50 protein-coding genes, 1 tRNA gene and 1 pseudogene (2 of these 52 cut by a window edge) are annotated in these 57,671 nt (G+C 69.3%); 32 read left to right on the top strand and 20 right to left on the bottom strand.

The window, feature by feature from the left end; translation table 11 throughout:
* Positions 1 to 1,141, bottom strand: the 5' portion of a protein-coding gene (dnaK, locus tag IE272_RS08955; protein WP_050358439.1) for a molecular chaperone DnaK. Its footprint begins 713 nt before the window's first position; only the first 1,141 of its 1,854 coding nucleotides appear in the window; its start codon is at positions 1,139 to 1,141; the stop codon falls past the left edge of the window.
* A gap of 314 nt (positions 1,142 to 1,455) precedes the next feature.
* Here dnaK and IE272_RS08960 point away from each other — a divergent pair, with 314 nt between their 5' ends.
* From IE272_RS08960 to IE272_RS08975, 4 genes are all read left to right on the top strand, one after another.
* Entirely contained in the window at positions 1,456 to 2,256 is an 801-nt protein-coding gene (locus tag IE272_RS08960; RefSeq protein ID WP_229897241.1) for a sugar transferase, read from the top strand.
* Positions 2,257 to 2,351: 95 nt separating this feature from the next.
* On the top strand, positions 2,352 to 4,619 hold the full coding sequence (locus tag IE272_RS08965) for a (Fe-S)-binding protein (protein ID WP_190006597.1): 2,268 nt from the start codon (positions 2,352 to 2,354) through the stop codon (positions 4,617 to 4,619).
* Between the two features lie 291 nt (positions 4,620 to 4,910).
* The gene (locus IE272_RS08970) at positions 4,911 to 6,059 is read left to right on the top strand and encodes an FG-GAP repeat domain-containing protein (protein WP_190006598.1); all 1,149 of its coding nucleotides are present in this window, start codon (positions 4,911 to 4,913) and stop codon (positions 6,057 to 6,059) included.
* A 118-nt stretch (positions 6,060 to 6,177) separates the two neighbouring features.
* Positions 6,178 to 7,158 (top strand): Yip1 family protein, encoded by a 981-nt coding sequence (locus IE272_RS08975; protein WP_050358435.1) that lies wholly within the window; start codon positions 6,178 to 6,180, stop codon positions 7,156 to 7,158.
* 91 nt (positions 7,159 to 7,249) lie between these two features.
* Here the strand turns inward: IE272_RS08975 and IE272_RS08980 are convergent, their stop codons facing one another.
* Positions 7,250 to 7,750, bottom strand: a complete 501-nt coding sequence (locus IE272_RS08980; RefSeq protein ID WP_007452875.1) for a phosphoribosyltransferase — start codon at positions 7,748 to 7,750, stop codon at positions 7,250 to 7,252.
* A gap of 6 nt (positions 7,751 to 7,756) precedes the next feature.
* Complete coding sequence (dcd, locus tag IE272_RS08985; protein ID WP_050358434.1) at positions 7,757 to 8,332, bottom strand: dCTP deaminase; 576 nt, start codon at positions 8,330 to 8,332, stop codon at positions 7,757 to 7,759.
* A 530-nt stretch (positions 8,333 to 8,862) separates the two neighbouring features.
* Here dcd and IE272_RS08990 point away from each other — a divergent pair.
* A tRNA-Gly gene (locus IE272_RS08990) sits at positions 8,863 to 8,936 on the top strand.
* Between the two features lie 84 nt (positions 8,937 to 9,020).
* Here the strand turns inward: IE272_RS08990 and IE272_RS08995 are convergent.
* Positions 9,021 to 9,863: an NAD(P)-dependent oxidoreductase gene (locus tag IE272_RS08995; RefSeq protein WP_190006599.1), complete on the bottom strand. Its 843-nt coding sequence runs from the start codon at positions 9,861 to 9,863 to the stop codon at positions 9,021 to 9,023.
* Between the two features lie 302 nt (positions 9,864 to 10,165).
* Here IE272_RS08995 and IE272_RS09000 point away from each other — a divergent pair, with 302 nt between their 5' ends.
* The 10 genes from IE272_RS09000 (at position 10,166) to IE272_RS09045 (ending at position 24,065) form a co-directional block, all read left to right on the top strand.
* On the top strand, positions 10,166 to 11,395 hold the full coding sequence (locus IE272_RS09000) for a helix-turn-helix domain-containing protein (protein ID WP_190006787.1): 1,230 nt from the start codon (positions 10,166 to 10,168) through the stop codon (positions 11,393 to 11,395).
* 822 nt (positions 11,396 to 12,217) lie between these two features.
* A complete protein-coding gene (locus IE272_RS09005) occupies positions 12,218 to 13,603 on the top strand; it encodes an RNA/DNA-binding domain-containing protein (protein ID WP_190006600.1) in 1,386 nt (461 codons plus the stop codon).
* Between the two features lie 392 nt (positions 13,604 to 13,995).
* The gene (locus IE272_RS09010; protein WP_190006601.1) at positions 13,996 to 14,343 is read left to right on the top strand and encodes a transcriptional regulator; all 348 of its coding nucleotides are present in this window, start codon (positions 13,996 to 13,998) and stop codon (positions 14,341 to 14,343) included.
* Positions 14,340 to 15,011, top strand: a complete 672-nt coding sequence (locus IE272_RS09015) for a nucleotidyl transferase AbiEii/AbiGii toxin family protein (RefSeq protein ID WP_190006602.1) — start codon at positions 14,340 to 14,342, stop codon at positions 15,009 to 15,011. Before IE272_RS09010 ends, IE272_RS09015 begins: the two co-directional genes overlap by 4 nt.
* A 394-nt stretch (positions 15,012 to 15,405) precedes the next feature.
* Complete coding sequence (locus IE272_RS09020) at positions 15,406 to 15,870, top strand: hypothetical protein (protein WP_073958209.1); 465 nt, start codon at positions 15,406 to 15,408, stop codon at positions 15,868 to 15,870.
* A complete protein-coding gene (locus IE272_RS09025) occupies positions 15,867 to 16,520 on the top strand; it encodes a hypothetical protein (RefSeq protein ID WP_190006603.1) in 654 nt (217 codons plus the stop codon). The genes IE272_RS09020 and IE272_RS09025 overlap by 4 nt, the downstream gene beginning before the upstream one ends.
* A 3-nt stretch (positions 16,521 to 16,523) precedes the next feature.
* On the top strand, positions 16,524 to 21,290 hold the full coding sequence (locus tag IE272_RS09030; protein ID WP_190006604.1) for a putative T7SS-secreted protein: 4,767 nt from the start codon (positions 16,524 to 16,526) through the stop codon (positions 21,288 to 21,290).
* A gap of 8 nt (positions 21,291 to 21,298) precedes the next feature.
* Positions 21,299 to 21,730, top strand: a complete 432-nt coding sequence (locus tag IE272_RS09035) for a hypothetical protein (protein ID WP_190006605.1) — start codon at positions 21,299 to 21,301, stop codon at positions 21,728 to 21,730.
* A gap of 829 nt (positions 21,731 to 22,559) precedes the next feature.
* Positions 22,560 to 22,994, top strand: coding sequence for a hypothetical protein (locus IE272_RS09040; RefSeq protein WP_190006606.1), 435 nt, complete (start codon positions 22,560 to 22,562; stop codon positions 22,992 to 22,994).
* Positions 22,995 to 23,210: 216 nt separating this feature from the next.
* Positions 23,211 to 24,065, top strand: coding sequence for an IS5 family transposase (locus IE272_RS09045; protein ID WP_190006607.1), 855 nt, complete (start codon positions 23,211 to 23,213; stop codon positions 24,063 to 24,065).
* A gap of 34 nt (positions 24,066 to 24,099) precedes the next feature.
* Here IE272_RS09045 and IE272_RS09050 read toward each other — a convergent pair whose 3' ends face one another.
* Positions 24,100 to 24,495: a contact-dependent growth inhibition system immunity protein gene (locus IE272_RS09050; protein ID WP_229897242.1), complete on the bottom strand. Its 396-nt coding sequence runs from the start codon at positions 24,493 to 24,495 to the stop codon at positions 24,100 to 24,102.
* A 152-nt stretch (positions 24,496 to 24,647) separates the two neighbouring features.
* On the opposite strand from IE272_RS09050, the gene IE272_RS09055 reads away from it, so the two are divergent.
* Both IE272_RS09055 and IE272_RS09060 read left to right on the top strand, forming a co-directional pair.
* Positions 24,648 to 24,896, top strand: a complete 249-nt coding sequence (locus IE272_RS09055) for a type II toxin-antitoxin system CcdA family antitoxin (RefSeq protein ID WP_007457715.1) — start codon at positions 24,648 to 24,650, stop codon at positions 24,894 to 24,896.
* Entirely contained in the window at positions 24,893 to 25,294 is a 402-nt protein-coding gene (locus tag IE272_RS09060; protein ID WP_098893257.1) for a DNA-binding protein, read from the top strand. The genes IE272_RS09055 and IE272_RS09060 overlap by 4 nt, the downstream gene beginning before the upstream one ends.
* Positions 25,295 to 25,528: 234 nt before the next feature.
* Here IE272_RS09060 and IE272_RS09065 read toward each other — a convergent pair whose 3' ends face one another.
* From IE272_RS09065 to IE272_RS09075, 3 genes are all read right to left on the bottom strand, one after another.
* Complete coding sequence (locus tag IE272_RS09065) at positions 25,529 to 26,074, bottom strand: hypothetical protein (protein WP_229897243.1); 546 nt, start codon at positions 26,072 to 26,074, stop codon at positions 25,529 to 25,531.
* A gap of 104 nt (positions 26,075 to 26,178) precedes the next feature.
* Positions 26,179 to 26,808 carry a hypothetical protein gene (locus IE272_RS09070; protein WP_229897244.1) on the bottom strand — a complete coding sequence of 210 codons (630 nt, stop codon included), beginning with the start codon at positions 26,806 to 26,808 and terminating at the stop codon, positions 26,179 to 26,181.
* 296 nt (positions 26,809 to 27,104) lie between these two features.
* On the bottom strand, positions 27,105 to 29,516 hold the full coding sequence (locus IE272_RS09075) for a PA14 domain-containing protein (protein WP_190006610.1): 2,412 nt from the start codon (positions 29,514 to 29,516) through the stop codon (positions 27,105 to 27,107).
* Positions 29,517 to 29,746: 230 nt separating this feature from the next.
* On the opposite strand from IE272_RS09075, the gene IE272_RS09080 reads away from it, so the two are divergent.
* The 5 genes from IE272_RS09080 to IE272_RS09100 all read left to right on the top strand — a co-directional run bounded on the left by IE272_RS09080 (position 29,747) and on the right by IE272_RS09100 (position 37,536).
* Positions 29,747 to 30,115, top strand: coding sequence for a CU044_2847 family protein (locus IE272_RS09080; protein WP_190006611.1), 369 nt, complete (start codon positions 29,747 to 29,749; stop codon positions 30,113 to 30,115).
* A 1-nt stretch (position 30,116) separates the two neighbouring features.
* A complete protein-coding gene (locus tag IE272_RS09085; RefSeq protein WP_190006612.1) occupies positions 30,117 to 32,315 on the top strand; it encodes a VMAP-C domain-containing protein in 2,199 nt (732 codons plus the stop codon).
* Positions 32,312 to 33,304 carry an AAA family ATPase gene (locus tag IE272_RS09090; RefSeq protein ID WP_057664690.1) on the top strand — a complete coding sequence of 331 codons (993 nt, stop codon included), beginning with the start codon at positions 32,312 to 32,314 and terminating at the stop codon, positions 33,302 to 33,304. Before IE272_RS09085 ends, IE272_RS09090 begins: the two co-directional genes overlap by 4 nt.
* 2 nt (positions 33,305 to 33,306) lie before the next feature.
* Positions 33,307 to 37,044 (top strand): SAV_2336 N-terminal domain-related protein, encoded by a 3,738-nt coding sequence (locus IE272_RS09095; protein ID WP_190006613.1) that lies wholly within the window; start codon positions 33,307 to 33,309, stop codon positions 37,042 to 37,044.
* Between the two features lie 111 nt (positions 37,045 to 37,155).
* Positions 37,156 to 37,536: a DUF6193 family natural product biosynthesis protein gene (locus IE272_RS09100; protein WP_229897245.1), complete on the top strand. Its 381-nt coding sequence runs from the start codon at positions 37,156 to 37,158 to the stop codon at positions 37,534 to 37,536.
* Between the two features lie 82 nt (positions 37,537 to 37,618).
* On the opposite strand, the gene IE272_RS39415 is transcribed toward IE272_RS09100, so the two are convergent.
* On the bottom strand, positions 37,619 to 38,026 hold the full coding sequence (locus tag IE272_RS39415; RefSeq protein ID WP_444544790.1) for a DUF7919 family protein: 408 nt from the start codon (positions 38,024 to 38,026) through the stop codon (positions 37,619 to 37,621).
* Between the two features lie 285 nt (positions 38,027 to 38,311).
* On the opposite strand from IE272_RS39415, the pseudogene IE272_RS09105 reads away from it, so the two are divergent.
* From IE272_RS09105 to IE272_RS09120, 4 genes and pseudogenes are all read left to right on the top strand, one after another.
* Positions 38,312 to 39,193: pseudogene (locus IE272_RS09105) on the top strand (RHS repeat-associated core domain-containing protein); the annotation flags it as partial.
* 10 nt (positions 39,194 to 39,203) lie between these two features.
* A complete protein-coding gene (locus tag IE272_RS09110) occupies positions 39,204 to 39,767 on the top strand; it encodes a hypothetical protein (RefSeq protein ID WP_190006614.1) in 564 nt (187 codons plus the stop codon).
* A gap of 155 nt (positions 39,768 to 39,922) precedes the next feature.
* Positions 39,923 to 40,279 (top strand): hypothetical protein, encoded by a 357-nt coding sequence (locus IE272_RS09115; RefSeq protein WP_143202796.1) that lies wholly within the window; start codon positions 39,923 to 39,925, stop codon positions 40,277 to 40,279.
* A 271-nt stretch (positions 40,280 to 40,550) separates the two neighbouring features.
* Positions 40,551 to 41,930, top strand: coding sequence for an FAD-binding oxidoreductase (locus IE272_RS09120; protein ID WP_229897246.1), 1,380 nt, complete (start codon positions 40,551 to 40,553; stop codon positions 41,928 to 41,930).
* Positions 41,931 to 42,107: 177 nt separating this feature from the next.
* Here the strand turns inward: IE272_RS09120 and IE272_RS09125 are convergent, their stop codons facing one another.
* Both IE272_RS09125 and IE272_RS09130 read right to left on the bottom strand, forming a co-directional pair.
* Entirely contained in the window at positions 42,108 to 42,863 is a 756-nt protein-coding gene (locus IE272_RS09125) for a hypothetical protein (RefSeq protein ID WP_190006616.1), read from the bottom strand.
* On the bottom strand, positions 42,860 to 43,459 hold the full coding sequence (locus tag IE272_RS09130; protein WP_050358414.1) for an RNA polymerase sigma factor: 600 nt from the start codon (positions 43,457 to 43,459) through the stop codon (positions 42,860 to 42,862). The genes IE272_RS09125 and IE272_RS09130 overlap by 4 nt, the downstream gene beginning before the upstream one ends.
* Positions 43,460 to 43,683: 224 nt before the next feature.
* On the opposite strand from IE272_RS09130, the gene IE272_RS09135 reads away from it, so the two are divergent.
* Together IE272_RS09135 and IE272_RS09140 are read left to right on the top strand one after the other, a co-directional pair.
* A complete protein-coding gene (locus tag IE272_RS09135) occupies positions 43,684 to 44,604 on the top strand; it encodes a hypothetical protein (protein ID WP_190006617.1) in 921 nt (306 codons plus the stop codon).
* 155 nt (positions 44,605 to 44,759) lie between these two features.
* Positions 44,760 to 45,266 carry an NUDIX hydrolase gene (locus tag IE272_RS09140; RefSeq protein ID WP_073958213.1) on the top strand — a complete coding sequence of 169 codons (507 nt, stop codon included), beginning with the start codon at positions 44,760 to 44,762 and terminating at the stop codon, positions 45,264 to 45,266.
* Positions 45,267 to 45,297: 31 nt separating this feature from the next.
* Here the strand turns inward: IE272_RS09140 and IE272_RS09145 are convergent, their stop codons facing one another.
* Complete coding sequence (locus IE272_RS09145; protein WP_190006618.1) at positions 45,298 to 45,516, bottom strand: hypothetical protein; 219 nt, start codon at positions 45,514 to 45,516, stop codon at positions 45,298 to 45,300.
* 166 nt (positions 45,517 to 45,682) lie between these two features.
* Here IE272_RS09145 and IE272_RS09150 point away from each other — a divergent pair, with 166 nt between their 5' ends.
* The 3 genes from IE272_RS09150 (at position 45,683) to IE272_RS09160 (ending at position 48,623) form a co-directional block, all read left to right on the top strand.
* Positions 45,683 to 46,267 (top strand): TetR/AcrR family transcriptional regulator, encoded by a 585-nt coding sequence (locus IE272_RS09150; RefSeq protein ID WP_050358411.1) that lies wholly within the window; start codon positions 45,683 to 45,685, stop codon positions 46,265 to 46,267.
* 159 nt (positions 46,268 to 46,426) lie between these two features.
* The gene (locus IE272_RS09155) at positions 46,427 to 47,791 is read left to right on the top strand and encodes an MFS transporter (protein WP_190006619.1); all 1,365 of its coding nucleotides are present in this window, start codon (positions 46,427 to 46,429) and stop codon (positions 47,789 to 47,791) included.
* Positions 47,792 to 47,858: 67 nt separating this feature from the next.
* Entirely contained in the window at positions 47,859 to 48,623 is a 765-nt protein-coding gene (locus IE272_RS09160; protein ID WP_056701973.1) for an SDR family NAD(P)-dependent oxidoreductase, read from the top strand.
* 26 nt (positions 48,624 to 48,649) lie between these two features.
* Here the strand turns inward: IE272_RS09160 and IE272_RS09165 are convergent, their stop codons facing one another.
* The 3 genes from IE272_RS09165 to IE272_RS09175 form a co-directional block, all read right to left on the bottom strand.
* Positions 48,650 to 49,132: a hypothetical protein gene (locus IE272_RS09165; protein WP_050358408.1), complete on the bottom strand. Its 483-nt coding sequence runs from the start codon at positions 49,130 to 49,132 to the stop codon at positions 48,650 to 48,652.
* 235 nt (positions 49,133 to 49,367) lie between these two features.
* Complete coding sequence (locus tag IE272_RS09170; RefSeq protein WP_056701975.1) at positions 49,368 to 50,141, bottom strand: polysaccharide deacetylase family protein; 774 nt, start codon at positions 50,139 to 50,141, stop codon at positions 49,368 to 49,370.
* Between the two features lie 199 nt (positions 50,142 to 50,340).
* Positions 50,341 to 50,553, bottom strand: a complete 213-nt coding sequence (locus tag IE272_RS09175; RefSeq protein ID WP_050358406.1) for a DUF4287 domain-containing protein — start codon at positions 50,551 to 50,553, stop codon at positions 50,341 to 50,343.
* A gap of 264 nt (positions 50,554 to 50,817) precedes the next feature.
* Here IE272_RS09175 and IE272_RS09180 point away from each other — a divergent pair, with 264 nt between their 5' ends.
* Entirely contained in the window at positions 50,818 to 52,005 is a 1,188-nt protein-coding gene (locus IE272_RS09180; protein WP_373304162.1) for an NADH:flavin oxidoreductase, read from the top strand.
* A 25-nt stretch (positions 52,006 to 52,030) separates the two neighbouring features.
* On the opposite strand, the gene IE272_RS09185 is transcribed toward IE272_RS09180, so the two are convergent.
* The 5 genes from IE272_RS09185 to IE272_RS09205 form a co-directional block, all read right to left on the bottom strand.
* On the bottom strand, positions 52,031 to 52,948 hold the full coding sequence (locus IE272_RS09185) for a D-alanyl-D-alanine carboxypeptidase family protein (RefSeq protein ID WP_190006788.1): 918 nt from the start codon (positions 52,946 to 52,948) through the stop codon (positions 52,031 to 52,033).
* 308 nt (positions 52,949 to 53,256) lie between these two features.
* Positions 53,257 to 54,513 carry a sensor histidine kinase gene (locus tag IE272_RS09190; RefSeq protein ID WP_050358405.1) on the bottom strand — a complete coding sequence of 419 codons (1,257 nt, stop codon included), beginning with the start codon at positions 54,511 to 54,513 and terminating at the stop codon, positions 53,257 to 53,259.
* 16 nt (positions 54,514 to 54,529) lie between these two features.
* Positions 54,530 to 55,279 carry a two-component system response regulator CseB gene (cseB, locus tag IE272_RS09195; protein ID WP_050358404.1) on the bottom strand — a complete coding sequence of 250 codons (750 nt, stop codon included), beginning with the start codon at positions 55,277 to 55,279 and terminating at the stop codon, positions 54,530 to 54,532.
* A 41-nt stretch (positions 55,280 to 55,320) separates the two neighbouring features.
* Positions 55,321 to 56,214, bottom strand: coding sequence for an endonuclease/exonuclease/phosphatase family protein (locus IE272_RS09200; RefSeq protein ID WP_073958519.1), 894 nt, complete (start codon positions 56,212 to 56,214; stop codon positions 55,321 to 55,323).
* A 488-nt stretch (positions 56,215 to 56,702) separates the two neighbouring features.
* A protein-coding gene (locus IE272_RS09205; protein WP_190006620.1) for an AfsR/SARP family transcriptional regulator crosses the window boundary here: on the bottom strand, positions 56,703 to 57,671 show its final stretch. The gene runs 2,532 nt beyond the window's last position; 969 of the gene's 3,501 nt are visible here — the last part of the coding sequence; its start codon lies beyond the right edge, outside the window; the stop codon is at positions 56,703 to 56,705.

The raw sequence follows: 57,671 nt of genomic DNA on the forward strand, positions 1-57,671 counted from the left end.
TGGTCATGATCCCTCCCTTGGTCTCGATGCCGAGGGACAGCGGGGTGACGTCGAGGAGCAGGACGTCCTTGACCTCGCCCTTGAGGACACCGGCCTGGAGCGAGGCGCCGATGGCGACGACCTCGTCCGGGTTCACACCCTTGTTGGCGTCCTGGCCACCGGTCAGCTCCTTGACGAGCTCGGCGACGGCGGGCATACGGGTGGAGCCACCGACGAGAACGACGTGGTCGATCTCGGAGAGCTGGATGCCCGCGTCCTTGATGACGTTGTGGAACGGGGTCTTGCAGCGGTCCAGGAGGTCCGCGGTCAGCTGCTGGAACTGCGAGCGCGTGAGCTTCTCGTCCAGGTGCAGCGGGCCCTCGGCGGACGCCGTGATGTAGGGCAGGTTGATCGTGGTCTCGGTCGAGGACGAGAGCTCGATCTTCGCCTTCTCCGCGGCCTCGCGGAGACGCTGGAGAGCCATCTTGTCCTTGGACAGGTCCACGCCGTGCCCGTTGGCGAACTGCTTCACCAGGTAGTCGACGACGCGCTGGTCCCAGTCGTCACCACCGAGGTGGTTGTCACCGTTGGTGGCCTTCACCTCGACGACGCCGTCGCCGATCTCCAGGAGGGACACGTCGAAGGTGCCGCCACCGAGGTCGAAGACGAGGATCGTCTGGTCGTCCTTGTCGAGGCCGTACGCCAGCGCGGCGGCGGTCGGCTCGTTGACGATGCGCAGGACGTTCAGGCCCGCGATCTCGCCGGCCTCCTTCGTCGCCTGACGCTCGGAGTCGTTGAAGTACGCCGGGACGGTGATGACCGCGTCGGTCACCTTCTCGCCCAGGTAGGACTCGGCGTCGCGCTTCAGCTTCTGCAGGATGAAGGCGCTCATCTGCTGCGGGTTGAAGCTCTTGCCGTCCAGGTCGATCTTCCAGTCAGTGCCCATGTGGCGCTTGACGGAGCGGATGGTCCTGTCGACGTTGGTGACCGCCTGGCGCTTCGCGACCTCGCCGACGAGCACCTCGCCGTTCTTGGCGAAGGCGACGACGGACGGCGTGGTCCTGGCGCCTTCGGCGTTGGTGATGACGGTGGGCTCGCCGCCTTCGAGAACGCTGACGACGGAGTTAGTCGTGCCCAGGTCGATGCCGACCGCACGTGCCATTTCAATTCCTCCAACTGACTACTTGAGTGGATCTGACTCAAGAATGCATGACGCCCGTCGCGGAGTCAACAGACCTGAGTCCCTTACGCTCAACTTAAGTGCTCACATAGAGCACACCCGGGCCCCGCCCGCCCCCTCAGGTCGCCCCACGACCCCACCCGCGCACGCCACACCCCTCGCGCACCACCCGACCCACCGTCTCACCATGGGATCGTTCTGTCACAAAATGCCGTGAGACGGTCACAACCGTCACCGACCGGCAGGTTTCACCGTGGATCGTCACACCATCGAACCTCGAACCCCGGGCGGGCGCGATGCAGAACGCGAGGAAGCCGCGCGTACGGCGGAAGAACCAGAAGCACCAGAAACACCGGGGTCGGCCGCGACCCCGCTCGGAGCCGTACGTCACGGAGCCGCGCGGCCCCCATCCGTACGAGGAGAGACCTCACCCCCGACCGGCAGCGAGCGGTACGGCCAGGGGCCACTTCCCCTCGCGCCACGTCGCCCGCCTGGCCGGCCTCGGCGACCGGGCCGGGTGGCTGGCTGACCGGTTCCTGCCACGGACCACGGCCGGACGCGCGCTGGACCTGATTCTCGGCACCGCCCTGCTGCTCCTGACCGCCCCCGCCGTCGCCGCTACGGCCCTCGCCCTGACCGCGCGGAAGGCCCCGGGCGGCGCCTGGGACCGCAGGCCCCGGAGCGGTCTGGGCGGCCGGGTCTTCGAACTGCGCACCCTGCGCACCCGCAGGCTCCGGCTGGACCTGTTCTCCCGGCTTCCGCACGTCGTACGCGGCGAGCTTTCCCTGGTCGGGCCCGCTCCACTGGCCCCGGGCGACCCACGCGCCGCAGGGCCCGGGGCGAGGCAGTGGCGGCAGGAACTGCGGCCGGGACTGACCGGTCTCGCACAGGTGCGCGCCCGCTCCGGCATGCCGTGGGACGACCCCGCCCTGCTGGACCAGCACTACGCAGAGCACCATGGAGTGATGCTCGACCTGGCGATCCTCACCGAAGCCGCCTGCGGTCCACTGCGATCGGGGCTCCGGACGATCCGCCGCACCAAGGCACACCTGAGCGACACAGATCACCGCTCACCCGGCTGCAGCGGGGTGGACTAAGTGGATAGTGTCAGCACAGACTAATTAAGTTACTGCTTAGTAGTAGTGGGCAGTGTCAACTGAATCCCGCTCTCGCAGGCCCGAGGAGCCCCGAAATGCAACTCGCCGCGATCATTGTGTCGCTGGTGCTGACGGTCGTCGGCGTTGCGCTCATCACCCGAGCCGTCGCGCAGATCTACCGCTTCGTCCGTCTGGGACAGCCGGTACCAGCAGGCAGCCGCACCGACGACCCCATGCAACGGACGATCACCCTGGTCAAGGAGTTCGTCGGCCACACCCGCATGAACCGCTGGGCGGTCGTGGGCGTGGCCCACTGGTTCGTCGCAGTCGGCTTCCTGACCCTGGGCCTGACGATCGTCACGGCGTACGGCCAGCTGTTCAAGGCCGACTGGGTGCTCCCGTACATCGGCACCTTCCTGCCGTACGAGGTCTACATCGAGTTCATCGCACTCGGCACGACCCTCGGCATCCTCGTCCTGATCGCGATCCGTCAGCTGAACCTGCCCTCGCGGGCGGGCCGCAAGTCGCGCTTCACCGGTTCGAAGATGGGCCAGGCGTACTTCGTCGAGGCGATCATCCTGATCATCGGCGCCGCGATCATGCTGCTCCGCGGCCTCGAGGGCGCGCTGCACCACGTGGACAGCTACGGGCCCGCGTACTTCGCCTCGTACCCCCTGGTGCTGGCCTTCAAGGGGCTGAGCGTCGAGACGCTGCAGAACCTGGTCTACCTGTTCGCGATGATCAAGCTCGGTACGACGATGATCTGGGCGATCACGGTCGGGCTGAACACCAACATGGGTGTCGCCTGGCACCGCTTCCTCGGCTTCCCGAACATCTGGTTCAAGCGGAACTCCGACGGTGACGTCGCGCTCGGCGCGCTCCAGCCGATGACGTCGGGCGGCAAGGAGATCGACTGGGAGGACCCGGCCGAGGACGCGGTCTTCGGCGTCTCCCAGGTCGAGCAGTTCTCCTGGAAGGGCATTCTCGACTTCTCCACCTGCACCGAGTGCGGCCGCTGCCAGTCCCAGTGCCCCGCCTGGAACACCGGCAAGCCCCTCTCCCCCAAGCTCCTGATCATGTCGCTGCGCGACCACGCGCACGCCAAGGCTCCCTACCTCCTGGCCGGCGGCGGCAAGGACATGGAGGGCAACGAGAAGGCCACCGAGGAGCAGCTCAAGGACGTTCCCGCAGCCGCCCTCGCCGAGGCCGAGCGCCCCCTCATCGGCACCGCCGAGGAGAACGGCGTCATCGACCCGGACGTCCTGTGGTCCTGCACCACCTGCGGCGCCTGCGTCGAGCAGTGCCCGGTCGACATCGAGCACATCGACCACATCGTCGACATGCGCCGCTACCAGGTGATGATCGAGTCCTCGTTCCCGTCGGAGGCGGGCACGATGCTCAAGAACCTGGAGAAGAAGGGCAACCCCTGGGGGCTGGCCAAGAAGGCGCGCGTCGAGTGGACCAAGGAGGTCGACTTCGAGGTCCCGATCGTCGGGAAGGACGTCGAGGACCTCACCGAGGTCGACTACCTGTACTGGGTCGGCTGCGCGGGCGCCCTGGAGGACCGGGCGAAGAAGACCACGAAGGCCTTCGCGGAGCTGCTGCACATCGCGGGCGTCAAGTTCGCGATCATGGGCGGCGACGAGAAGTGCACCGGTGACTCCGCCCGCCGCCTGGGCAACGAGCCGCTGTTCCAGCAGCTCGGCCAGGAGAACGTGGCCATGCTGAACATGGCGTACGGCGAGGACGACGAAGACACGACGACGAAGAAGCCCAAGTCGTCGAAGAAGATCGTCGCGACCTGCCCGCACTGCTTCAACACGATCGCGAACGAGTACCCGCAGCTCGGCGGCGAGTACGAGGTCATCCACCACACGCAGCTGCTCCAGCACCTCATCGACGAGGGCAAGCTGATCCCGGTGACCCCGGTCGAGGGCCTGATCACGTACCACGACCCGTGCTACCTGGGCCGTCACAACAAGATCTACACCCCGCCGCGCGAGATCATCGCGAAGGTCCCGGGGCTGCGGAACGAGGAGATGCACCGCCACAAGGAGCGCGGCTTCTGCTGCGGCGCCGGTGGTGCCCGGATGTGGATGGAGGAGCGGATCGGCAAGCGCGTGAACAACGAGCGCGTCGAGGAAGCCCTCGCCCTCAACCCGGACATCGTCTCCACCGCCTGCCCGTTCTGCCTCGTCATGCTGACCGACTCGGTCAACGGCAAGAAGAACGACGGCCAGGCCAAGGAGTCCATCCAGGTCGTGGACGTCTCGCAGCTCCTCCTGGAGTCGGTGAAGACCCCGGCCGATCCGGCGGGCGAGCCGGAGCAGGTGGACGCACCGGAGCCCGAACCGGCAAAGTGACCTGGCGCATCAACGCGATGAGCGGCCGGACCTGCCTCGGGGGCAGGACCGGCCGCTTTTCCGTGCCCGGCCCCGCGCCCGCCCCGCGCCCGGTGTCCCGGCCCGGCAGTGACGCTCGCCGCATGTGAGCCGGGACATGTACGCGACGGCGTATCTGGAGCATCATGTGCCCCGGAGAAACCCGGTACGGGCCAGGACCCCTCCCCGGCAGACGGCGGACAGCACCACACCGCACCGAACCACACCGAACCGCACCCGACGAACAACGAACGAGCGACGAACGAGGCCCCCGTGCGCCCACGCATCACGCACCCGAAGGCAGCGGTCACCACCAGGGCGACGGCCGTCCTCGCCGCGGGCTGCACCGGCCTGCTGCTCGTGCTCACCGGCTGCGGAAGCCCCTCGGCCGCCGACGCACCGCCCTCCGCCGCATCCGGGTCCGGGGCCAAGAACGGCGACACCCCGCCGGAGGCGCAGACCCTGGCGGGCACGGCGCGCGTCCCCGTACCGCGCGGCGCCGGCAGCCGTGTCCCGTACGACTTCAACGGCGACGGTCACCGGGACCTGGTCATCGACGACCTGGTGAAGGCCCCCGAGGACAGCCACGGCGACGACGCGGGCATCGGCATCGTCTACGGCTCCGACGACCGCCCCCTGGACCCGGCCGCCCGGCAACTGCTGAGCGCCCGCGCGAACGCGGCGAAGTCCGGCGACACCCTGCCCGCCGCGTTCGACGCCGAGTCGGCCTGCGACCTGGACCGGGACGGCTTCACGGACCTGATCGTCTCCACCGACCCCCCGTACAACGGCATCGGCGCCCCGCCCGTCCCCCTCCAGATCCTCTTCGGCTCCCCGCAGGGCCTGACGGGCAAGGCGGTCACCGTACGCATCCCGCAGCAGGCCCGGTTCGGCAACGAGTGGCCCGAGCAGCCGGTCTGCGGCGACTTCGACGGCGACGGCAGGGCCGACCTCGCGGTCACGGCCAGCGCCGGCCAGGTCACCTTCCTGCACGGCCCCTTCACCCGCACCGGGGTCCCGCGCAGCGCGGAACTGCTCCCCGACGGCGGCCCGTACCTCTACGCCCCCGAACCCAGGGCCGACACCGACGGGGACGGTTACGACGACCTCGTCGCCGCCGCCCGCCCGCACGCCCCCGGCCGGCCGGGCAAGGGCACCCTCCTCCTCGGCTCCGCGAAGGGCCCGGCCCGCCCGGGCGGCACGTACGCGTTCGCCGCGGAGAAGCTCCCCAGGGCGCCGCTGAACGCGACGGGAACCACCCGCACCGCCCTCCTCGACCACGGCGACTACGACGCCGACAAGAAGCCGGACACGGTGGTGCGGACGTACCGGGGCGAGCGCCAGGATCTGATCGCCCTCTACGCGGCGGGTAACACGGACAGGCCGGTCCTCACCTTCTCCACGGCGCTGTTCCTCCCCTGAACTCCCCCTCCCAGGGCCCGGGGTACGGCCCCTAGGGGATGTCACAGCTCGGCCGCAATGGCGGACGGGTTCCCCCGGCCCCCACTCCCCACCCCCGGGGACCAGGTACGTTCGACGGGTGGCTGGATTCAGGATCGGACGCGGCCGGGACAACCGCACCCCGCAACAACCGCAGCAGCAGCGGCAGCAGCCGTACGGAGGGCAGGCACCACAGCCGCCGTACGGTGCTCAGCCGTGGCCGACGGCAGGAGCCCCCGGCAACGGCGGGGCGCCACCGCCGTACGGCCCTCCGCAAGGCGCCCCGTACAACACCGGTGGCGGCTACGCGGGCCCCGGGCCAGGAGGACACGGCGGTCAGGCCGGACACGGCCAGGGGCCTCACGGCGGTCACGGCGGTCACGGTGAACCGGAGTACTTCGGCGACCCGTACGCGGACCCCGCGCCCCACGACCCGTACGCCAACAACCCGGGTCACACGCAGGCGTTCCGCGTCGACGAGGACGCCTACGGCGACGGCAACACCTACCAGGCCGGTGCCGCCCCCGCCCAGCCGACGGGCCCGCGCCTGCGCTGGAAGGAACTGCTGACCGGCATCGTGACGCGCCCGGGACCGACGTTCTGGCAGATGCGGGACTACCCGGTCTGGGGCCCGGCGCTGGTCGTCACGTTCCTCTACGGCCTGCTCGCGCTGTTCGGCTTCGACCAGGCGCGCGAAGAAGCGATCAACGCGACGATCTCGACGGCGATCCCGTACGTCCTGTTCACCGGCGTCGGCTTCGTCATCGGCGGCCTGGTCCTCGGCGCGGTGACCCACACCCTGGCCCGCCAGCTCGGCGGCACGGGCTCGTGGCAGCCGACGGTGGGCCTGTCGATGCTGATCATGTCGATGACCGACGCCCCGCGCCTGCTCTTCGCCGTCTTCCTGGGCGGCGAGAACTCCCTGGTCCAGATCGTGGGCTGGCTGACCTGGCTGGCGGCCGGGGCGCTGTTCACGTCGATGGTCAGCAAGTCGCACGACCTGCCGTGGCCGAAGGCGCTGGGAGCATCGGCGATCCAGCTGATCGCGCTGCTGTCGATCATCAAGCTGGGCACGATCTGAGAAAACCGCGCAGTACAGGAGAAGGCCCCCCGGAGCACAGAACACGCTCAGGGGGCCTTCTCACGCACTCCTGCACACTGCACAAGTGAGGTCAGGAGTCGAGAACCTGCCCGTCCCGCCGCACGACGGGCTTCTCCACGCTCCACGGGAAGTTGATCCACTGATCGGTCTTCTTCCACACGTACTCGCACTTCACGAGGGAGTGGGACTTCTCGTAGATGACGGCGCTGCGCACCTCGGCGACATGGTCGACGCAGAAGTCGTGGACGAGCTTGAGCGTCTTGCCCGTATCAGCGACATCGTCAGCGATCAGAACCTTCTTCTCCGAGAAGTCGATCGCGTTGGGCACGGGCGCCAGCATGACGGGCATCTCCAGGGTCGTGCCGACCCCGGTGTAGAACTCCACATTGACGAGATGGATGTTCTTGCAGTCGAGCGCGTAGGCGAGCCCACCGGCGACGAAGACACCACCCCGAGCGATGCTGAGGACGACATCGGGCTCGTACCCGTCGTCGGCGACGGCCTGCGCCAGCTCGCGCACGGCCCGCCCGAAGCCCTCGTACGTCAGGTTTTCCCGCTCGTCACTCGCCATGATTGATCACACCTGGGTCCGATGGAAGTTCTGGAACGACCGCGAGGCCGTCGGGCCCCGCTGCCCCTGGTACCGCGACTCGTACCGCTCGGAGCCGTACGGGAACTCGGAGGACGAGGTCAGCTTGAACAGGCACAGCTGCCCGATCTTCATGCCCGGCCAGAGCTTTATCGGCAGGGTCGCGAGGTTCGACAGCTCCAGGGTCACGTGCCCGGAGAACCCGGGGTCGATGAACCCGGCCGTCGAGTGCGTCACCAGCCCGAGCCGCCCGAGCGAACTCTTGCCCTCCAGCCGCGAGGCCAGATCATCGGGCAGCGAGATCACCTCGTACGTGGACGCCAGCACGAACTCCCCGGGGTGCAGGATGAACGCCTCGTCGCCCTCCGGCTCGACCGTACGGGTCAGATCGGGCTGTTCGACGGCCGGATCGATGTGCGGGTACCGGTGGTTCTCGAACACCCGGAAGTAGCGGTCCAGCCGCACGTCGATGCTCGACGGCTGCACCATCGAAGGGTCGTACGGATCAATACGGACTCGGCCGGCGTCGATCTCGGCCCGGATGTCCTTGTCTGAGAGAAGCACCCACCGAGGATACGCAGAACGCGCGAGCCCGCCCCAACCGGACCACCCGCGCGCCTGCGGAACACCTCCACCCCGCTACATCTCTTTCCCGCGTCCGCTCGTCTTTCCCGCGTCCGCCCGCTACCGCTTCTCGAACGCCACCGGCACGGCCTGCCGCAACCGCGCACACCGGGGACACCGGATCAACCGCCCGGGCCCGATCCGGCCGGCCCCGAGCTGCTGCATCGGGAACGACGAGGTAGCGAAAACATGCCCTTCGGCACAGCGGACGACGGTGCGCTCCATCGACTCCATCAAGTCCCTTCCCCAACCACATATGGACGAGAAAGCCACATTAGGGGATGAACGGGACGCCACTCCACGCGGCACTCCGACCACCCACGCTACGCCCCCAACTCCCGCCCATCACACCCCCGTCCACCCACCCTCCCCCACCGGACACACGACACGGAGGCCCCACGGCTCATCCGCCGGGGGCCTGGCATGGGGTAGAGTGTGGAACGATGCAGCGCCGGTGATCGGCACGCTTCGCGGGTGTAGTTTAATGGTAGAACATGAGCTTCCCAAGCTCAGAGCGCGAGTTCGATTCTCGTCACCCGCTCCACGACTGAGGCCCAGGTCAATTGACCCGGGCCTTGTTTGTTGTCTGAACCTGCGTAGGTGCCGCGTGCCCGATCCGTGCCCGAATTCAACGGCTCTTCTCTGACCGGAGCTGGGAGAGTGTGTGCACGACCGGCAGGTCGAACTGGTCCTTGTCCTGCTCCCAGTAGGCGAGCACCCGAGCCGTGGCTTCGGCCATGTCCGTGGGCAGGTCAGCCGCGCGGAGAGTATCGGCGACCTCTTCCATCTCGGGCGCCCAGCGCCAGGCTCGGGCTGCCACGCTCGGTAGATACTCCGGATCGGAGAGGATCGCGGAGATCATGACCTCGGCTTCGGCTGTGAGCTGATCACCGACTCCATGGGCGTCGGCGAGCGCGTGAGCGACTCCGGCGAGGGTGCGGGCGGCCTTCTGGTAGCTGGAGAAGGCCATCTTCAGCGCGGAAGCGGAACCGAGTGTGTCCCCGACGCGGCACACGTGCAGCGCAGAGTCCGTGAACAGCGACGCCACCGGCTCGACGGCGGAGTCGGCCCCTGCAAGATAGAGCCGCGTCGCGCGCCCATCGCCTGGCGGCTGACCGAAAACGGCACCGTCGACGACTGCGGAGCCGGGGCGGATCTCGTCAGCGATGCGCCGTACGCGTTGAGGGCTGATGGCGTTGATATCGACGTACACCCCCGCGAAGCCGTGTGCGGCCACCGCCGCTGCAACGTCCTCCGCCGCCTGCGGTGGGCAGACCGAGAGAACGATCGCGCTGCGCGACAGCGCTTCCGGGAGCGAGTCGCACGCAGTGGCACCGGCCTCTCTCGCGCGGCGCCACGTGTGCTCGCTGCGGCACTTGGTCACCGACAGCGCCTCATGGCCGCCGGCGACGATCTCGGCGGTGATCGCCGCGCCCATGGATCCAGGGTGGAGCACGGTCACGGTGATCACTGGCTGCCTCCGGCGGTCTGCGACGTGGAGTGTTCCTCATCCCATGATCCGCTGCCGCCCGGCACCAACGGCTACAGAATCAACACCTCGTGGCGGTCCGGGCACTGATGGAGGACAGAAGTGCCTCCGGGCTCTTGGACTGACCATTCAGAGCACGACAGCGGTACACGAGCCGTGGCCCTCCACTGTCCTGGCAGCTCGTCTCACGCCGAAGCCTCGTCATGGGTACCGTGCAGGAGACGAACTCTGTACGGACAGACCGGCGGTCGCGCCGGATCGTCCGGCGGCCGGGAGGTGTCCTGATGCTGGAGGAAGCCGAGGAGATCGGCAAGCGCGCTCGCAGGGCGAGGCTGCGGCTGGGCATGCCGCAGGCCGACCTGGCGACGGCCCTCGGGAAGTCGCAGGGCTGGGTGTCGAAGATGGAGCGTGGCCTGATCGAGCTGGACCGGGTCGGGCTGCTCAATCAGGTGGCCGCAGAGCTGCACGTCCATCCGAACGACCTGATCGGACGCCCGTACAGCAGCTCTCCCGACGACAGCCAGTGGCAGATCGCCGCCTCGTCGATCCTGCGCGAGCTGCGTCGCTACGACCTCGTCCCCGTCTTCGACGGGGCTCCGCGACCGGCATCACAGCTGTGGCGTGAGGTGACCCGGCTTCACCGCCTGCGGGACACCGCCTCCAACGTCGGGATTCTCCGAGTTCTCCCGGATCTGTTCCGGGAAGCGCGCGCTCTGGCGGAGGACTCGGACGGGCACGATCGGGAAGAGGCGTACGCCGTCTACGCCGTGTGCTGCAAGTTCGCGCACACCGCGGCGCACGCCCTCGGGCATCCCGAGCTGGTGGCCATGGCATGCGAACGAGCCGCGTGGTCAGCCAGGTTGTCGGGAGATCCGGTGCTGCCTGCCGTCGCCGACTGGATGCGCGTCTGGGACATGTGGGCGACGGCTGACTGGGCCGACGCTCTGACGCTCTCGGACAAGGCGATCGCCTCGGTGCAACAGCCGTACGAGCATGGTGACCCGCTGGCCATGCGGGCCTGGGGCACGCTACAACTACGGGCGGCCATCTCCGCCGCTCGGGCCGGCCGCCCATCGGAAGCGGAGGACCGCATCGGACATGCGAAGGACGCGGCGGAACGCGTGGACGCGTACGTCGGCGCACCGGTGTACGACCGGCATTCGCTGACGTTCTCCGCTGGGAACGTGCAGATCCACGCGATCAGCGTGGCCCTGGAAATGAGCAAGCAGGGCAAAGCTCTGGAGATAAACCGCCGTACCAGCCCGAGCTTGGTCGGGGCACTGCCCAACTCCCGTCAGGGTCACCACCACATGGACGTCGCACGGGCCTGGCTGTGGGACGGGAACCGAGCAAAGGCCCTCACCGAGCTGGAGACGGCTGAGCGGATCGCGCCGCAGCTCGTACGGAACCATCCCATCGCCCGTTCAACGCTTCGCAGCATCGTCTACGCGGAACGGGCAGCCACGAGGGAGAAGCTGCGGCACATGTCCGACCGATTTCACCTGGACGGATAGGGGTCGTATTCCTCCGGCTCATATTCGAGGATCGTCCTGTCCCTAACTTCGGGGCATGACGCGACGACGTTCTTCTCATCTTCCCTCGCAGGGAGCCGAGTTAGGTACGGCAGCACCGTTCGTTCCACGGCTCGGCGACCTCGCAACGGACAGCGCTCGCGATGGCCGTGTCGGGGTTGTGGTCGCTCTCCCCGGTGAGGGCTCCGTGCCCTTCGGAGCGGACAGCAGCGGTCAAGTGCGGCTTCCAGAGACCTCGCCGACCGCACCTGGACCGGACAAACATGCAGGTCAGGGCGACTGCACCAGTCCAAGAACCGTTGATTCCCAAGCTCAGAGCGCGAGTTCGATTCTCGTCACCCGCTCTTTGATGAAGGCCTTGGTCGGAGACCAGGGCCTTGTTGCTGTCTTGACCACCGTCACGGCGCATGCCATTGGCATGCCGTAAGTGTCCTTCCAACCGGCTCAGCCGGGCACTGCAGCAACATCGCGCTTCCCTTGTCTGCGAGCGGCAACACCCCACGGGACCGTGGAAACCGGCGCTCACCCGACGCGACAGCCGGGCCATCAGCCTGACCGCCACCAGCCCAAACAACTAAAACGGCACACCGAAGAAGCCGGCGGACCGGCACGAAGGATCGAGGTAACGGGCAGGTCCACAGACTGCCCGACACGCCGACGCCTACGAGGTCAAGATCATTCGCACCAAAACAGCTCCAACCCAAAGCCGCTTCACCGACCTTGGCTTACGCGTCTACTCCCCCAGCACGAGACCGACTGGGTAAGATCACCGGAACGGGCTAGGCACGGGGAGGCTACCGCCGAATGTCGATTCAAAAAATCTCGGTACCTAAGAACCAGGTCTACAAGATCCTTCAGATAGAGGAAGGCCATTTCGAGGACCTGAAGGCAATCGATATCTCACCGGCAAAGCTCACGAAGGCCATTTCTGCTTTCGCTAACGCAGATGGCGGAGAACTTTATGTCGGAATTGACGAAGGGCCCAATGGAAAGAATCACAGTTGGCGCGGATTCGATAATATGGAAGCAGCCAACGGGCATCTGCAAGTATTTGAAGAGCTATTTCCACTCGGTGGAGATTTCCTTTATGAATTCATGCAATGCGACGGGCATCCCGGCCTAGTCCTGCATGTAATCATCCAAAAGACCAAGGAAATCAAGCGCGCCAGCGACGGGAAACCGTACGTCCGCCGCGGGAGCCAAAGCCTCCCAGTAGGCGCAGACCGTCTTGAAGGCCTGCGCCGAAACAAGGGCATCACGTCTTTCGAATCCGAAACTGTACCAGCCCCGATCGATATAATCACTAATTCGCTAACCATAATCGATTTCATGCTCAGCAGCGTCCCCACCGGAGAACCTGAACCGTGGCTGCGGAAACAAATGATGATCGTGGGAGATAAACCCACAGTGGCGGGTCTCCTTCTCTACTCAGATGAGCCACAAGCTCCGCTACCCAAGCGCTGTGCCATCAAAATCTACAGGTACAAGACTACCGACCCACAGGGTTCGCGAGAGAATCTTGCGTTCGACCCTCTAACTGTCGAGGGCTCTCTCTACGGACAAATCAAGGCAGCCGTAGCAAAAACCTCTGAACTGATCGAAGAGGTGAAGATACTCGGCCCTGAAGGACTCGCACCGATCACGTATCCGTTTGAAACTCTGCACGAGATCATCACGAACGCCGTAATCCATAGGGACTACGGAACCGCAGACGACGTGCACGTCAGAATTTTTGATAATCGGGTTGAGGTGGAGAGCCCCGGACGCCTACCTGCTCACATCACGACTCGCAACATTCTCAAAGAGCGGTTTTCCCGCAATGGCGCAATCGTTCGACTAATTAACAAGTTCCCAGATCCACCAAACAAGGATGTGGGTGAGGGTTTGGCCACAGCGTTTGCCGCCATGAAAAAGCTGAAACTGAAAGACCCCGTAATCGAGGAACTGGAAAACTCCGTCCTCGTCAACATCCGTCACGAGCGACTGGGATCACCTGAAGAAATAGTAATGCAATACCTCACTAGTCACGAGGAAATCAACAATCGGACGGTACGAGCGCTAACTGGAATTGGGTCGGAGAATAAGGTTAAAACCATTTTCCTTCGTCTGATCGACGCTGGACAGATTGAGCGTGTCCCGGGGAAGAGGGGGAGCGCTTCCGCTTACCGAATGGCGACCAGCTCCGAGTAGAGCTTGGGGACACCTCCGTAGCGAGGTCAACCAACCGCGTACCTCGTGCCCCGTCTCATTCAGGCCGTTTAAGTTAGTTCAGACCGGACCAGACAGCTTCTTGGTTGCCCAGACCGCACACCCCGTACGCAAGTGAACGGCCGCAGGCTCAAGCCGCCTGGCCGCCAACAGGCTTCGAAGCAGCGCACTCCCCCAGCCTGTAGTGACGTCCGGCGGGTCGTCCGAGCTGGGGCGCCGGTCCCGGTCGGCCGGCGACCCCAAGCTCAGCGCGGGTTGCATTCTCGTCACCCGCTCTACGAAAAACCCCAGGCCAACGGCCGGGGGCTTCCTTGTATGCGGCACCTTGTCACCGTCCGGTCGGCTTCGGCGACCTCTCCCTGGATAATCGACGTATGGCATCACAGCCCAGCCTTTCCGATCTCCGCCGCGCCAAGTTCGCCCGGCGTCTGCCCGCAGCACTCTCCGAGCTCGCCGGCCCCGAGCACGGCACGGTGGGCCTGCCACTTCACCTGGCGTGGTCGGGACTGACCAGGTTCGATCTCGATCAGCCCCGGCTGCGGATGAGCTACTACCGCATCGTGCTGGCCGAGGGCCAGCACGATGATCTGGTCCGGTATCTCGATCGCGGCCTCCTCGTCAGCTTGTGGCCCACACTGCGCACACTGATCAGCCGTGATGTGCGTGAAGTGTGGGAACGCTCCTTCGACGAACTCGCCCACAGCACCCGGGCCGCTGCGTGAACCTCACCGACCTTCACCGTCGCCTTCTTGCAGACGTGCTCGCCGTAGGCGGCTCTTACCCTTTGGCGCTAACCGGCGGCTACGCGGTCCAGGCACACGGCCTGGTCGATCGGCTCAGCCAGGACCTCGATGTCGCGACCGAGAACCCCGATCATATGGAAGACATTGCCGCTTCCGTGCGAATGGGCCTGGAACAGCGCGGATGGCAGGTCAGTGCTCTGGAAACAGACCCTCTCTCCGCCCGCCTGATCGTCACCGACCCCGCGAGCCTTGAAGAGTGCGAGGTCGACATCCTCAAGGAAGCACTCTGGCGGCCGCCCGTACATACCGAGCACGGCTTGGTCCTGTCTCTGGAAGATGTCGTTGGGACCAAGGTCCGCGCACTGGCCGACCGCGGACTCGCCAGGGACCTGATCGACGTACAGGCCGCCGCGAACCGCTGGAGCCATGCCGAACTCGAGGAACTCGGACGGCGCCATGCCCGCGACTCCTTCGATCTGAGCGAGCTCCAAGCGCGACTGGGCGGAGCCGACTGGATCGACGACACAGAATTCGCCGCCTACGGACTCGACGAGCAGGCAATCACCGGGCTGCGGCAGTGGGCACAGGCATGGGGCGACGACATCGGCGAACGACTCCAGGAGCTGGAAGTTCCGCACGAAGACTGATGACTGTATAGAGACCATGTGCTAACAGGATGCACATCAGGCTGCTCAGACCTCAACGACCGTGCCCCATCCGTGCCCTTCGGAGCGGACAACAGCGGTCAAGAGCAGTGCCCAGAGACCGCGCCAACCTCGCCCCACCCAGACGAACATGCAGCTCAAAGGCACTTTGACTGCCCAAGAGCCGCTGATTCCCAAGCTCAGAGCGCGATTTCGATTCTCGTCACCCGCTCTTTGATGAAGGCCCTGGTCGGAGACCAGGGCCTTTCTTGTGTTCGGGATCGGCCCGACTGTGGAGGCTATGGGGACGGCTGGAACTACGGGGTTGCCAGCGAGCGTGGTGTTCTAGCGTGTGCAGTGGTGAAGGGTGACAGCTCACGTACGGGGAGGGCTTCCAGTGGGTGACGGGGCAGCACTGACGGATCGGATTGCCGAGCGGCGGGCCGGGGTCGGGGACCCGGGGGCGCTCGTGGGTGAGCTGCGGCGGGCCCTCGTGCTCGTGCCGTACGACCGGGGTGGGCTCTGGACCGCTGAGTTCGGTGGGGTGCGGTGGGTGTGCGGGTTCACCGATGAGACCGCGTTGGCCCGGTTCGCCGAGGAGCGGGCTGTGGTGGAGGGGGCGGCCGGGGCCGCCTCCAGGAGTTGGGAGTACGCCGCGTTTCGCGGGGCCCGGTTGCTGGATGAGGTCATCCCGGCGATGGGGGTGCCGGCCGGGGTCGCCGTGAACGTCGCCGATCCGGACGGGGCCATGTTGTTTCCGCCGGTGGTGGGGATCGTGCCGGATGCCGTCGCCGTCGATGCGGACGTACCGGATACCCGGGCTGTCCACGGAGACGCAAAGGGCGAAGGGGCAGGGCTGTGAGCGGTGGCGGGGCCGAAGACCTCAACGTCGATCCGGTCAGTGTTCAGCTGATCACCACCGGGCTGCGGGAAGCCGTGGCGGAGTTGAAGGAGATCGGTACCGGTACGGGGGCCGTGCTCGGCAAGGGGCTTTCCGAGTTGTCGATGACCGGCATGGAGGCCGGGCATCACGGGCTTTCGGTGGATTTCGAGGACTTCTGCGAGCGGTGGGAGTGGGGTGTCCGGGCGCTGGTCCAGGACGCCAACGCCATCGCGGCGAAGCTGGGGCTGGCGGCGGGGATCGTCTGGGAGGAGGACCAGTACGTCCAGGGCACGCTGAAGATCGCCGTGAACGCGGGCGTGGGAAATCCGCACGCCTCCGAGGACGAGATCGTCCAGCAGGACTGGGGCGATGTGTTCACCCCCGACTACCTGAGCCCCGACTACAGCCAGGAGTCGTTCGAGCGGACCGCCGACGAGGCCGGGCAGACCTGGAAGGACACCGGGCGGGCACTCGTCACGGAAGGGAACGGTGGGCGGCAGGCCGAGCAGCTGAACGAGCTGTTCGGCGTGGATCAGCAGGCGTTCGACCGGTCCGTGGACGACACGTTCGGGCCATCCCCCGAGGAGCGGGCACGGCAGCAGCAGGAGCAGGGCGACGGGGGGAACTAGGTCATGGGCTTCAAAGATTTCGTCAGTGACATCACGCCCGATGTCGTCGAGGACGCCGTCGAGGACGGTGTCGAGTGGGCAGGCGACCGGGTCGAGGACGCCGGGAACTGGGCCGGCGACCGGCTCGACGACGCCGGCTGGGAGACCGGGGCGGACTGGGTACGGGAGAAGTCCCGGTCCGTCGCGAACCGGATGGGCGCCGAGGTCGACGAGATGGACCTCGGGCAGACCGAGGACAAGACCAAGCTCATCTACGGCAGCCCGTCCGAGATCCGGTCCACCGCCTCCCACCTGCGTAAACTCCAAGGCGCGTTCGACCAGGTCGGCGGCGGGCTCAAGGGAGTCGACTCCTCCGCGCTCAAGGGGCAGGCCGCGGACGCCTTCCGGGACTCCGTGTCGATCGAGCCGCCGAAGTGGTTCAAGGCCGCCGACGCCTTCGAGAAGGCCGCCGGTGCGCTCGACTCCTTCGCCGGGACCGTGGAATGGGCGCAGGGGCAGGCCCAGACCGCGATCGACAAGTGGAAGGCCGGGACCAAGGCGTCCGAGGACGCCAGGGACGCGCACAACGAGAAGACGACCACGTACAACAAGGCCGTCGACGCCTACAACGCCAAGCCCTCCGACCAGCGTGACCCTTCCTCGCTGCCGCCCAAGCCGGGTACGTTCAGCGACCCCGGCACGGGGCGGATGGAGGAGGCCCAGTCGCTGCTCGCGGAGGCGCGCAAGCAGCGCAACACGGCGGCCGAGACCGCGCGCAAGGCCGTCACCGCGGCCCGGGACTCCGCGCCGGAGAAGCCGCGGTACTCCGAGCAGGCCATGGACGGGCTCGCCGAGTACCAGGTGATCCAGACCCACATCGCGGGCGGCGTCGTCAAGGGCGCGGCAGGCATCCTGAACTTCGCGCGCAGCGTCAACCCGACCGATCCGTACAACATCACCCACCCCGCGGAGTACGCGCTCGCACTCAACAACACCGCCGCCGGGCTCGTCCGGGTCGCCAACGACCCCTGGGGCACCGGCAAGCAGATGATCACCGACTTCATGAAGGACCCCGCCGAAGGATTCGGGCGGCTCTTGCCCGACCTGGCCCTCACCGCCGCGACCGGCGGCGCGGGGGCCGGTGTCAAGGGCGCCCGGGTGGTGAAGGAAGCTGCCGACATAGCCTCCGACGCACGCAGACTGGAGCGTGCCGCTCCCGAGGGCACCCACAACCGCCCTGACGGCATTCGCACCATCCAGGGCACCGACCCGGTCGACCTCGCCTCCGGGCGTATGTTTCTGCCCCAGACCGACGTGGTCCTGCCCGGGGTGCTGCCCCTGGCCTTCACCCGCCGGGTGGAGTCGGGCTACACCGCGGGCAGGTTCTTCGGCCCCTCCTGGTCCTCCACCGTCGACGAACGCCTGGAGATCGACGCCAACGGCGTCATCCACGTCACCGACGATGGCCTGCTGATCACCTACCCCCATCCCGTGCCAGGGCTGCCCACTCTCCCGGGCTCCGGGACCACGCGGGGCATCCTGGGCCGCGAGGTAGGCGGCGACTACACCGTCGCCGATCCCTCAACCGGTCTCGTACGCCACTTCGCCGCTCCGCCCGGGTGCGAACCCGGTGGAGACGGTGTTGCCTGGCTCGTCCAGATCACCGACCGGAGCGGGCAGAGCATCTCCATCGACCGCGCCGAGGACGGCACCCCCCTGGCGCTCGTGCATGCGGCGGGATACCAGATCCGGACCACGACGGCCTCCGGCCTCGTCACCGCGCTCGACCTCGTCGGTTCACCGCGCACGGCGAGCGACCACGTCGACGGTGACGCGCCGAAGCGCCTCATGGGGTACGGCTACGCGGATGGCAACCTCGTCACCGTCACCAAGCCGTCGGGCGCGTCACTGACGTTCACCTACGATGGCCGCCGCCGGGTCACTTCCTGGACCGACTCCAACGGCTCGTGCTACGCATACGCCTACGACGACCAAGACCGAGTGATCGCCGAAGGGGGCGAGGCAGGTCACTTCCAGCTCGCTCTCACCCATGGCGAGCCCGATACCTCAACCGGTCGACGTCTCACCACGCTGACCACGGCCGACGGGCGCAGTACGAAGCACCTGATCGATGGCGCGTGCCGCATCCTGGCCACCACCGATCCGTTGGGCAACACCACACACTTCTCCTACGATGCCTCGGGCCGTCAACTGACCCGTACCGACCCCGTCGGGCACACCACCGCCTTCGCCTACGATGCGGCGGGCAGACTCACCTCGATCATCCGTCCCGACGGCAGCGAACAGCGCACGGACCGCAACCAACTCGGTCTACCCAGCCGGTTCACCGGGCCCGACGGCGCTCGCTGGGAGCAGGAGTTCGACGACCGGGGCAATCGCATCGCTGTGACCGACCCCGCCGGACAGAGCACTCGCTACGGCTTCGACGCACAGGGCCGTCTCGTCTCGGTCAGCGACCCGCTGGGACATGTCACCCAGGTGAGCTGCGACCCGGCCGGGCTGCCACTGGAGGTCACCGACCCCCTGGGTGGCGTGACCCGCCACGAGCGGGACTCCCTGGGCCGCACCGTGCGCGTGACGAACTCTGTGGGGGCGGTCACCGTCTTCACATGGTCTGCCGACGGCCATCTCGCGCAACGCACTGGACCCGACGGCACGACGGAGACCTGGACCTACGACGGTGAAGGAAACCGCCTCACCCATACCGACCCGGTCGGCGGTGTCACCCGTTTCGAATACACCCACTTCGACCTGCTCAAGGCACGCACGGGCCCGGACGGCGCGCGCTACGAGTTCACCCACGACGCGGAGCTGCGACTGACCCAGGTCACCAATCCGCAGGGCCTGACCTGGTCGTACACCTATGACGATGCCGGGCGGCTCGTCTCCGAGTCGGACTTCGACGGTCGTGTCCACGTCTACCACCGGAACTCCGCCGGACAGATCAGCGCGCGCACCAATCCGCTTGGCGAGACCATCACCTACACGCACGACTCGCTCGGCCGGGTGGTGGGGAAAGACGTTGCGGGCCGGGTCACCGCGTATACCTATGACCGTGCTGGACGTCTGGTGGAGGCTTCCGGGCCGGACGGCGACCTCATGTACCAATATGGGCGCGGGGGGCACGTCAAGACGGAACTGGCCGACGGTCGTGTGCTCACCTTCGCGCACGACGCCTTGGGCCGCCGTACCCACCGGACCACTCCCACAGGGAAGCGCACCACGCGCGAGTACGATCCGGCCGGACGTCTCACCGGTCTGAACAGCGGCGACCACCACGTCACCTTCACCTACAACGCCATCGGTCGCGAGGTACAACGCGCCTTCGGCGACATGATCACCCTGACCTCGGCCTGGGACGAGGCGGGCCGTCTGTCCGCGCAGCACCTGCTGGCGGGCGACCGCTTGGTGAACCGCCGCTCCTACAGCTACCGGGCCGATGGCCATCTCAAGACGATGGACGACGCCTCGCGCGGCCTTCACCGCTTCGGCCTCGACGAGGCAGGACGAGTCACCGAGGTCACCGCCGCCAATTGGACCGAGACATACGCGTACGACACTGCGGGCAATCAGACCTCAGCCTCTTGGCCCTCGTTCCACCCCGGCAGCGATGCGGCCGGCGCGCGCGAATACACGGGCACGACCCTCGTGAAGGCCGGGAAGGTGCGCTACGAACATGACACAGCCGGGCGTATCGTCCTGCGCCAGATAGCCCGGCTCTCCCGGAAACCCGACACCTGGCGATACGCATGGGACGCGGAGAACCGCTTGGTCTCCACTGTCACGCCCGACGGCACCCGCTGGCACTACCGGTACGACCCCTTGGGGCGGCGCACAGCGAAGCAGCGTCTCTCCCAGGACGGCGAGACGGTGCTGGAGGAGACCCGTTTCACCTGGGACGGCACCACCCTCTGCGAACAGTCCACCGAATCGGCCGATCTGCCCCACACCGTCACCCTGACCTGGGACCATCAGGGCACCCGCCCCTTGGCACAGACGGAACGTCTCCTGGACGCGAAGGCATCCCAGAAAGCGATCGACGAACGCTTCTTCGCCATCGCCACCGACCTTGTGGGCAGTCCCACCGAACTCGTTGACGAGGCGGGCGCCCTTGCCTGGCACAGTCGCACGGCCTTGTGGGGTACGACAGCCTGGGCCAAGGGCAGCACCACCTACACACCACTACGGTTCCCGGGTCAGTACTTCGATCCCGAGACCGGCCTACATTACAACCACCACCGTCACTATGATCCCGAGACCGCTCGCTACCTCACCCCGGACCCTCTGGGGCTGACTCCCGCTCCCAATCCGTCCACCTATGTCCACAACCCTCATACCTGGGCGGACCCACTCGGACTCGCTCCCGAATATCACGAGTTCTACTCCGTCCAGGATGCTGCCAACGCGACTCGTCTGCGAGGAGACGGAACACCCTGGCCGACAGAGGATATTCGTGGACAATACGGAGAAGGCGTCTACTCTTGGGGGTCAGCAGAGGAAGCAGCTCGCTACGCGGAACGGCTCCGCAGCCGTGGCGCTGATGTCGAAGTTCTGAGATTCAGAATATCCGACTCAGATTTTTCATCGCTACATAAAGCCGACGTAGTGGAGATGTCCCCTGCCCAGGCAGAAGCATTCATGGACAGATATAGTCGCCTGTACGGAGACGGAAAGCCTCACGACTTCGATTATATTCGAGGCCACACAGGGATGGGCGACGAGCACTACTTTCACAGGCGGATTTTCGATCTTCTCAATTTCGGCGACTGAAGGAAATCATGACCGAAGTATTCAAGTTCCGCTTCCGAGGTCCGGCAGGTGGGATCGCGGTAAACCTACGAGCAGAAGCCACCACACTTGCCCGCGAGATCCCACCGTACAGCATGCAGATCTATAAAAAAGTCTGGCTCGGCCTACCCACATCCGGCCTGCATTGGAAAGATGCCGCCTGGCTGGCATTCGGGGTTTCCATAAATGCTCACGCCTTGAGCAAACTCCTCCCCGATGGAATTTTTATTCACGCATCTTCACTCGATTACCCCCTGAGCGACTATCGGTCCGAGGCGGCGGCACTGGCCATGGACGGGTGGCTTCACGAACGATTTGATATCGAAAGTTCAGGCGCTACCGTCAGGTATGAGGTTGCGGAAGGCCAGTTCACTTTCACTTGGGGAGGAACTACCCAACCCTTCTCCGATGCGCCGAGCTGAAATCCTCTACCGATATCCTCAACGACCCGCATCGCCGTCACACTTCCCAGCAATCAGGCCGCGGAGACGCGAAAGCTCACAGACAACGTCTCCGGCTATGCGGCGAACCCCGGAGCCCGCCCAGATGCGTCATCAGCGTCTCGGCGACGACGCAGAACTGCCCCGATGCGCGGCATCCCCGGGGGTCTCCGGTACTGGCGCCCACTCTTCCCGCTCATGCCCCATCCGTGCCCAGCGGAGCGGACAGCAGCGGTCGTGTGCGGTGCCAGGAGGCCATGCCTGGCCATGCCAACCTCGCACGTCTCGGCCAAACACACAGGTCAGAGCCAATACGGCCGTTCAAGAACCGTTGATTCCCAAGCTCAGAGCGCGAGTTCGATTCCCGTCACCCGCTCCACGATGAAGGCTCTGGTCAGCGACCAGGGCCTTTCTTGTTGTCTAGACCTCTTAGAGATTGGCGTGCCCGCCGCATACCCCATGTCGCCAAGATCGTGCTACGGGCGAAGGGGCAGATGACGTCCAGATCACACCGCGACAACTAGCGCGTCTCGGGTCTTGAGACCCCCTGCCGCGGTCTGTGCCACCAAGATGACAGAGCTCGCAGCGAGTATGTCGCCCCGCTTCGCCCTCCCTCACCGGAGCCGCCACCAGCCAATCCCTCCCGTTGCGGCAAGCCAGGCCGTCGCCGTCGGTGGAGAGCACCGCCGAACGTCCGCATTACCACTCAAGCTAGCCCTGCGGGTTGGAAACTCAACAATTCGGTTCATAGAAGCGCCGTGACGGTGACGATGTCCCCTGCTAACGAACGGTTAATAGGAGAGGCGCGTCCATGGTCTACGTACGCACCAGCACGCTCGACTCGATCGAAGCTGAAGTGGACAAAAACAACGGCTCTGTCGTCATCCGCAACGCTTGGGTACGCGACTGGGAAGGGATGGATCGTCTGCGGATCACGCGCCTGCAGGCTGTCCGTACTCAGATCGTACGCCGAGGTTTGCGCACGTTCCCAGAGCGCTTGCTCTACTCCGACGAGCGCTGGGCCTTCGTCGTCTACAGGCCCGAACTCCTTGTCCTTGACGTGAGTGTGCTCGCTTCCGAGGCGCGAGAGCGTGCGGCGCTCGACTACATCATGGACGCGCTCAGCAAGGGCCCGTACGGGCAGTTTCAGGTCAATGAGAATCGGTTCCAGAACATGCTCCGCAGGCTCGCTATGGCCCGCCCCGAGATCCACTGGGAGTTTAAGCGACCTACCACAGCCGCATAGGATTCAAATACTCAGTCATGGAGGCGCCTGCGGCTCAGCCTGAGCACTCAGCGCAATACGGCTTTTCCTCCAGGACGCCCCACTTCTTCGAGCCACCTCGCTTCATACACTCGGGCGCGGGCGGTGCGCCAGCGCCCCGCCCGCTACTGTCAGATCCCCTCAGACCGTGTTTGAGATCTGCCGTGTCCCGGAGCGAGAGAGGTCGTTGAGCCTTGCGTGAGTGGCTCTGGGGGCGGGTATCCGTCGGATCTAACGGATAAGCAGTGGGCTCTGGTGGAGCCGTTACTGCCAGCGGCGAGGGTCGGGCCGAAGGGCGGGCGGCGGGAGAAGCACCCACGCCGGCGGATCGTGGACGCGATCTTCTATGTGGTGCGGACCGGGTGCGCCTGGCGCCAGCTGCCGAAGGACTTCCCGCCCTGGCCCACTGTCTACTGGTACTTCACTTGGTGGCATGACGACGGCACCGTCGAGCAGGTCCACGACACGTTGCGCGGCCGGGTCCGTAAGGCTGACGGCCGTAAAGCGCAGCCGAGTGCCGGGCTGATCGACTCGCAGTCCGTGCGCACGGCCGATACGGTCCCCGTCGGCACCCGGGGCTTCGACGCAGGCAAGAAAGTGAAGGGCCGCAAGCGGTTCATCGTCTCGGACACCCTGGGTCTGCTGCTGGCTGTTCACGTGGTCGCGGCGAACATCCAGGACCGCGACGGCGCGAAGCGTTCGTTGCTGTGGACTCGCCTGGACCATCCGGGCGTGCAGAGGATCTGGGCGGACCAAGGCTTCGCCGACCGCCTCGTGGAGTGGTCAAGCACGATCCTCGGCCGCGAGCTGGAGATCGTGCGCAAGGCCCCGGGCCAGCGCGGATTCCAGGTCCAGCCCAAGAGATGGGCAGTCGAGCGCATCTTCTCGTGGCTCACCGCCCACCGCCGCCTCGCACGTGACTACGAGACCAGCCCGGCCCGCTCAGAGACCAAGATCCGCTGGGCAATGATCGGCATCATGGTCCGCCGACTCACCCGTGGCCGACCGGCGACGCGTCCGGGCCCGCGCGTGCTCCTGCGAGACGTCTCGTAGTTACGCGCGGACCTTCGCTTCCTGAGTCGGTGCTCTATGTAGCCAGGAAGAGCTCAACCTTCTGTTGCAGGTCAGGGGGCAGGCCAGTCAACTTCGAGACGATCACGCAAAGCTCTCTGCCGAGGTCGGGAAGCTCGTCCCAGACCGACGGGTTCCTGGCGAGGACCGCGGACAGCAGATCGCCTTCGTACATGTGCCCCTCTGCCATCGGGTTCTCCCGCAGTACCTCCAGTGCCAGTGGCAGGAGGTAGGGCAGGCCCGTGCCCTGCCCAATCAACAAGCGCAACTCCTCGACGGTCAGTTCGCTGATCGGTCGACGCCGCAGGGCGTGCGCAGTAGTGACAAGACGGGTGGCGTCGGCTGACGGGGCTGGCCAGCGGGCGCATTCAAGCTCTTCAAGCGAGCGATCACTATTCAAGGGGTGCGTCACTGGTCGATTGTCCTACGAGCAGATCTCAAACGCGGTCTGAGGCGCGGACATCTTTGGGCACACGACAGGGCAGCATTCCGCCACACAGGCGCTTGGCGGAGCTCGGGCGCTAATCACCGACGGCCTCACGCATACTCCGGTATGCTCCAAGCGTGTCCTCAACGACTCGCATCACCGTCACGTTGCCGAGCGACCAGGTGGCGGAGCTCCGCAAGCTCACGGACAACGTCTCCGGGTACGTGGCGGAAGCCGTGGCCCGCCAGATCCGGCACCAGCTCCTGGGCGACGACCTCCGCCGTCACGAGGAGGAGCACGGACCCTTCAGCGACGAGGAGCTCGCCGAGGCTCGCGCGAAGATCTTCGGCTCCGCCGGCACCTCCACGGGCGCGGATGCCGCGTGAGCGAACGCATCGAAACCGTCGTCCTGGACTCGGAAGGGCTCTCCGCCTGGATCGCGCAGAACCGCAAGCTGCTCGCGATGCTTCAGGTCTTCCATGACATGGGAGCCGACCTGGTCATCGGGGCCAACACCATCGTGGAAGTCAGCCACTCCCGCACCAATATGCCTCGCCTGAACTGGGCCCTGTCCCGCGTCAAGGTGGAGCCCGTCACCGAGCAGGCGGCGAAAGCAGCAGCGGAACTCCTCAAAGGTGCCGGACTGCACGGGCACAAGTACGCCATCGACGCCACAGTCGCCGAGGTCGCCCTGCGCCAGCCGAAACCCGTCGCCCTCCTGACCTCCGACAGCGACGACATGACCAAACTCTGCGGAAACCAGGTCCGCATCATCCCTCTCTGACACGCCGGCCCACCCCGAGCACACCCCCTGGCAGGGTCCGCTGCATCGCTACCCCTTCGTCACCCGCTCCACACGAAAGCCCCAGGCCAGCGGCCGGGGCTTCTTCGTTGCCTGGGGCCAGTTCAGGAGTCGCGCACCAAATCCGCTCCCAGAAGGTCAATGCGACCGTTCCCCGTTCCGGCACAGATTCTGTAGCGATCCGCTCAAAGCTTCGGCCGTGATCCGCCAGGCACCCTAGACCGCAGGCCAATGCGGGTTCGGCGTTCCGTCATCGCTCATGTGCGCCCGCCGCCAGATCCCGGTCCAGTTGATTGGGGTGTCCGGAACTACCCGGTGCCGCTGTCCGCACGGGCATGGCGCCAGCACCCACGCACAGGCCCGGCACAGCTCCACCCAGCCGTGCCCGCTCGAGTTCGACACCGGTGGTCTCTCGTCCCCGCAGGCGGGGCAGCCGGGGAGATCGGCGCCGTCCAGAATCGCGTTCTGCCGCCGGACGTACTCGGGCAGCCGCAGCGGCGGATGGCGAAACGGGGCGTCGTACCAGGCGCGGTTCGGGCCCTCCCACCAGCTTCGCAGCCACCACGGTCGCGGGTTCGCCGCGGCCCGCCGACCGGCGCGCTTCTCCGCCCGGCGCTGCGCCGCGTACTCCTCCGCCCGCGCGAGCCACAGCATCCGTGCCTCGTGCAGTTCCTCCACCGCCCGCGCCAGCGCGTCCGGGTCCGCCTCCAGCCGCCGGGGGATCGCGGCGCTGAGCGTGAGGTGGTGGTACGTCGCCCGCAAGCCGTACGGAGCAAAGCAGGTGAGGCAGGTCCGCAGCGCACTGTGCCGGCGATGGAGGGGAAGGCCGACATCGTGCACGCGTGCTCTGTGGGTCAGGAAACTGGTCATGGTGAGGACGCCAGGTCCAGGGCCCGTGCCAGGGCGGCAGTGACGGGGGCAGCGTGTGCCGACAGGTGCTGTTCGGCCCGGGCGCCGGCAAGGCCGAGGAAGTCCTGCAAGTCCTGCTGGGCGTCGGCGACGCGCCTGCGCACCTGGTCTGCCGGCAGCCCGGTCACCGGGCTGCCGTCCGTCCCGTAGGCGCCGTGCGTCAGCCGGACGGTGTCACCGACGCGTTCGGCCGTCGAGGAGGGATCATGGCCGAAGTGGGCGCAGCCGGTGCCGTCGAGCACGTCCAGCCGGTCCCGCCAGGTACCCAGGCCGTTGCAGCGGCCCGGTTCGACGAAGTCGGTGCCGGTGGTGGTGGTGTCGGTCGCCCGGGGCCCAGCGGTGGCGAGCAGGTCAGGCATGGTGAGCAACCCGTGCGGGAAGATGCCGAGCGGGTCGGTCGGGAACGGGCCGTGCTCCTCATCCGGCTCGGAGCCGTTGCGGTCGGCGATCCGCATGACGGCTGTGCCGACCTCCGCCGGAGTCGGCTTCCCGTTCAGCACGAGGCAGCCGAATGACTCGTGCTCGCCGACCGGCCAGAGCGCGCAGTCATCGGCGGCGAAAATCTCCAGAACGGGTCGCGTCACCATCACATGCGGATGATGCCGGACCCACTGATACACCGCCACGGGCTTTCAGCCGCCGCAGAGGACTGGGAGCCGGACCGCTACCTGCGCAGTCTCGCCGTGAGCTCCGCGCAGGCGGGGGGACCGTACCGAAACCCGTGCCGTGCTCCCGCGCTGGATGATCAGCCGGCCACTGGCCCCCACAACCTGACGGAGTGCCCGTCGAGGTCGAAGTCCTGTGGCCGGTCCGGCCGTTCGCCCACGGATGCGGGGAGGGGACCGAAGTAGCCCTCGGTCCCCTCCCCATGTCCCTCGCCCGGTCAGAGCCAGGAGTCCCAGATGCCGTACGCCGTCGATCGCGTCGCGGCCTCCGCGCCCGAGGCGTCGAGCCGTACAACGCGGTAGTAGTACAGGCCGAGCCGGTCCTCGTGCACCGTGGTGTCCATGAAGAACGCCGCGTCGCCCGACGTGCCCTCCGCCAGGGTGGTGTAGGAGGCGGTGGCCGGGTCCCAGCGTTCCACCCGGTAGCTCGCGAAGCGGGAGCAGTCACCCAGGCCGGAGCTCGCGGAGCAGCCGACGTACAGATTCGGATACTGGCCCTCGCGGACGTCGGTCTCCGTCCAGCCCGGCGGGCGGGTGTCGGGCAGGGTGACCGGGACCTCGGCGGGGTGGAGGACGTCGAGCGGGTCGTCGTCATGCAGGAGGCGGTCGTCCGTGGCTGCCACCTTGTAGACGTGGGTGGCGCCGTCGGCGACCGTCGGGCAGAGGATCTCCGTGTCGGCCAGGGAGCTGCCGAACCAGCAGTTCTCCTTCCAGACCGTCTCGCCGCTGTCCGGGTCGGTGACGCCCTGCCATACGTGGTAGCCGCGGACGTCGGTATCGGCGGGCGGCGTCCAGGTCAGCCGGACGCCGAGGGGGACCCGTTCCGCGGTGAGGTTCTCGACCGGGGCGGGGCGCCGGGTGTCCGGGGTGGTCGTCGTGGCGGGCGGGCCGGGCTGCGACACGCGGCCGTACCGGTCGGTCGTCACGACGCGGTATTCGTACGTCGTCTCCGACGCGCCCTGGACGTCCCAGCAGCTGCCGTTCACCTGCTTGCGGGCCGACAGGGGAGCATGGTCGTCCGCCCAGGTCCAGTACGTGTCCGGGTCGGTCAGCGGCTGGTCCACCGAGGTGAACGGCTTGCACTGGTCGACGACGGCGGTCTCGCCGGTCGCGGTGTCGGTTCGGATGATCTTGTAGGTCGGGAGGGGGCGTTCGTCGACGGTCCACGGGTCGACGCTGCTCCACGCGATCATCACCCCCTCGTCGAACCTGCCGGCCGTGGTCGTGAACGCGGGGATCGCCTCCGGCCGGTCGGCCATCCTCAGGGTGATCTCCACCGGCGCGGCAGCGTTCCCCTTGGCGTCCAGCGCGCGCACCGCGTACCGGTAGCTGTCGGCGACGGCGGCCGACTGGCGCGGCACCACGTCCGTCCGGGTGCTGGGGCTGTCTGCCGGGCGGGCGTCGATGTAGCCGCCGGTCGCCGGGTCGTACTGGAGCACCTGGTACGAAGCGGCGCCGGTGACGGGTGACCACACCAGATGCGGTACGCCCGACCGGTACTCGGCTCGGAGCCCCGTGACGGCGGCGGGCGGGGTCAGGTCGGGGGTGGTGAACGTGGTGGCGGCCGAGTACGCCGACCAGTTCCCGGCGGCGTCCCGGGCCCGGCCCCGGTAGGTGACCTTGCTGCCGTCGGCCCGGTAGCCGGTGTCGCAGATCGCGCCCTTGGTGCCGGAGTAGACCGTGCTCCAGCTCTTCGTCGCGGCGTCGAGCCGCTGCATCTCGTACCGGACGATGTCGGCGGCGTTCTTCGCGGTGGTGACCAGCTGTGGCGCCGCATAGGGCTGGTCGGCCGGGCAGGAGTCCCATTCGACGAAGGGCGCGGCGGGCGGCGTCCTGTCGATCGTGGTGACGGGCTTGTCGGAGCTGCCACCCGAGACACGGCCCGCCTTGTCGGCGGCTCGCACCTCGTAGTAGTAGGCGGCGCCTGTCCTGGGGAGGGTCGTGTCGGTGTACGACGTGCCGGTGGTCGTCGCGAGCGGCTTGCTTCCGTACTGCGTGCCCTTCAGCCGCCGGTAGACCCGGTAGTTCGCCAGGTCCATCTCCTTGTTCCTGGTCCAGGTGAGCTTGGCCGCGCCGGTGGCGGAGTTGTACGAGACGGCCGCGCCCGTCGGGGCGAGGGGCTTGACCTTGTCGTGGGTGGCGGAGGTGCGCGGCGTATAGGCGAACGTGACGTTCGCGGCACCCGTCCAGTTGACGTAGTCGAAGCGGAGCGTGTGCCTGCCCTGGGGGATCGTCACGTCGACCGTCTTCTTGACGGTGGCGGAGCCGTTCTTCCAGACGTCGATCCTGCGGACACCGTCGAGGTAGACCCGCATGCCGTCCCGGGCGGAGGCCGTGAACGTGAAGGGGCCACCGGAGCCGAAGTCGCGCGTCATCGACCAGCGCACGCCGAAGTTGTTGGACGGTACGCCGGCGACGGGCGCGCCCGTGCCCCAGTTCTGGTCGATCGCGGAATCGCAGTCCGTCCTCTTCGGCGTACCCGAGAACGTCGTGTTCGCGAAGAACTGCCGCTTGAAGACGGGGGAGGTGCAGCTCGCCGCCGCGGCGGCGGGTACGGCGGTGGCGTAGAGCAGCCCGCCTGCCGTGGCCAGGACCAAGGCGGTGGCGGTCATGCGTCTGGCTGGGTTCATCAAGTCCTTCAGTCCTGTTCGGCGACCGGTGTCAATCAGCCGATGCCGATCAGCCGGTGCCGGTCGACCGGCTTCGATCAGACGTCGCCGAGCAAGACGGACAAGACGGTCGGTTGGTTGTACGGGCCACTGCCGTGACAGCTCCGGCAAGCGCTTCGCGACCGCTCTCCCAGCGGATCTTTTTTGCCTGATCGCGCCTAAGAATGGGCCAGTTGGGAGAAGATTGCTCCGTGTCAGACTTCATGGAGTTCGCGTTCGAAGACGGGTCGTCGCTGGCGCTTCAGGTCTTCCCGGCAGCCGCTCCCGCCGAGACCTCGGCGCCCGGCTTCGGCACGTCCATGCCCGTGGCGAGGGGATCACGGCTGGGAGCCGTCGCCGGAACCGCGTTGCGGGGGGTGCTGTCCCCGCTGGTCCCCCTCCTCCAGCAGATCCGTGACACAGCGGCCTCCGTGCCCGATGCTCCCGACGAGATATCGGTCAGCTTCGGGGTCAGGATCGGGAACGACCTCAAGCTGGGGGTCGTCGGCGTGGCGGGCGAGGCGACGCTGACCGTCACCGCGAACTGGCACCTGGGACAGCAGACCGCCACGGACCGCTGAGATGCGCGGACGGGGCGATCGTGACGCGTCCGATCGCGACGCCGCACGGCTGTCCCTGGTGTCGGTCCTGAGCTCCGGCACGGCCCGCGTCGTGGGAAGCGGGGTCTACCTGGGCCGGCGGCGGCTGCTGACCTGCGCCCATGTGGTCAACGAGGCGCTGGGCCGCACCATGTTCGCGCGGCAGGCCCCGGAGGACGCCTCCCTGCGGGTGCGCTTCCCCTGCCTGCCCGAGGGGCCCGCGCTCCCCGCGCGGCTCGTGGCGTGGAAGGCCGCACACCGCGCGGGAGCTCCCGACCTTCCCGTGCTGCTGGGCGAGCCTCTCTGGGGCGGCGATCTGGCCGTACTGGAGCTGACGGTGGAGCCCGCGGCTCCCGCTGCCGCCGCGTCCTGGCGGTACATGGACCGTGGTCAGGAGGTCCGCGCGTGGTACGGCGACGGCTCGTCGTTCACGTACGCGGACAGCAGCGTCGGCTCGGTCCAGCACGACCACGGTTTCGTGGACGGTGCGCCGCGTGGTGCCGCGATCGGTCCCGGTTACAGCGGAGGCCCTCTGTGGTGCGACAAGGAACAGGCGTCGGTCGGGCTCGTGCTGGGGGTGATGTCACCGCCGGACGGTCCCTTCCGCGGCGAGAACGTGCTGCGCCGGGCCATCGTCGCCCCGTGGCAGGCCGTCGAACGGTTCCTGGACACGACGGAGACCTCCGCCGGTCCGGCGCACGGCGACACCGGAAGGCTGTCCGGTGCCGTCGCGCCGGTGCTGCGGCACAAACTCCACACCGTGGTCCTCAACCTCCTGCCGGACGAGGACCAGCGTCTGCGCCACACGCACCGGGTCCTCTCGGCGCTCGGGCTGCCGGGCGGTTCCAGGGCCGACGCGTCGGTCGCCGCGCTGGTGGAACTCGTACTGACCCAGCCACGCGCCGCCGCCGTCCTCACCGACGAACTGCCCCGCGCCCTGCGGGAGACGGCGCTGAAACTGCTCTCGCTGTGCCGCGGCGCTCTGGTCCCGGGCATCCTCACCCCGTTGGAACTCGCCTCCCTGCTGGCCCTTCTGGACGGGGAGCCCGGGCGGCTGCTCGAAGAGGCGGCACGCGACGCACTGGTCAACACCACCTTCTGGGACGAGCCGCTCGCAGCGCGCCGCGGCGAATCGGACGACGCCGTGCGCCATCTCGTCCTCGCCCTGGAGAACTACTGGGGAGACAGCGGATCCACCGACACCCCGCACCGCGTGCCCGCCCTGCTCACGGCGGTGGAGTACGTCGCCGCCCTGACGGCCTCCGCACAACGGGACGAGCTGCGTGAGTGGGTCGCGGCGGTGGCCGCGAGGATCGGCGTGCACGAGTCGGTCCTGCTGTCCCGGCGCACCGACGCGGAGGACTGGGCCCACGTCAGAAAGGCCCGTACGACACCCGCCGAACCACGTCTGACCGTGCAGCTGACCAGGTCCCCGTCGGGCGGCCACCTCTGCACCGTCTGGTACGACCCCGGCACCGGCGAGGACGGCGTCCTGCGGCAGGTGCTGGCGGACGACGAGCCGCGCGGTCCGCAGGAGGTGGCCCGGCTGGTCCAGGACATCCTCCTGCGGGAGGCCCCCGCCGCTGTGCGGGTACGCAGGGCCCCTCTGGTCGAGTTCGTGGTCGAGCCGGAGGACCTCGACCTCCCGGTGGACCGCTGGGACGACGGCGACGCGGACAGCGGCTTCCCGTCCGTCCTCGGGGTGGAGTACGCCGTCGTCGTACGGTGTCCGGAACTGCGCACGCAGTCGCTCAAGAGGCTCAGGGCCTGGGAGGCGAGGTCCGTGGGTTTCCCCGCGGGAGCGTTCACCCGGCTCATGCCGGAGCACAGCGAGCCGGAGCACGTGTACAAGCTCCTGCACCAGGACCAGCAGACGGGGCGGCTCGCCATCGGCTGCTCGCCGGAGCACCGCCCCCGGCTCCAGGTCGTCTGCCTGGCGCAGGGCATACCCGTCGCGCTGTGGGACCGCAACGACTCACCGCGCCGGATCGACCAGCTCACCGCACTCATGCTCAACGGCCACCCCCGGAGCCTGCCCGAACGGGTCCGGGCGCACCGCGCGCGGACGCTGGGCAGCGCCGGGGAGGAAACGGTCGCCCCCGTACTCGTGTGGGACGACGCGTCCCGCACCCCGCCCGAGCCCTACTGGAGCGACCCGTCCTGGGAGGACGCGACCTCATGACGGCAGCAGAACGCACCCCGTCGCAGGACCCCGGCAGCTGGCGGCTGTTCCGCGGGGAAGGACCGCCGCGCCGGGTGACCATGCCGTCGGCCCCGCCCTGGCGGCGGTTCGGCGAGCGGCAGCCGACCGGGGCCGGCGGAACGACCGCCTCCGGGGACCCCCGCCCCTATCTGATCGGGCCCACCCAGCGGGACATCGTCAACGCCGCCCTGCATCTGCGCAGGCCGCTGCTGGTCACCGGCCATCCGGGCACCGGCAAGTCGTCACTGGCCCATGCGGTGGCCCACGAGCTCTCCCTGGGTCCCGTACTGCGGTGGCCGGTGAACAGCCGGTCCACGCTCGCCGAGGCGCTGTACCACTACGACGCGGTGGGCAGGCTGCGCGAGACGAACCTCCGGCGGCAGGGGGACAGCGACGCGCCCGGCATCGGCTACTTCATCAGGCTCGGACCGCTGGGCACCGCGCTGGTGGCGGACGGGCTCCCCCGCGTGCTGCTCGTGGACGAGCTCGACAAGGGGGACGTCGACCTGCCCAACGACCTGCTGACGGTCTTCGAGGAGGGCGAGTTCGAGATCCCCGAACTCTCCCGGCTGCCGCCCGGCGAGGACGACATCGAGGTCCACAGCGCGCGGGGCGGCGACACCGTGACCGTCCACAGGGGTGTCGTGCGCTGCCAGGAGTTCCCGGTCGTCGTCATCACGAGCAACGGCGAGAGGGAGTTCCCTCCCGCCTTCCTGCGCCGCTGTCTGCGGCTGGACCTGCCGGACCCCGACGAAGAACGGCTGCGCGCCATCGTGGCGGCCCATCTGGGCGCGGACGCGCTGCCCCAGGTCGACGATCTGGTGCGGGCGTTCCTCGCCAAACGGGCGCCCGGCGAGCTGGCCACGGACCAGCTGCTGAACGCCGCGTTCCTTCGCCTCGGCGGGGTCGACCTGGACGCCGAAGGGCTGCTGGAAGCGGTGCTGCACCGGCTGGGGGGTGCTCTGTAGGCATGCCCGACCGTCTGCTCTCCCTGCTGCGGGACGTCGGCTTCGACGTCACGGCCGAGGAGCTGGTCGACTGCCTGTGGCTGGCCGAGCGGATGCCCGCCGACGCGCCTCTGGCGCTGGCCGCCGGCCTCCTGGGCGGGGACGCCCGTCCGCCCGCGGCCTCCGGGGAACCCGGCGCCCCGCCGGTGACCACGTGGCCGGAGACGGAGGAGAGGGCCGGTCGGACGGAGTCGCCGGAGGCCGGACCTCCGCGAGCCGAACTGCACGCCGCCGAGGCCTCGCCCGCAAAACCGCCCCCGACCGGCGGGAGCGACGGCACCGGTCCCGACGACGGCACCACGGGGGACGAGGACCACGACGGCGGATCCGACGCCCCGGATCCGGGGACGGCGGCGGAGAACGAGCGGCCCGATGAGGACCGGAGCCGCGCCCTGCCCGTACGCATCCCCCATCCGCACGCACTCGCCCTCCCGTTACGGACGGCACGTGCGCTGCGCCCACTGAAGCAGTACCGCCCGCATCCGTCGGCCGAGCAGCTGGACGAAGCCGAAACCGCAGCGCAGATCGCCCACTCGGGCCTCCTCGACGTGGTGACGCGTCCCGCCCGCGATCGCTGGCTGGACCTCACCGTGGTCGTCGACGACGGTGTCTCGATGCTCCTGTGGCAGCAGCTGTGCTCGGAGCTCAACTCGCTGCTCGCGCACCTCGGCGCCTTCCGCCAGATCCGCACCTACGGACTGCGGCTGAGGCCCGGGCGGATGCCCCGGCTGAGCTCCCGGCCCTTCGTTCCCGACGCGCCGACCGTGTCCGCCGAGGTCCTCACCGACCCGTCGGGCCGCACCATGACCCTGGTGATCTCCGACGGGGCCGGGCCCGGATGGCGCACCGGTGCCATGCGAGCCGTGCTGTCGCGCTGGGCCGCCTGCGGCCCCACCGCGGTGATCCACACGCTGCCGCCCCGGATGTGGCGCGGTTCGGGACTGCCCACCCGGCGCTGGTCGGTGCAGGCGCCGGGCCCGGGGGCCGCCAACGCCACCTGGCGGGTGCGTCATCCCGTACTGCCCGAGGCGCTCGCCCCGTTCGACATGACCCCCGTCCCGGTCCTGACGCCGTCGCCCCAGGCATTCGCCGAGTGGGCCTTGGTCACCGCGTCCGGAGGCTCCAGCAGGGTGCTCGCCCTGTGGGACGCCGACGCGGCGGAGCAACAGCGTCCGCCCGGGTCCGGTGCCTCCTCGCGCACGAAGGGGCGGGCTCGCCGCGTCCGGCCCGACGCGCAGGTGCAGCGGTTCCGCCGCGCGGTCTCCCCCGAGGCCTACCGCCTGGCCGCCCATCTGGCGGCGGTGTCACCGCTGACGATCCCGGTGATGCGGCTGGTGGTCCGCTCCCTGCCCCGCCCGGTCACCACGGCCCATCTGGCCGAGGTGTTCCTGAGCGGCATGCTCCGTCCGGCGGAGGCCGAACACGGATCGCCGGCCGCCGCGGTCCTGCCCCAGCAGCGCGTCTTCTCGTTCACCAGCCGGTCCCGGGACATCCTTCTGGACGCCGTCCCCACCACCGAAGTGCTCGCCTCCACCCGCCGGGTCTCCGAGCACATCGCCGAACTGGTGGGCCGCTCACCGGACTTCCCCGCGTGGCTGAGCCGCCCCGACGGAACGAGCCGGCTGGCCGACGACACCACGGCCTTCGCCTGGCTGAGCCCCGCGCTCCAGGACCGTCTCGGGCTGAGCGGACTCTCGGCACAGGAGTGGGCGGAACAGCCCACGCTGCCACCGGAGATCCGGCTCAGTCCCCCGGGGAGCATCTATCCCCAGTACCCGATGGTGGGCTACTCCCAGACGAACACCACCTGGTCGGCCCCCGAGGGCGTCCAGTCCCTCGGTGAATACTGGCTCACCTGGCAGGCCAGGCAACCGGGCGGGCTCTCCCTCTACGCCGGAACCGACGGCAGGCACACCGCTGTGATCCGTGCGACCACGGCACGCGACGCGTCCGTGATCCGCCGGGAAGCCCTTGCCCTCGCCCGGTTCGATCACCCCTGCCTCCCCTCGCTCCTCGACGCCGACCTGGGCGCCAGGAACTCCTGGGCCGCCGCCACCGGCGCACTCACCCGGCTCAGGCAGGGCGCACCGACACTGCGCACCCTCGCCCAGGGGCTCCGGCTCCACGAGAGCTTCGGCACGGACCTGATCCTGGTGCTCGGCCAGCGGCTCGCCTCGGCACTCGATCACAGTCACCACGCGGGAGTCGTGCACGGCCATCTGTCGGCGGACCGCGTGCTGCTCACCCTCGACGGCCCCCTGCTCGTCGGCTGGCACCGCTCCCGGATCTCCGACCCCGGAGCCGCCCCCGCACCCGACCGTACGGGGGCGGACGTGCGCGCGCTCGCCGCTCTGCTCGGGCTTCTCGGGGCCCGTACGGACTGGCACCCGACGGGCGGGGAGCACTTCGCCCCCCTGCTGACCGGGGACGACGACACACGGGCACAGGAGGTGGGTCACGAGCTCGCCGAGGAGATCACGGATCCGTGCCTGTCCTCCGTCCTGCGCCCGTTCCTGACGCTGCCGACACGTGACAGGGCGGTGTCGGCGGAGTCCCTGCTGGCCGCCTTCCGCGACCGCGTCCCTCGGGACGCGTTCCTGCAGCCGTTCTCCTGGTGGCTCCCCGAGAGCACAAGGGTCCTCATCGATGGCGCCCGGCTCGACCTGTCCTCCAGAGCCGAGCCGGATCCGCACCTCCTGCGCCCGGCGTCGCTGCCGTCCTCGGCGGAAGTCCCCCTCGTTCCGGGGAGGGACCTCGCCACGGACGACGAGGACACGGGTGTCCATGAGCCCGGGCGGCGCGGACGGCAGCTCACGAAGTGGTTCCGGTTGCCGGGCCGCCCCGAGCAGGTCCCTCGCCGTGGTCTCCTCCGCCGCAGGAAGGCGGGGGCGAGAACGGTCATCAGGCCGGTCGACAGCGGAACGGGCCACCAGGGCCGCCTAGCCCTGGTCTTCGGCGGCGGAACCCGTTGCGGGCGGTCCACCGTCGCCGTGCAGCTCGCCTCCGCCGTCGCCGAGGCCGAACCCGCTTCCGGGCGTCCCCCCGTACTGATGTTGCCGTTCCATCCCGCGGCGAACGTCATCGGATACCGCATGGCGACCGACGAGAGGGCCGGGTACCGGCAGGTCTCCCCCGGCCCCCGGGTGTCGGCGACCATCTCCCCCGACGCCCTGGTCCTCTCCCCCTCAGGGGGCTGGGTGACGCTCAAGGACTCCAACGGCGCGGACTTCGTGCACCAGTACGCTCCCGCCGGGCAACCACCGCCCCCGCCCCGGCAGCACCGGGACATCCTTTCCCGCATGCGCAGGCTGGGCACCCTCGTGATCGACTACGCGGGCGGCCTCGCACCGCCCGGACCGTCCCTGCGCGGAACCTTCGGTGACGTCGACCGGCTCGTGGTCGCCTGCTCCGGAGATCCCGGCCAGGTGGCGGACACCGCGGCCGAGCTGACGTGGCTCGACCAGCACGGACACGCACGGCTCGTGTCCGAGGCCGTCCTCGTCCTGTCCGACCTGACAGGAACGGCCGCGGCGCAGTCCGGTCTCACCGAAGCGGAGAGCCAACTCGGTACCCGCGTACGGACCGTGGTGCGCATCCCTCACGACCCGGCGTTGCGCGACGGCGGACTGGTCGACTTCTCCGCTCTCGCGCCCCTGACGCAAGAGACTTTCCGCACGGCCGGCCGCGCCCTCTTCCGCTGAGTCGGGGCGTCGACACGTAGCCCCCGGGCTGCCGCTTGCGAACCACTCTGATCTCATGGCACCTCATGGCACGGGAGCCTTCGGCTGCTACTCATTGGATCAGGAGCTCAAGTGATCATCCCGGCACGTAGCGAAGAGTCACGAAACGCGGCCGAGATCGTGGCGGCGGAGTGGTCTGCCGTCCTGTCCTACGGCATGGACCGCATCAATCCGGCCGTTCCCCGAGCTGCTTACCAGCACCCGTCGCTGCGCGAGCTCTGGCCCATGGTCAGCCACGGTGTCCTGTACCTGAGCCGGTGCACCCGGTGGCCCTGGACAAGCGATGTCGGTACGGCCTACCCGCAGGCCGCGGGTGGGTACCGGGTGCGTCGCGCGTCCGACAAGACTCTCCTCGGCGAGGTCGACACCGTCGAAGCGGCATACGCGTTGATCGCCGCCACGCTCCCCGAGGGTTGCGGACCTGCTGTCGACGGCACCCCGGACGACCTGTGACCGCAGCACCTGCCCACCCCTGCCCAAAGGAAAGGCGCAGTTCAGGGGCGTACAGCGTGCCGATAGCCGCTGATTCCCAGGCTCAGACGACTGTGTCGGGGGACAGCACCGCCTCCATGAATTCAGTCGGTGGAAGGTAGCCGTGGGCTTCGACGTAGTGGGCGACAAGTTCGGGGGCGGCATACGCCACACCATTACCCATAACTCGTATTTCAGCGCTCCCTTGAGGACCTTCAGGGCGCCGGGGGAACAGTCGTGAGGCGCACCAGGGACAGAGGTGATGGCCGCGAGTCTGCTGCACTCGGTGTGTCCGGGTCATGCGCTTCAGCGTCTCCGTGAGACTCGGTGGCGGAACTCCCTTCGAGTACCTCTTGCCGCGTCCGAGCCAGCCCACGTTCAGAACCGGAACGCCCCGCCAGAGGCCTGCGTCCCCGGGGGTCCGGTTGTTCCTGCCGTACGTGTACGGCGTCAGATCCGCGTAATGCGTCATGCCGGTTGTCTATCAGCTGCAGCAAGTGCCACGGAGACCAGGCGCACCGGATGAGTGCCAGAAGCCGCGGCCGGCGCAGGGGCCGGACCTCGGTTCAGCCGCTGCACACGGTCCCCGTGGTCCCGGGATGTGCCCTCCCTCTTCAGGCGGCGCGACGGACGCTTCTCCGTCATTCGCCGTACGGCTCCCGCCTCTCACCGCCGTCGATGTGGGGTCGCCGGAACCGCTGGTTCCCGTCGTGCGTGGTGTCCTAGCGTGTGCAGTAGTGAGGGGTGACAGCTCAACCTCTGCGAACAGACCACCACCTCCACCGGCCTGCCCCACCCGGTCGTCCTCACCTGGGACCACTCCGGCACGCGCCCGCTGGCGCAGACCGAACGCATCACCACGGCCGACGCTTCCCAGGAAGAGGTGGACCGGCGCTTCTTCGCCATCGTCACCGACCTCGTCGGCACACCCACCGAACTCGTCGACGAGTCCGGCGACATCGCTTGGCGCTCGCGCACCACGTTGTGGGGGACGACCACGTGGTCGCGCAACTCCACCGCGTACACCCCACTGCGCTTCCCCGGTCAGTACTTCGATCCCGAAACCGGCCTGCACTACAACTACTTCCGCCACTACGACCCGGAGACCGCCCGGTACCTGACGCCGGACCCGCTCGGGCTCGTACCCGCCCCGAACCCCGCGACCTACGTCAACAACCCCCACACCTCGGCCGACCCACTCGGACTCGCACCTGTCGGGTGCCCGGACGAGACGGTGACGGTCTACCGCAAACAGACGGACCATCCGCTGAGCCAGCGCGTCCATATCGGCGACAACGGCGAAGTGACGATCACCGGACACGGCAAGCTGTACCTCAATATGAGCGGGGACATGAAGCACACCGTCGAATTCCGTTCGGACGGCGGGCAGATCGTGTCCTACGAAGTCCCCAAGTCGTACCGCGATTCCATTCACGAGAACGCGCTTCCGCAGAACAAGGCGGACCATCCCGACGGTGACGCATTCACCCGACAGGAATGGAAAGCACTCCTGAAGGAGTATCCAGAAATCTCGGATCCCACCAAGGGGCCGCACCTGTACGGAATTCCCGACAAAATGCTCGACGGGTTGAGGGATGCTATTGTCCCCGGATCGGGTCGCGTGGTCCAAGAAGGGTGATCCTCCTCAAATGATGCACACAACCGACAGCTTGGCCGCCGAACTCCAGCGGCTCCGGGATCGCCCCGGTGCCGATGCCGCGCCCCCCGTCCTCTCCCTCTTCGTCATCGACGTCGACGGGGACGCCGCGGAGTACGCACGGCGCCTGAGGTCGGCGATCTCACCCGCCGTGCGGCTGGGCAGCACGGCGGATTTCGAGCAGGAGAGCCTCCCGGTCGACGACGTTCCGGACTGGTTCGCCGCGGTGAGTTCCCAGGACCCGGAGCAGGCACCGCAGTTCGCACGGGCCGGGTGCGACCGGTATGCGGAGCACACCGGGGGCGGCCGCCCGTGGGAACTGCAGGACTGGCTGTACCGCTTCGACCCCGACGAGGACTCCCGCGGCTGGGAGTGGTGGGACGCCACACCGGTTGGACCGTCCCGCGTCCACCTGTGGGTGGACAGTTGGGGGGAGTCCTTCTTCGGGTGCCAGGACCTGCTCTGGGCCGCTTACACGGCGGGTGCGGTCCGCGTCGACGGCCCTGCGGTTCAGAAATCCGCCGTGTGGTCGGCGGAGCGGAACGCCTCGCGCTGAGACAGGCTCCTTGATCCGCAGGATCTTCCCTGAAACTGTGGTGATTCCGCCGGGATTCCATCCAGTCGCGCCCTCAGCACCCGAATAACAGGTCGGATCCGAGCTACGGCTACAAGGCAATCATGGACAGAAGGCAATTCAGCATGCGCGTCCGTATGAACACTGAAATCATTTCGGACTCCACCGTCATGCAAGGGGGCATCGCCCTCACGAATGGGCACGAATACATAGTGCTCGAAATCTCCGCACGCTTCAAAAAAGCCCCCTCCTTCCGCATTGAATTCACCGAGTCCGGAGTCAGGCAGTCCGCCCTCTTCGAGAGTCGAGCATTTACCGTTACTTCTCGCACCCTGTCACCGACCTGGAAATACTTCCAGCTGGAATCCGGCTCTTTCTCCTTGTGCCCAGAATCATGGAACGCCCCAGGGTTTTGGGAGGCGTACTACGACGGTGACCCACGCGCGATCGCGGTGTACGAGGCCGAACGAGCGGCGATCCTGTCCCATTCATAGGCACACCACGTAGGTGCCTGATGCGCGATCCACACCATCAGCCACACCCCTGCATGCGAAGCAATCCTCGGATGCGGGAGATCCTGCGGACGTGCCGGCCGCGTGGATGTGCCCGAGGCTGCCGAGTTGAGCATCCGCCCCATCGGCGTAGCGTGGAAAGCGCCTGGGCCGGGCGCAGCCGGGTCGCGGAGTGGTCGGGGGTGCACGGGGCGACCGGTGTTGAGTGCTGGGCACCTCCATCTCAGGAACTCGCGGCCATGACGCGCAAGGAGTGAGGTTGGTGAACAACTCATCGATCGAAGGGTTGCGGGACCGCGTACGGGGGCCGGTGGTCACTCCTGACAGCGATGGCTACGACGAGGCGCGCAAGGTCTACAACGGCATGATCGACCGGTTTCCGGCGGCCGTGGTGCAGTGTGCCCATGCGGGCGATGTCATGGCCTCGGTCGACTTCGCGCGTGACAACGGGCTGGACCTGGCGGTGCGTGGGGGTGGGCACAGTGTGCCCGGTTTCGGGACCTGCGACGACGGCGTGGTGGCCGATCTGTCCGGCATGCGGGGCGTCCGCGTCGATCCCGGACGACGGACCGCGCGGGTGGACGGCGGCGCGACCTGGGGCGACTTCGACGCGGCGACGGGCGCGTTCGGTCTGGCGACCACGGGTGGGATCATCTCCACCACCGGCGTCGCGGGACTCACCCTCGGTGGCGGCATCGGATACCTCGCCCGCAGCCTGGGCCTGACCTGCGACAACCTGATCTCGGCCGATGTGGTGACCGCGGACGGCAGGCTGCTCGTCGCGAGCGAGCACGAACACGACGACCTCTTCTGGGCCATCCGCGGCGGCGGCGGCAACTTCGGCGCGGTGACATCGTTCGAATTCCGGCTCAGTCCGGTCAAGGAGATCTACGGCGGGCCCATCCTCTACGAGTTGGAGGACGCCAGCACGGTCCTGCGTGCGTTCCGCGAGCTCATCGCCGACGCCCCGGAGCAACTCGGCGGGTTCCCCGCCTTCCAGATAGCCCCGCCCCTGCCGTTCATCCCGGAGAACCGGCACGGCGACACCTTCATCCTGATCGTGGCGTGCTGGGCCGGTCCCCTGGATGAGGGAGAGCGGGCCGTCCAGCGGTTCCGCGATATCGCACCGGTGGTGGCCGAGCACGTCGGCCCGATGCCGTATTCCGCGCTCAACACCGCGTTCGACGCGCTGGTTCCGCGCGGCCTGCAGCACTACTGGAAGGCCAACTTCGTGACCGAGCTGAGTGACGCGGCGATCACGGCACACCTCGATCACGCACCTCGGCTGCCCGCCGTGAATTCGACGGTGCACATCTATCCGATCAACGGCGCCTGCCACCGCGTGGCTCCGGAGGACACGGCCTTCGCCTACCGGGACGCCACGTTCGCCACCGTCATCGCCGGAATGTGGCCGGACCCCGCCGACAACGAGGCCAACACCGCCTGGGTGCGGGACTACTACGAGGCCACCGCTCCGCACTCGGAGGAAGGCGGGTACATCAACTTCATGGCCGAGGACGACCAGGACCGGATCAGGGCCAACTACCGGGGCAACTACGAACGCCTCGTCGAGGTCAAGAGGGCTTACGACCCCGGCAACCTGTTCCATGTGAACCAGAACATCAAGCCGTAGCGGCGGCGGCCCCGCTCGTACAGCGGTGTTGTTACGTCCACGACGCTCAACGCTCGGGGCGCCGAGGTGGAACGACGGGGTGTGGACCGGCCGGAGGTCGGAGATCGGCAGGCGCCTTCTCGCGCGCGATCCATCACCGGCCTCCTCCATCCCGACCATCAGTGGGCGAAGGCTGCGTCACTCCTGCTTCTTGGAGTCCCGCGCCGCGCCCGAGCCGGACGGTACCGGCCGATCCTTCGGCCCCGGCTCTGCGGAACGGTCCGGGCTCTTCTCCGTCCCGTTGGCCCCCGTCTTCTCCTGCTGCTCTCCCGCCAACAGCCGTTCGCAGTAGCCCGGTACGGCCTCCCGACCGCCCGCCGCTGCCGCGAGCAGGCTCGTCGCCGTGTCACCGGACGGCTTGCCCCGCCCCTCGATCGCCGCGAGGTGGACGCGGCAGTGCGCGACGGTGTCCCGCGCCGTGCCCGGACGGTCCTTGGGCGACGCCTTCGGGGCCCGCGAGGCCGGCCGGGTGGGCGGGGCGGGCTTCGACGAACGCTGTGGCGGCCGACCCACGCGCCCCTCACCGGCCGATTCTTCGGCCGCGCCGGGTACCGTGGGCGCGTTCTGCCCGGGCTTCGGCTCCGCGCCACCGCGGAACGGCGACGGGATGTCACCGGCCCCCGCCGCCACCGCGACCCCGCCGAGTGCCGCCGCCGCGACGAGAGCCGCCAGCAGCGCCTTGACCGAACGTGACCAGCGCCGCTCATCGACCGGCCGCCAGTCGTCCCGTCCGCGCCGTCGGCGCGGCGCCGCGTGCGCGCCTTCCCCGTGCGCCGTACGGAAGGCGTGGAGCGCCTTCTCCTCGGCAGCCGGGCTGAGGGCGCCGGGGCGGCTCGCGACGTCGAGCAGCGTCTCCAGCTCAGGGGTACGGGGATCCACCGGTTCGGGATTCATGTCCCATCCTTCAGCATGCGCTGTGCTCCGGGCGTCGCACCGCGTGCTCCGGCCCGGGTGAGTTGGCCCGCCAGTCTCTTCAGCCCCCGGTAGGCCGCGGTGCGCACCGCGCCGGGGCGCTTGCCCAGCACCCGCGCGCTCGCCGGCCCGTCGAGCCCGACGACCACGCGCAGCAGTACCGCCTCCGCCTGGTCGCGCGGCAGGCTCCCGATCAGTTCGAGGGCCTGCTCCGTGGAGAGCTTCTCCAGGACCGCGGCTGCCGTGTCGTGTCCGCCCGGCAGTTCCAGCATGTCCTGTTCCAGCAAGGATGTGCACGGTCGCCGTTTCTGCCTGCGGAGGTGGTCCAGGGCACGGTGACGGGCGATGGTCGCCGTCCACCCCCGGAAGCCCGCGCCGTCGCCGCGGAAGCGGCCCAGGTCGCGCGCGATCTCCAGCCAGGCCTCGGAGGCCACGTCCTCGGCGTCGTCGCCGACCAGCCCCCGGACGTAGCCGATCAGGCCGGGCTGCACCAGCCTGTACGCGATCGCGAACCCTTCGTCGTCCCCCTGTTGGGCTCGGTCGACAGCAGCGCCGAGCTCCGCGTCGTGCACCCCCACACTTCCCTCTCCGTACCCAGGCCCCGCCCGATCCGCCCCACCATCTCTGCGTTCGGAGTCGAAGAAACGTCACTGAAGTCGTCACCGTCCGCAGGCGGCGAGGGCCGGTCCGGGTGGCTCGGGATCCGTGGCCCTGTGACGTTTCGCAGCCGGGACGCGCTGGGTACGGCAGGTCCGCCCATGGGACGGGTGCGCCGCGCACGACCGAACGTTGAGGAATCATCATGATCAGAAGCAGCACACTGGGCCGTCACGCGGCCCGTACGGCGGCCGTCCTCACCGCGGCTTTCGCACTGGCGGTGACGATGGCCCCGCTCACGGGCACGGCGCAGGCCCATGAAGCGGTGACGGGGTCGCTCAGCTTCAGCGGTGAGCCGGGTGAGTACATATCCGGCGGTCAGTCCTACGCCTATACCCCCGACACGACCGAGATGTTCGACATCTCCGGGCCGACCTCGCAGTCCGGTCTGGGCGCCACGGTCGTCACGCCCGAGGGCGAGCGCTGGGCCCTGTCCATGTCAGCCCCTTACGGCCAGAAGCTCGTGGCCGGCACCACCTACTCCAACGCGCGCAGTTGGCCCGAGGCCCAGCCCGAGGATCCGAAGCTGCAGTTCAGCGTGACCGACAGGTACTGCGAGAGCGGCACCGGTTCCTTCACCGTCTCGCACATCGCTTACGGACCCCACGGCTACATCCGTGAGATCGACGCCACCTTCGAGCGGACCTGCAGCGGATCCACCCTGCCCGTACGCGGTGAGCTCCACGCTCGTATGCCCGAGCCGCCCGCGGAACTCGCCATCGGCGTACAGCTGAACACCTCGGGCACGGTGGCCACCCGTACCGGTGAGATCACCGTCGGCGGCACCACCACCTGCAACAAGCCGACCCGCATCAGCATCAACGTCAGCGCCTACCAGACGCAGAAGCGCACGACGGCGAACGGCTCGCACGAGAACCTGATCGTTGTCTGCGAGCCCGGCTCCCCGGTTCCGTGGACCACGTCCTTTCCCAGCAACATCGATCCCACCGCCTCCTTCCAGCCCGGCGCCGCCGTGCTCCGGGGGCTGGCCACTGCGGACGACCGTGACTACCCCGTGAGCGTCACCGACTTCCGGAGCGACGACATCACGCTCGTCAGGTCCTGACTCCGCGGCGGGCCCGGCTCGGCCGGGCCCGCCCTGCCCCTGGCCCCGCAGCTCGCCCAGGACCGTGTCCACCTCCACGACCGGCCCGAAGGCGTCGCGTGATCGGCCGGGCAAGCCCTGGGTGGGACCGGCAGTGAGGGAGAAGGATGGGGGTCATGGGAGAACTCGTGGATCGCGTCGACGATCGTGACAGGGTCATCGGCGTCGTGGACCGGAGCGAGGCGGTGGCGGCCGGGTGGCTGTACCGCATGTCCATGGTGCTGTGCCGGGACGAGGAGGGCCGCTATCTGGTGCACCGGCGGCCCGGGAGCAGCTCGCGCTTTCCGGGCGAGTACAGCTGGTTGGTGGCCGGTGCGGTGGGGGCGGGGGAGTCGTACGCGGAGGCTGCCCACCGTGAGCTCCGTGAGGAGATGGGGGTCCGGGCGTCCGTCCGCCCGCTGTTCACGTTCCTGTGCCGGGGCGAGCTGAGTCCGTACTGGTTCGCGGTGCACGAGGCCACCGTCGAGCAGGATCAGATCGCACCGCAGGCCGCCGAAGTGGCGTGGCACGGCTGGCTGTCCGGCGACGAGCTGCGGGATGCGATGGCGAGCTGGAAGTTCGTCTCGGACAGCCGCGATGCCTACCACCGCTACGTACGACTCGCCACGGACCGCCCGCGCTGAGACCGGGCGTCCGATGGATTCGGCGGCCCGTTCATATCGGGCGTCGTTCCGTAGTTCCTCCGGGCCCCGCCCGGCCATCGCCGCGCTGTCGTCGCAGGTCCAGGGCCGCGAGGGCCGTACGCTCCACCGCGAGCAGCAGGGCGAGCCCGATGGCTGCCACCAGGCCCCATCCCAGGCCGGGAAGCCACAGCAGCGCCATCTCCACCGTGCCGCCGAGCGTCGAGGGCAGCCACCACAGGAGCGCCGCCACCTCCCGCACCGCCCTCGCCCTCGTCTCCTCACGCGTCCAGGCGGTCTTCCCGGGCCGCTGCCGCCAGTACGAGTAGCCCGAGCAGGGGGCCTCGCATGACGCACACCGGTAGCCACCGCGGAGATGATATTTGACCGATCGTTTCACTATCGCCTAGGGTTCGACCGTGGCCAGAACCAAGGAATTCGACCCGGAAGCCGCCCTGCAGTCAGCCCTCCAGCTGTTCTGGCAGCGCGGCTACGAGGCGACCTCGATGGCGGACCTCGTCGAGCATCTCGGCATCGGGCGGGCCAGCATCTACGCCACGTTCGGCAACAAGCACGAGCTGTACCTGAAGGCACTGGACCGGTACAGCGAGAACCGCGACTCGAACCTGCTGCACGAGCTCTCCCAGCCGGGCGCCGCGCTGCCCGCCGTGCGCACGGCGGTGCGGCGGTTCGCGGCCGAGGCGAACGCCGACGAACATCGCGCCAAAGGGTGCTTCATCACCAACACGGCCGCCGAACTGGGCCCGCACGACCCGGCGGCGGCCCGGCGGGTCGAGGCGAGCTGGGACCACTTCGAGACGCTGTTGCACTCGGCACTGACCCGGGCCCAGGCGCAGGGCGAGCTGCCCGCGGAGCGCGATCCGCGTGCGCTCGCACGGATGCTCCTCGTGCTGATGCAAGGTCTGCGGATCGTCGGCAAGGCGTCGAAAGGGCCGGGCCGGGTCCGGGACGCCGCCGAGCAGGCGCTGAGCCTGCTCGACTGAGCCCGCCCCAGCCCTCCCAAGCGAGCCCGCTCGACCGGGTCCGTTCGCCCGGGTCCGATCGAGTCCGTTCGATTGAGTCCGTTCGACTGAAACACACCTCCTGCGGGAGGCGTCTTCATGGCCACATACCAGAACGTTCAGTCAAGTATCGGGGGAGAAATGGCCGAAACACAGAGCTGGAACAGTACGACCGGGGCCGCCTCGGCCCGGCCCGCGCCCGGCCCTGCCTTCGCGCTGCTCGGCATCGTCCAGATGTCGCTGCTCTTCACGCTCACCTCGCTCGTCGTACCGCTGCCCCGGATAGGCCACGAATTCTCGCTCGACCGCACCGACTTGATCCTTCTCAGCTCCGCCTACGGGCTGGCCTTCTCCGGGCTCCTCCTCTTCGGCGGCCGCGTCGCCGACCGCTTCGGCGGGCGTCGCGCCCTCACCGCCGGGCTGCTCGTGTTCACCGCCGCGTCCCTCGCCGCACTGCTCGCCCCGGGACCGGGGACCCTGTTAGCCGCCCGCTTCGCGCAGGGCGCGGGCGCCGCTCTAGCCGCACCCGCGGCCATGGCGGTACTGCGCGCGGCCTTCCCCCAACCCGACGCGTACGGACGGGCGATGGCCACCTGGGGCGGGCTCTCGGTCATCGGCGCCACAGCGGGGCACCTGCTCTCGGGGGTCATCTCGGCGCTCGCGTCCTGGCGGCTCGCCCTGGCCGTCCCGGTCGTGGTGGCCGCCCTCGCCCTCGCCCTCGCGCCGCGTCTCCTGCCGGCGACCCCGGCCGGCACGGGCCGCTCCCTGGATCTGCCGGGCGCACTGCTCTCGACCGCCGGGATCACCCTGGCCAGCTACGGTCTCGTTCTCACCGAGGCCCGCGCCTGGGAATCGGCGGCCGTCCTCGTTCCCCTGCTCGCCGGGGCCGCGCTGTTCACGGCCTTCCTGATCGTCGAGCGCCACCGGCGCGACCCGCTGCTGCCCCTCGGGTTCCTCCGCGACCGGCGCCGGGCCCTCGCGCTCGCCGCCGTCGGTCTGACCGCCGCCGGGACCGCCACGACGTTCACCCTTCTCTCGCTCCATCTTCAGCAGGACCGCGGCTGGTCGGCGCTGGCGACCTCCACCGGCTTCGTTCCCTTCGCGGTGGCGCTGCTCGTCTCGGGCCGCACGGCGGGACCGCTCATCGCCCGGTACGGGGCGCCGGCCGTGACCACCGCCGGGCTGGCGGTGGCTTCCACCGGCCTCGCGCTGATCGCGCTCATGGGCCTGGCACCGCACAACTCCTACGCGTACGGGCTCCTCCCCGGCCTGATCCTGCTGCCGGCCGGCGCGGCCGCCGGCTTCGCGGCCGCCTCGGTCCTCGCGACGGACGGGGTGGAGCCCCGGCAGACCGGGCTCGCGGGCGGCGTCATGAACACCGCGATGGAACTGGGCCCGACCGTCGTCCTCGCCGCCCTGCTCACCCTCGGCTCCGACAGCACCTCACTCGCCGCGACGGCAGTCCTGCTCGCCGTCGCCGCGTTCATCAGCCTCCGCACCAAGTAGCCGGGCAAGCACGTTGCCCCGTACCCGAACAGCCGCGCACACAGCGCTGTCCAGAGGAGTCATCACCATGTCCGCACGCTTCACCGGCAAAGCCGTCCTCGTCACCGGCGCGGGATCCGGCATCGGCCGGGCCGTCGCACTCGCCTTCGCCGCCGAAGGGGCCTCGGTGGTCGCGGCGGGACGTACGGCCGCCTCGCTCGACGAGACGGTCGCGCTGATCGAGAAGGAGGGCGGCTCGGCGGTCGCGGTCACCGCGGACGTGACCCGCTCCGAGGACGTCAGGACCCTGGTCCGCCGTACCGTCGAACACTTCGGGAGCCTTGATGTCGCCGTCAACAACGCGGGCGTCTTCCGGGGCGGCGCTCCCGTCGCCGACCTCCCCGAGGAGGACTGGCGCACCCTGCTCGACATCAACGTCACCGGTGTCTTCCTCGCCCTGCAGGCCGAGATCGCCCGGATGCGCGAACAGCCCACCGGCGGCGCGATCGTCAACATCGCCTCCAACCTCGGCGCGCACAGCCGTATCCCCGGCGTGGCCGGCTACCTCACCACCAAGGCAGCCGTCTCCGCCCTGACCCGGGCCGCCGCCCTCGACCACATCGCCGACGGGATACGCATCAACGCCGTCAGCCCCGGCGCGACCGCCACCACCATGTCGCTGCTGCCGGGCGAGACCGAAGCCGGCCGCGCCGCCCGGATGAAGGACGCGTCGCCGCTGGGGCGGGTCTCCTCCACCGCCGAGGTCGCGGCGGCCGTGCTGTATCTGGCCTCGCCGGACGCCGCTTCCGTGGTCGGCAGTGATCTGGTCATCGACGGCGGGGCCTCCGCCTGACCGCACTCCCCGGGGCGATGGTGCCGTCAGCCGTGCATCGCGGAGCTGTACGCGAACAGGGCGATCACGCCGGCGACGCACACGAGGATCACCCATGAGCCGAAGCCGGTGTGCCTTCCCCTGCCGTTCCGCCGCGCGGACTTCCGGGGCTTCCGGGACTTCCGGGAGCCCCCGGACCGCCCGGCGGTTTCCCGGTCCGGGGCGGGCCGCGCCGCGTCGGCCGCGGCGTCGGCCAGCAGGCGTCGGCAGGTCGCGGCGAGCACGCCCGTACCTGCGGAGAGAGGCACCACGGCCTCCGAACGCGCCGGAGCCGTGGTGCCGCCGTCCAGGATGCGCCCCGCGCGTACGAGGATCTCGTCCCGGCCGCCCGCCGGAGCGAGGCTGATCCACCGCCGTACGTGCTCGCCCCGGATGACCATCCCCCCGGACCGCTCCCGGTACACGGTGTGCTCCCGCCACAACACCGCAGCCAACTCCTGTGCGGTGTCTCTCAGTTGTGCGCCCACCATCCGTCCCCCCACCTCGCGTCGAATCGAACAAGCATCGAACTCTACTGGCGGGTGCGGATCCCGGAGCATCAGGCCCCGTTCCACGACGGCCCGGCCGGGGGCGAGGGGGACGCCAACGGCCGGGGCGTGGAGTTCAAGGCCGGCGACAGGGCCAAGGGCATGACGCCCTACTTCATCAAGGTGCAGGTGGGGAACGTCGGCGGCACCGAACTGTCGTACGTGGGTGCGGGATCGCTCAACGCACGGGGAATCCGAAGGCGTAACCCTGCTCCTTCAGCCAGGGCAGGACCTCGCGCAGAGCGGCCAACGTCTGCGAGCGCTCCCCTCCCGCGTCGTGGAAGAGGACGGTCGGCCCGTTGGAGATCTCGCGCTTGACGGTGGCGACCATCGTGTCCGCACCGGGGTGCTCGAAGTCCTTGGTGTCGACGTTCCAGCCCAGCGGTCGCATCCCGTGGGACGCGGCGAGCTGCCGGCTGTACGGGGTGAAGGCGCCGCCCGGGGCCCGGTAGTACTGCGACCGGACGCCGCCGGACGCCTTGGTGATCATGCGTTCGGCGTCCAGGATCTGCTGGGACTGGTAGGCCTCGGACTTCGTGTCCATGGTGGTGTCGTGCGAGACGGTGTGGTTGCACAGCCGGTGGCCGTCCGCCACGACCGCTTTGACCAGGTCCGGGTACGCCCGGGCCTGGGTGCCCACCATGCAGAACGTGGCCTTCACGCCTTCGTCCTTCAGCAGGCGCAGCACCTGCGGCGTCCAGACCGGGTCCGGTCCGTCGTCGATGGTGATGTTGACGCCCCGGGCACCGCGGTCCGAGGCGTGCGCGATGTCCGCCGCCACCTTGGCCACGGGCCGGTCCCGCTCGTCCGGCGACGCGACACTCCCCGACGGCCGCCCCCCGTTGGTGTCGGCCTGCGCGGTCCACACCGAGGTGGCCGCGGCCAGCGCCGTCACGCCGAGCGCCGCCGCGAGGAGCCTGCTGTGCCAGGCCCTTCCCTTGTGCTTACCCATGTCCGCCCGCCCCTTTTGCCGTCTCCACCGATGCCGTGCACCCATCTAGACAGGCGAACGCCCCTGCGGGATGCCTCGGTTACCGATCGCGGACATAGCTGCAGGAAGGCGGCGACAAACGAGGGTCGTCGGGAGATCGGATCAGTGGGTGGATCCGTGGCGGATCAGCGGGTGGATCAGTGGGCGGACCAGCGGCGGATCAGCGGGCGTTGTCCTCGGCGAGGGTGTGCGCGACCAGGGCGTTGGCGTGGCCGTGGCCCAGTCCGTGTTCGGACTTGAGCCAGGCGACCAGCTCCATGTGCTTGGTCAGCGGGGAGGCGCGGATGAGGTCCTTCCACTCGGAGACCGGGCGGCCGTACTTCTTCTCGATCGAGGGGAAGTAGCTGGCAGGGCCCTTCACGGCGTCGGTCATGGGGTGTCCCGTCTGTAGGGCCTTCCCCGTCCGGAAGGCGTCACGGCTATGACCGGCGGCGGAGGGTGAAGTCATCGGCGTCCGGGAGTGGATCAGGTCACAGTCCCGCCCCGTGCGCCGTTGCCGCCGGAGACCCGGCCACCGGAGGCGGACTCCGTTCTTTGCCCAGACTTTGCCCGGATCGGGGCCGGTGCCGGGATGCCCACGCGGCGGGAGCGCGTTGGGGCCGGGTGGACACCCCCCGGCTATGGACAGGAAACCGACGTGACAGACGTGACGACACACGCGCCGACAGACGTGACGACCGACGCGGCAGGCACGGCGGCCCCGGCGGGCGCCGAGGTGGCCGCGGCCCGCGCGGCGGGCACCCTCTCCCGCCCGTTCACCGTCCGCGGGCTCACCGCCCGGAACCGGATCGCGATGGCGCCCATGACCCGGCAGTTCTCCCCGGACGGCGTTCCGGGGCAGGACGTGGCGGACTACTACACCCGGCGGGCCGCCGGTGACGTCGGGCTGATCATCACCGAGGGCACCTACGTCGACCACGCATCCGCGGGGACCAGCGACCGGGTCCCGCGCTTCCACGGCGAGGCGGCGCTCGCGGGCTGGAAGAACGTGGCGGACTCCGTGCACCGCGCGGGCGGCGCGATCATCCCGCAGCTGTGGCACGTGGGCGTCACCCGCACCGAGGGCGCCGGGCCCGTACCGGACGCCGAGCCGGTCGGCCCCTCGGGCCTGTCCCTGAGCGGCGAGCCCAAGGGGCGCGCCATGACGCAGCAGGACCTCGACGACGTCATCGCCGCTTTCGCCGACGCGGCGGCGGCGGCCGAGCGCCTCGGCTTCGACGGCGCCGAACTGCACGGCGCCCACGGCTACTTGATCGACCAGTTCCTGTGGTCCGGCAGCAACCGGCGTACCGACGCCTACGGCGGCGACCTGGTCTCCCGGACCCGTTTCGCGGCCGAGATCGTGGCGGCCTGCCGCGCCGCCGTCTCCGACGCCTTCCCCCTCTTCTTCCGGATGTCCCAGTGGAAGTCGGACGCCTACGACGCGAAGCTCGCCCGGACCCCTCAGGAACTGGACGACCTGCTCACGCCGCTGGCCGAGGCCGGTGTCGACGTCTTCCACGCGTCCACCCGCCGCTACTGGCTGCCGGAGTTCGAGGGCTCCGACCTGAACCTGGCCGGATGGGTGAAGAAGATCAGCGGCAGGCCGACCCTCACCGTCGGCTCGGTCGGCCTGGACGACGACTTCTTCAGCGCCTTCCAGGGCAACGACTCCAAGGTCACCGGCATCGAGCAGCTGCTGGACCGGCTGGAGCGCGACGAGTTCGACATGGTCGCCGTCGGACGGGCGCTGATCTCCGACCCCGAGTGGGCGGCGAAGACCCTGCGCGGGCGCACCGCGGACATCACGCCGTTCACCGCGGAGATGCTGACGACTCTGCGCTGACCGGCGAGTTCCCCGGCACGGGCACTCATGCCCTGTTCACCGCCGCCGGGAGGTCCGCGCGGATCGCGGTGATCAGGGCGCGGCTGGCCTCGTGGGCGGCGGCGCTGCCCTCGGCGGGAGTGGTGCCGGCGCGCTGGTGCAGCACGACCCCGAGGACCAGGCGGGAGACTCCGGCGACCTCCTGCGTGGTGGCCCAGACGAGGTTGCCGCCCGCCGGGGTGGAGGAGCCGGTCTTCAGGCCGATGACCCCGTCGTGCCCGAGCAGCTTGTTGGTGTTGCGGAACGTCACCCCGGCGCCCGGTGCGGTGACGGAGGCGGTCGCCACGACCTGCCGGAAGACCGGGTCCTTCATGGCGGCGCGGGCCAGCCTCAGTTGGTCCGCCGCCGTGCTCCTCGTGCTCGCCTCCAGGCCGCTCACCCCGGTGTACGTGGTGGCGCGCATGCCGAGTCCGGCGGCGGCCCGGTTCATCTTCGCGACGAACGCCTTCTCGTCGCCCGCGTCCCAACGGGCCAGCAGGCGGGCCACGTTGTTGCCCGACGGCACCATCATCAGTTCCAGCAGCCGCCGTTGGGTGTACTCCCGCCCGGCGAGCACGGGGGCGGTCGTCTCCACGGAGGAGTACGACTCGTCGGCCGCCCGCCGGTCGGCGACCACGGTCGCGCCGGGGGCGTCGGCCCGCATCGGGTGGTCCTTCAGGATCACGTAGGCCGTCATGACCTTGGTGACGCTGGCGATCGGGACCGGCTTCTGTTCGCCCCGGGTGCCGAGGCTGCCGACCCCCTCGACCGCCACGCTCGCCTGGCCCTCGCGCGGCCAGGGCAGGTGCATCGACCTGGCGAGCGGCGCCACCACCTCCTCCGGACCTTCGGCGGGGGCCGGCCCGACCGTGGACCTGCCGCCGCCGGCCGCGTACCACCCACCCGTACCGGCGACGAGCACCACGGCTGCGGTCAGCGGTACGAGGACCGAGCGACGGAGTCGGAAGCGGAAGCTGAGTCGGGCGCGGAGTCGGGAGCCGAAGCCGAAGCGGGATCGGACGCGGCCCCGCAAGTCGTTACCGGCGGCGGGGGCAGGGATGGGAGCAGCGGGGGTGGGGGTGGGGTCGGGGGCAGGAACGGTGGGGGTGTCGGGCATGGGCTCCTCCAGGTGACAGGTGCGGTTTCCCGTACCTCTGTCACCTTCGAGGAGTCGTTCTTCCGCACCCGTACAGCACCGTTTCCGCCCCCGCGAGAGTGCGTTTCGGTTCCGTATCAGGCCGGGTCCGGGGCCAGATCGAGGGTCGCGAGCGCTCCCCCGCCCGGGGCGTTCGCGAAGGTCAGCCGGGCTCCGAGCACCTCGGACTGGCCCTGGGCGACCGTCAGACCGAGGCCGTGTCCCCGGCCGCGTTCGCTCGCGCCGGTGCGGAAGCGCTGCGGGCCCCGCTCCAGCAGGTCCGGCGGGAAACCGGGCCCGTGGTCGCGTACGGCGATCCGCGCCCCGGTCACGGTCACCTCTACGGGGGCCGCGCCGTGCCGGTGGGCGTTGGTGACGAGGTTGACCACGATCCGCTCGACCCGGCGCGGGTCCGTCTCCACCACCTCGGCGGCCCCGACGGCGACCCGGGTGTCCGTGCCCGTACGCCGCACCACGTCGGCGACCAGTTCGCCCAGCGGTACCGGGTCGAGGCGGGCCCGCTCGGCGCCCGCGTCGAGCCGGGAGATCTCCAACAGGTCCTCGACCAGCGCGTTCAGGGCCCGCAGCCGGTCCCGTACGAGACCGGTCGCCTCGTCGTCGTCGGGCAGCAGCCCGGCGGCGGTGACCAGGCCCATGAGCGGGGTGCGCAGTTCGTGCGCCACGTCGGCGGTGAAGCGCCGCTCGTTCTCCAGCTTGCGCTGGAGGGCGCCTGCCATGTCGTCGACGGCCGCCGACATCTCGGTGATCTCGTCGCGGGCCCGCCCGCCGGGGCCGATGCGGGCGTCCAGGTCGCCGTCGGCGATACGGCGGGCGGTACGGGCTCCGTGGCGCAGCCGCCGGTTGATCGGTTCGGTGGCGAGGGCGGCGAGCGGGACGACGAAGACCAGGGCGGCGAGGACGGATTTCACGATGCTGCGGTCCAGGAGCTGGAGGCTCCGGACCTCGGTGCTCATGTCGTCCCGGACGACGAGGATCTGATCGTCGCCGACGGCCACGGCGCCCCACATCCAGTACCAGTTGGGCGGCTCGACGTCGTACCAGGTGGCGTATCCGCCGTCGGTTTCCGGGCGGCGCTCGGCGAGGTCGCGCGCCAGCGGTTCGGGCAGCTCGGCCCTGGTCCGTACGTCGATGTCGGCCGGGGCCTTCCCCGTACGGGAGAACTCCCGCTCGGCCGCGATCAGCCGGGTGAGGGTCCGGTCGTGGCCGACGCGCAGCCCGCGCTCCCGGGTCGCGTCGTGCACCAGGAAGCCGACCACGGCCGCGACCGCGCAGCACGCGGCGGCGGCCAGGGCGGCGATCTTCCAGCGCAGGGCGCGGGGGTTGAGGACGTCCACGGGGTCCGCCGGCCGCTCAGCCGCGGACGAGCTTGTAGCCGAAGCCGCGGACCGTCTCGATCCGCCCGCTGCCGATCTTCTTGCGCAGCCGGAGCACGCACAGGTCGACGACCCGGGTGTCGCCCTCCCAGCCGTAGTCCCACACGTCGCGCAGCAGCCGGCGGCGGTCGAGCACCGAGCCGGGCGCGGCGGCGAACTCCAGCAGCAGCCGCAGTTCGGTGGGGGTCAGCGACACGGTCTCGCCGGCCCGGCGCACCTCCATGCCGAGGGTGTCCACGCTGAGGTCCCCGAAGACCAGGATGTGGTCGGCCCGGCCGGGCTTCCCGGCCGCGGTCCCCTCCGCCTCCGGGCGGAAGGTGGCGCGGCGCAGCAGGGCGCGGATCCGGGCGACCATGACGCCGGTGTCGACGGGCTTGATCACGTAGTCGTCGGCCCCCGCCTCCAGGCCCGCGACCACGTCGAGGGCGTCGCCGCGCGCGGACATCATCAGGACCGGGACAGGGCTCTCCTCACGGATCCGGTGGCACAGGCCGATGCCGTCCAGTTCGGGCAGCATCACGTCGAGGATCAGGAGGTCGTGCGCGCCCGCGCGGAAGGCCTCCAGGCCGCTGAGCCCGTCGGCGGCCACCGCGACCCGGTAGCCGTAGCGTTCCAGGGCCAGTTGGACGGCGCGGCGGATGGTGGCGTCGTCCTCGACCACGAGCACGCTGACGGGGGCCGGGCCCCGGGCTTCGGACACGCTGCCTACCTGGGCGTTCGAGGTCATCGGTCGCTCGCATCGTAGTCGGGACAGGGCGGCGGACCGGGTCACCGGCTCAGCGTGGCCGCCACCGGGAGGTGGTCGCTGCCGGTGGCGGGCAGAGTCCAGGCGGCGCGCGGGGTCATCCCCCGCACCAGTACGTCGTCGATGCGGACCACCGGGAACGCGGCGGGCCAGGTGAACCCGAGGCCGTCGCCCGCCTCCCGTTGCGCGGAGCGCAGCTGCGAGGTCACCGGGGCCAGCGCGCCGTCCTGGAACGTCCCGTTGAAGTCGCCCAGCACCACGACCCGGGGCGCGGGCTCCGCCCGGAGCGCGGCGGCCAGCTCGCGGGCCGCCTCGTTGCGCCGGCCCGTCGTGAAACCGGCCGCCGAGACCCGTACCGACGCCAGATGGACCGCGTACACGGCGACGGGCCCGTGCGGGGTCCGGGCCGTGGCGCGCAGCGCGCGGGTCCACGGCATGATCGGCACCGCCTTCACGTCCGCCAGCGGGTATCTGCTCCAGATGCCGACCCCGCCGATCACCGCGTGGTGCGGATAGGCGGCAGCCAGTTCGCGGGAGTAGGCGGTCGCCGCCTCGTCGGACAGCTCTTCGAGCGCCAGGACGTCCGCGCCCGCCGCGACGAGCACGCGCGCGGTGCCGGCCGGGTCGGCGTTCTCCTCGTTCACGTTGTGGCTGACCACCGTCAGATCGCCGCCGCCCGAGCGCTTGTCGGTGAGCGCGCCGCCGAAGAGCGTGGCCCAGACGACGGCGGGCGCGAGCACCGCCACGGCGGCGATCCGGGACCGCCATACGGCGGCGAGCCCGAGCAGGACCGGGACGCCGAGGCCCGTCCAGGGCAGCAGCGTCTGGAAGAGACTGCCCGCGTTGACGCCCGCGTTCGGGACCCACGCGTGCAGCGCCATCGCCGCGGCCCAGACGACCGCTGCGGCGGCGAGCAGGCGGGCGGCGGGCCCGGAGGGAGCGGTGGGACCGGGCCCGGTCCCGGGGACAGGCGTCGCGTCCGTGGGAGGCGCTGCGGCCTCCGGTGGGCTCAGCACGGCACAGGTCTCCTGACGTTCGCGCACACCGGGGATCGGGTACGCCGACAGCCTCCGGGAACCCCGCTTCCGGCTGGTCAGGGGCGTGCTTCCAGCACCGCACGGCTCTGTATCGGGTAGGTATCGGTGCGCGGTACGGGGCGCGCGGCAGGGGACGCGGGCGCGGCAGGGGGCCGGAGCCGGGTGGGCGGTGTCAGGTGCGGAGTGCCGGATGCGGAGTGCCGGATGCGCAGTGTCAGGTGCGCAGTGTCAGGTGCGCGGTGCCGGGGGCGCAGTGCCAGGTGCGGGGTGTCAGGTACAGGCTGCCAAGTCCACGGTGCCGGATGCGCAGTGCCAGGTGCGGGGTGTCAGGTACACGGTGCCAGGTGCGCAGTGTCAGGTGCGCAGTGTCAGGTGACCGGAGGCGCCAGGTGTTCCAGCAGGGCCCGCGCCTCGCGCACCGCGTCCTCGGCGCTCTCCCGGCCGCCCCGGTCGAACGCCTCCGTGAACGCCGGTGCGCCCAGAACAGCCCGGGCCGCCGCCGTGACGCGGTCGACGTCGGCGCGTTCGGCGGGCGGCAGCGGGGCTCCGGCGCGGCGGCGGGCGGCGGCGGCGGCGCCGAGGAGGCGGGCGGCGCAGACGGTTTCCGGCATGCGCCCCGCCAGCGCCGACGCTCCGGCGAGGCCCTCCAGGGACAGGGCCAAGGCGCGTGGCTCGGCGAGCACGCGGGCGACGTCCAGGCCGCGCAGGTGGTGCACGGCGGCCCGGCCCGCCTCGCCCCGGAGTTCGGCGATGAAGCCGAGCTCCGCGCAGAGCAGGTGGTCGCCCGCCCGGGACGACACGGCGGCGAACCCGTCGCGGATGCTCAGGAGGTGCGCCTCGGCCGCGTCGAGGTCGCCGGAGCGGCGGGCGCCGAGGGCCAGGCCCATCACGGAGTGGATCTCGCCGTACGTGTAGCCCTGCTCGGCGGCGCTGCGCCGCGCCCGTTCGTGCAGGTCACGGGCGCGGTCCCAGTCGCGGGCGAGCAGCGCCAGCCGGCCGAGCCCGGAGAGCCGGGCCGACACCTCCGCCTCAAGACCCAGCTCCCGCGCCATCCGCAGGCCCTCGTGCTGCCGTTGCCCGGCCTCCTCGTACGCTCCCCTGATCTCGGCGAGCGCGGCGAGCGGGGACACCGTCTGCAACTCACCCCAGCGGTCGCCCAGTTCACGGAAGAGCGCGGCGCTGCGCAGCCCGTCGCGGCCGAGGCCCGCGAGGTCCCCGCCGACCAGCGCCAGCGTCGACCGCAGGCCGAGCGCGGCCGCGGTGCCCCACGGGTCGTCCGCGGCGGCGAACAGGGCGAGCGCACGGGCGTTCAGCGCCTCGCCCCCGCCCGTGTCACC

The organism is Streptomyces anulatus, from assembly GCF_014650675.1.
Lineage (GTDB): Bacteria > Actinomycetota > Actinomycetes > Streptomycetales > Streptomycetaceae > Streptomyces > Streptomyces anulatus.

Excerpts from the sequence above, each read along its gene's own strand:
- IE272_RS09135 (WP_190006617.1), top strand. The coding sequence starts at position 43,684 with ATGATCAGAAGCAGCACACTGGGCCGTCACGCGGCCCGTACGGCGGCC.
- IE272_RS08960 (WP_229897241.1), top strand. The coding sequence starts at position 1,456 with ATGCAGAACGCGAGGAAGCCGCGCGTACGGCGGAAGAACCAGAAGCAC.
- IE272_RS09110 (WP_190006614.1), top strand. The coding sequence starts at position 39,204 with ATGATGCACACAACCGACAGCTTGGCCGCCGAACTCCAGCGGCTCCGG.
- IE272_RS09125 (WP_190006616.1), bottom strand. The coding sequence starts at position 42,863 with ATGAATCCCGAACCGGTGGATCCCCGTACCCCTGAGCTGGAGACGCTG.
- IE272_RS09030 (WP_190006604.1), top strand. The coding sequence starts at position 16,524 with ATGGGCTTCAAAGATTTCGTCAGTGACATCACGCCCGATGTCGTCGAG.
- IE272_RS09075 (WP_190006610.1), bottom strand. The coding sequence starts at position 29,516 with ATGAACCCAGCCAGACGCATGACCGCCACCGCCTTGGTCCTGGCCACG.
- IE272_RS09160 (WP_056701973.1), top strand. The coding sequence starts at position 47,859 with ATGTCCGCACGCTTCACCGGCAAAGCCGTCCTCGTCACCGGCGCGGGA.
- IE272_RS09070 (WP_229897244.1), bottom strand. The coding sequence starts at position 26,808 with ATGGTGACGCGACCCGTTCTGGAGATTTTCGCCGCCGATGACTGCGCG.
- IE272_RS09090 (WP_057664690.1), top strand. The coding sequence starts at position 32,312 with ATGACGGCAGCAGAACGCACCCCGTCGCAGGACCCCGGCAGCTGGCGG.
- IE272_RS09115 (WP_143202796.1), top strand. The coding sequence starts at position 39,923 with ATGAACACTGAAATCATTTCGGACTCCACCGTCATGCAAGGGGGCATC.
- IE272_RS09040 (WP_190006606.1), top strand. The coding sequence starts at position 22,560 with ATGGTCTACGTACGCACCAGCACGCTCGACTCGATCGAAGCTGAAGTG.
- IE272_RS39415 (WP_444544790.1), bottom strand. The coding sequence starts at position 38,026 with ATGACGCATTACGCGGATCTGACGCCGTACACGTACGGCAGGAACAAC.
- IE272_RS09155 (WP_190006619.1), top strand. The coding sequence starts at position 46,427 with ATGGCCGAAACACAGAGCTGGAACAGTACGACCGGGGCCGCCTCGGCC.
- IE272_RS09085 (WP_190006612.1), top strand. The coding sequence starts at position 30,117 with ATGCGCGGACGGGGCGATCGTGACGCGTCCGATCGCGACGCCGCACGG.
- IE272_RS09095 (WP_190006613.1), top strand. The coding sequence starts at position 33,307 with ATGCCCGACCGTCTGCTCTCCCTGCTGCGGGACGTCGGCTTCGACGTC.
- IE272_RS09165 (WP_050358408.1), bottom strand. The coding sequence starts at position 49,132 with ATGGTGGGCGCACAACTGAGAGACACCGCACAGGAGTTGGCTGCGGTG.
- IE272_RS09175 (WP_050358406.1), bottom strand. The coding sequence starts at position 50,553 with ATGACCGACGCCGTGAAGGGCCCTGCCAGCTACTTCCCCTCGATCGAG.
- IE272_RS09140 (WP_073958213.1), top strand. The coding sequence starts at position 44,760 with ATGGGAGAACTCGTGGATCGCGTCGACGATCGTGACAGGGTCATCGGC.
- IE272_RS09170 (WP_056701975.1), bottom strand. The coding sequence starts at position 50,141 with ATGGGTAAGCACAAGGGAAGGGCCTGGCACAGCAGGCTCCTCGCGGCG.
- cseB (WP_050358404.1), bottom strand. The coding sequence starts at position 55,279 with ATGACCTCGAACGCCCAGGTAGGCAGCGTGTCCGAAGCCCGGGGCCCG.
- IE272_RS09035 (WP_190006605.1), top strand. The coding sequence starts at position 21,299 with ATGACCGAAGTATTCAAGTTCCGCTTCCGAGGTCCGGCAGGTGGGATC.
- IE272_RS08965 (WP_190006597.1), top strand. The coding sequence starts at position 2,352 with ATGCAACTCGCCGCGATCATTGTGTCGCTGGTGCTGACGGTCGTCGGC.
- IE272_RS09005 (WP_190006600.1), top strand. The coding sequence starts at position 12,218 with ATGTCGATTCAAAAAATCTCGGTACCTAAGAACCAGGTCTACAAGATC.
- IE272_RS08980 (WP_007452875.1), bottom strand. The coding sequence starts at position 7,750 with ATGGCGAGTGACGAGCGGGAAAACCTGACGTACGAGGGCTTCGGGCGG.
- IE272_RS09010 (WP_190006601.1), top strand. The coding sequence starts at position 13,996 with ATGGCATCACAGCCCAGCCTTTCCGATCTCCGCCGCGCCAAGTTCGCC.
- IE272_RS09000 (WP_190006787.1), top strand. The coding sequence starts at position 10,166 with ATGCTGGAGGAAGCCGAGGAGATCGGCAAGCGCGCTCGCAGGGCGAGG.